Source organism: Thalassolituus hydrocarboniclasticus (genome assembly GCF_025345565.1).
Classification (GTDB): Bacteria; Pseudomonadota; Gammaproteobacteria; order Pseudomonadales; family Oceanobacteraceae; genus Venatoribacter; species Venatoribacter hydrocarboniclasticus.
The window spans coordinates 2,768,008-2,825,313 of the sequence record NZ_CP054475.1 but is presented as its reverse complement, the minus strand read 5'-3'; the positions used below and the strand labels follow the sequence as shown (position 1 = coordinate 2,825,313).

Annotated in this window: 55 protein-coding genes and 3 rRNA genes (2 of these 58 cut by a window edge); 37 read left to right on the top strand and 21 right to left on the bottom strand. The window is 53.0% G+C overall.

Features of this window, described 5'->3' with window-relative positions; translation table 11 throughout:
• The 8 genes from HUF19_RS12655 to HUF19_RS12620 form a co-directional block, all read left to right on the top strand.
• Positions 1-740 carry the 3' portion of a motility protein A gene (locus tag HUF19_RS12655; RefSeq protein ID WP_260996952.1) on the top strand. Its footprint begins 1 nt before the window's first position, so 740 of the gene's 741 nt are visible here — the last part of the coding sequence; its start codon straddles the left edge of the window (only 2 of its three bases are visible, at positions 1-2); it ends in the stop codon at positions 738-740.
• A 50-nt stretch (positions 741-790) separates the two neighbouring features.
• Positions 791-1,429, top strand: coding sequence for an OmpA family protein (locus HUF19_RS12650; RefSeq protein WP_260996951.1), 639 nt, complete (start codon positions 791-793; stop codon positions 1,427-1,429).
• A gap of 93 nt (positions 1,430-1,522) precedes the next feature.
• Positions 1,523-2,305 carry a ParA family protein gene (locus HUF19_RS12645; RefSeq protein WP_145466729.1) on the top strand — a complete coding sequence of 261 codons (783 nt, stop codon included), beginning with the start codon at positions 1,523-1,525 and terminating at the stop codon, positions 2,303-2,305.
• Positions 2,298-2,651, top strand: a complete 354-nt coding sequence (locus tag HUF19_RS12640) for a hypothetical protein (RefSeq protein WP_260996950.1) — start codon at positions 2,298-2,300, stop codon at positions 2,649-2,651. The genes HUF19_RS12645 and HUF19_RS12640 overlap by 8 nt, the downstream gene beginning before the upstream one ends.
• Entirely contained in the window at positions 2,644-3,519 is an 876-nt protein-coding gene (locus HUF19_RS12635) for a chemotaxis protein CheW (RefSeq protein WP_260996949.1), read from the top strand. Before HUF19_RS12640 ends, HUF19_RS12635 begins: the two co-directional genes overlap by 8 nt.
• Before the next feature lie 180 nt (positions 3,520-3,699).
• Positions 3,700-4,182, top strand: coding sequence for a chemotaxis protein CheW (locus tag HUF19_RS12630; protein WP_260996948.1), 483 nt, complete (start codon positions 3,700-3,702; stop codon positions 4,180-4,182).
• Positions 4,183-4,191: 9 nt separating this feature from the next.
• Positions 4,192-4,575, top strand: a complete 384-nt coding sequence (locus HUF19_RS12625; protein ID WP_145465768.1) for a DUF2802 domain-containing protein — start codon at positions 4,192-4,194, stop codon at positions 4,573-4,575.
• A 222-nt stretch (positions 4,576-4,797) separates the two neighbouring features.
• Positions 4,798-5,058, top strand: a complete 261-nt coding sequence (locus HUF19_RS12620; RefSeq protein WP_260996947.1) for a hypothetical protein — start codon at positions 4,798-4,800, stop codon at positions 5,056-5,058.
• On the opposite strand, the gene HUF19_RS12615 is transcribed toward HUF19_RS12620, so the two are convergent.
• Both HUF19_RS12615 and HUF19_RS12610 read right to left on the bottom strand, forming a co-directional pair.
• On the bottom strand, positions 5,055-5,429 hold the full coding sequence (locus tag HUF19_RS12615) for an MAPEG family protein (protein WP_260996946.1): 375 nt from the start codon (positions 5,427-5,429) through the stop codon (positions 5,055-5,057). The two genes, HUF19_RS12620 and HUF19_RS12615, sit on opposite strands and share 4 nt — an antisense overlap.
• 167 nt (positions 5,430-5,596) lie before the next feature.
• On the bottom strand, positions 5,597-6,073 hold the full coding sequence (locus tag HUF19_RS12610; protein ID WP_260996945.1) for an Mpo1 family 2-hydroxy fatty acid dioxygenase: 477 nt from the start codon (positions 6,071-6,073) through the stop codon (positions 5,597-5,599).
• A gap of 115 nt (positions 6,074-6,188) precedes the next feature.
• Between HUF19_RS12610 and HUF19_RS12605 the strand changes: the two genes are divergently transcribed.
• A complete protein-coding gene (locus tag HUF19_RS12605; protein ID WP_260996944.1) occupies positions 6,189-7,214 on the top strand; it encodes an AraC family transcriptional regulator in 1,026 nt (341 codons plus the stop codon).
• Here the strand turns inward: HUF19_RS12605 and HUF19_RS12600 are convergent.
• From HUF19_RS12600 to nrdA, 6 genes are all read right to left on the bottom strand, one after another.
• Positions 7,211-8,035 (bottom strand): hypothetical protein, encoded by an 825-nt coding sequence (locus HUF19_RS12600; RefSeq protein ID WP_260996943.1) that lies wholly within the window; start codon positions 8,033-8,035, stop codon positions 7,211-7,213. The genes HUF19_RS12605 and HUF19_RS12600 overlap by 4 nt on opposite strands.
• 208 nt (positions 8,036-8,243) lie before the next feature.
• Positions 8,244-8,717, bottom strand: coding sequence for a thioredoxin-dependent thiol peroxidase (gene bcp / locus HUF19_RS12595; protein ID WP_260996942.1), 474 nt, complete (start codon positions 8,715-8,717; stop codon positions 8,244-8,246).
• Between the two features lie 69 nt (positions 8,718-8,786).
• Positions 8,787-9,065 (bottom strand): hypothetical protein, encoded by a 279-nt coding sequence (locus tag HUF19_RS12590; protein ID WP_260996941.1) that lies wholly within the window; start codon positions 9,063-9,065, stop codon positions 8,787-8,789.
• Between the two features lie 97 nt (positions 9,066-9,162).
• The gene (yfaE, locus tag HUF19_RS18390; protein WP_301332379.1) at positions 9,163-9,612 is read right to left on the bottom strand and encodes a class I ribonucleotide reductase maintenance protein YfaE; all 450 of its coding nucleotides are present in this window, start codon (positions 9,610-9,612) and stop codon (positions 9,163-9,165) included.
• Between the two features lie 11 nt (positions 9,613-9,623).
• Complete coding sequence (nrdB, locus tag HUF19_RS12580; protein ID WP_230330562.1) at positions 9,624-10,754, bottom strand: class Ia ribonucleoside-diphosphate reductase subunit beta; 1,131 nt, start codon at positions 10,752-10,754, stop codon at positions 9,624-9,626.
• Between the two features lie 56 nt (positions 10,755-10,810).
• Positions 10,811-13,093 (bottom strand): class 1a ribonucleoside-diphosphate reductase subunit alpha, encoded by a 2,283-nt coding sequence (gene nrdA / locus HUF19_RS12575; protein WP_260996940.1) that lies wholly within the window; start codon positions 13,091-13,093, stop codon positions 10,811-10,813.
• A 396-nt stretch (positions 13,094-13,489) separates the two neighbouring features.
• Here nrdA and HUF19_RS12570 point away from each other — a divergent pair, with 396 nt between their 5' ends.
• Together HUF19_RS12570 and HUF19_RS12565 are read left to right on the top strand one after the other, a co-directional pair.
• Complete coding sequence (locus HUF19_RS12570) at positions 13,490-14,230, top strand: response regulator (RefSeq protein ID WP_145465758.1); 741 nt, start codon at positions 13,490-13,492, stop codon at positions 14,228-14,230.
• Positions 14,231-14,316: 86 nt separating this feature from the next.
• Positions 14,317-15,807 carry an ATP-binding protein gene (locus HUF19_RS12565; protein WP_260996939.1) on the top strand — a complete coding sequence of 497 codons (1,491 nt, stop codon included), beginning with the start codon at positions 14,317-14,319 and terminating at the stop codon, positions 15,805-15,807.
• Between the two features lie 205 nt (positions 15,808-16,012).
• Here the strand turns inward: HUF19_RS12565 and HUF19_RS12560 are convergent, their stop codons facing one another.
• Positions 16,013-16,930, bottom strand: coding sequence for a LysR family transcriptional regulator (locus HUF19_RS12560; protein WP_260996938.1), 918 nt, complete (start codon positions 16,928-16,930; stop codon positions 16,013-16,015).
• Between the two features lie 40 nt (positions 16,931-16,970).
• Positions 16,971-18,521 (bottom strand): methyl-accepting chemotaxis protein, encoded by a 1,551-nt coding sequence (locus HUF19_RS12555; protein ID WP_260996937.1) that lies wholly within the window; start codon positions 18,519-18,521, stop codon positions 16,971-16,973.
• A 143-nt stretch (positions 18,522-18,664) separates the two neighbouring features.
• On the opposite strand from HUF19_RS12555, the gene glpK reads away from it, so the two are divergent.
• Together glpK and HUF19_RS12545 are read left to right on the top strand one after the other, a co-directional pair.
• Positions 18,665-20,152 carry a glycerol kinase GlpK gene (glpK, locus tag HUF19_RS12550; RefSeq protein ID WP_260996936.1) on the top strand — a complete coding sequence of 496 codons (1,488 nt, stop codon included), beginning with the start codon at positions 18,665-18,667 and terminating at the stop codon, positions 20,150-20,152.
• 135 nt (positions 20,153-20,287) lie between these two features.
• Positions 20,288-21,382, top strand: coding sequence for a GGDEF domain-containing protein (locus HUF19_RS12545; protein WP_260996935.1), 1,095 nt, complete (start codon positions 20,288-20,290; stop codon positions 21,380-21,382).
• A 111-nt stretch (positions 21,383-21,493) separates the two neighbouring features.
• On the opposite strand, the gene argF is transcribed toward HUF19_RS12545, so the two are convergent.
• Together argF and HUF19_RS12535 are read right to left on the bottom strand one after the other, a co-directional pair.
• The gene (gene argF, locus HUF19_RS12540) at positions 21,494-22,399 is read right to left on the bottom strand and encodes an ornithine carbamoyltransferase (RefSeq protein WP_145465752.1); all 906 of its coding nucleotides are present in this window, start codon (positions 22,397-22,399) and stop codon (positions 21,494-21,496) included.
• Positions 22,400-22,418: 19 nt separating this feature from the next.
• A complete protein-coding gene (locus HUF19_RS12535; RefSeq protein ID WP_260996934.1) occupies positions 22,419-23,585 on the bottom strand; it encodes an aspartate aminotransferase family protein in 1,167 nt (388 codons plus the stop codon).
• Between the two features lie 203 nt (positions 23,586-23,788).
• Between HUF19_RS12535 and HUF19_RS12530 the strand changes: the two genes are divergently transcribed.
• The gene (locus HUF19_RS12530) at positions 23,789-24,466 is read left to right on the top strand and encodes a transglutaminase-like domain-containing protein (protein WP_260996933.1); all 678 of its coding nucleotides are present in this window, start codon (positions 23,789-23,791) and stop codon (positions 24,464-24,466) included.
• Positions 24,467-24,558: 92 nt separating this feature from the next.
• Positions 24,559-24,813 carry a hypothetical protein gene (locus HUF19_RS12525; protein ID WP_260996932.1) on the top strand — a complete coding sequence of 85 codons (255 nt, stop codon included), beginning with the start codon at positions 24,559-24,561 and terminating at the stop codon, positions 24,811-24,813.
• Positions 24,814-24,820: 7 nt separating this feature from the next.
• Here the strand turns inward: HUF19_RS12525 and rimK are convergent, their stop codons facing one another.
• The 3 genes from rimK to HUF19_RS12510 are packed head-to-tail and all read right to left on the bottom strand — an operon-like array spanning position 24,821 to position 26,491.
• Positions 24,821-25,726, bottom strand: a complete 906-nt coding sequence (gene rimK / locus HUF19_RS12520) for a 30S ribosomal protein S6--L-glutamate ligase (RefSeq protein WP_260996931.1) — start codon at positions 25,724-25,726, stop codon at positions 24,821-24,823.
• A complete protein-coding gene (locus HUF19_RS12515) occupies positions 25,723-26,151 on the bottom strand; it encodes an ATP-dependent zinc protease family protein (protein ID WP_145465748.1) in 429 nt (142 codons plus the stop codon). The genes rimK and HUF19_RS12515 overlap by 4 nt, the downstream gene beginning before the upstream one ends.
• Positions 26,144-26,491 carry a MaoP family protein gene (locus tag HUF19_RS12510; RefSeq protein WP_145465747.1) on the bottom strand — a complete coding sequence of 116 codons (348 nt, stop codon included), beginning with the start codon at positions 26,489-26,491 and terminating at the stop codon, positions 26,144-26,146. Before HUF19_RS12510 ends, HUF19_RS12515 begins: the two co-directional genes overlap by 8 nt.
• 134 nt (positions 26,492-26,625) lie before the next feature.
• Between HUF19_RS12510 and HUF19_RS12505 the strand changes: the two genes are divergently transcribed.
• Both HUF19_RS12505 and HUF19_RS12500 read left to right on the top strand, forming a co-directional pair.
• Positions 26,626-27,486 carry a LysR substrate-binding domain-containing protein gene (locus HUF19_RS12505; RefSeq protein WP_222428421.1) on the top strand — a complete coding sequence of 287 codons (861 nt, stop codon included), beginning with the start codon at positions 26,626-26,628 and terminating at the stop codon, positions 27,484-27,486.
• Positions 27,487-27,509: 23 nt separating this feature from the next.
• Positions 27,510-28,460, top strand: coding sequence for an alcohol dehydrogenase catalytic domain-containing protein (locus tag HUF19_RS12500; protein ID WP_260996930.1), 951 nt, complete (start codon positions 27,510-27,512; stop codon positions 28,458-28,460).
• Between the two features lie 38 nt (positions 28,461-28,498).
• On the opposite strand, the gene queE is transcribed toward HUF19_RS12500, so the two are convergent.
• A complete protein-coding gene (gene queE, locus HUF19_RS12495; protein WP_260996929.1) occupies positions 28,499-29,185 on the bottom strand; it encodes a 7-carboxy-7-deazaguanine synthase in 687 nt (228 codons plus the stop codon).
• Positions 29,185-29,847: a 7-cyano-7-deazaguanine synthase QueC gene (queC, locus tag HUF19_RS12490; protein ID WP_225693556.1), complete on the bottom strand. Its 663-nt coding sequence runs from the start codon at positions 29,845-29,847 to the stop codon at positions 29,185-29,187. Before queC ends, queE begins: the two co-directional genes overlap by 1 nt.
• Positions 29,848-30,586: 739 nt before the next feature.
• On the opposite strand from queC, the gene HUF19_RS12485 reads away from it, so the two are divergent.
• The 4 genes from HUF19_RS12485 (at position 30,587) to HUF19_RS12470 (ending at position 37,011) form a co-directional block, all read left to right on the top strand.
• A 16S ribosomal RNA gene (locus tag HUF19_RS12485) occupies positions 30,587-32,121 on the top strand.
• A gap of 217 nt (positions 32,122-32,338) precedes the next feature.
• A 23S ribosomal RNA gene (locus tag HUF19_RS12480) occupies positions 32,339-35,226 on the top strand.
• 150 nt (positions 35,227-35,376) lie between these two features.
• Positions 35,377-35,492 (top strand): 5S ribosomal RNA (gene rrf, locus HUF19_RS12475).
• The 16S, 23S and 5S rRNA genes sit together here, the layout of an rRNA operon.
• Before the next feature lie 133 nt (positions 35,493-35,625).
• Positions 35,626-37,011 carry a DEAD/DEAH box helicase gene (locus tag HUF19_RS12470; protein ID WP_260996928.1) on the top strand — a complete coding sequence of 462 codons (1,386 nt, stop codon included), beginning with the start codon at positions 35,626-35,628 and terminating at the stop codon, positions 37,009-37,011.
• An 83-nt stretch (positions 37,012-37,094) separates the two neighbouring features.
• Here the strand turns inward: HUF19_RS12470 and HUF19_RS12465 are convergent, their stop codons facing one another.
• From HUF19_RS12465 to map, 3 genes are all read right to left on the bottom strand, one after another.
• Positions 37,095-37,937, bottom strand: a complete 843-nt coding sequence (locus tag HUF19_RS12465; protein WP_260996927.1) for a pirin family protein — start codon at positions 37,935-37,937, stop codon at positions 37,095-37,097.
• 100 nt (positions 37,938-38,037) lie between these two features.
• Positions 38,038-40,731 (bottom strand): [protein-PII] uridylyltransferase, encoded by a 2,694-nt coding sequence (gene glnD, locus HUF19_RS12460; protein WP_260996926.1) that lies wholly within the window; start codon positions 40,729-40,731, stop codon positions 38,038-38,040.
• 3 nt (positions 40,732-40,734) lie between these two features.
• Positions 40,735-41,514: a type I methionyl aminopeptidase gene (map, locus tag HUF19_RS12455; protein WP_260996925.1), complete on the bottom strand. Its 780-nt coding sequence runs from the start codon at positions 41,512-41,514 to the stop codon at positions 40,735-40,737.
• Between the two features lie 348 nt (positions 41,515-41,862).
• Here map and rpsB point away from each other — a divergent pair, with 348 nt between their 5' ends.
• The 15 genes from rpsB (at position 41,863) to rnhB (ending at position 56,386) form a co-directional block, all read left to right on the top strand.
• Positions 41,863-42,612 carry a 30S ribosomal protein S2 gene (gene rpsB / locus HUF19_RS12450; RefSeq protein ID WP_260996924.1) on the top strand — a complete coding sequence of 250 codons (750 nt, stop codon included), beginning with the start codon at positions 41,863-41,865 and terminating at the stop codon, positions 42,610-42,612.
• Between the two features lie 84 nt (positions 42,613-42,696).
• Positions 42,697-43,551 carry a translation elongation factor Ts gene (gene tsf / locus HUF19_RS12445; protein ID WP_260996923.1) on the top strand — a complete coding sequence of 285 codons (855 nt, stop codon included), beginning with the start codon at positions 42,697-42,699 and terminating at the stop codon, positions 43,549-43,551.
• Between the two features lie 225 nt (positions 43,552-43,776).
• Positions 43,777-44,511, top strand: a complete 735-nt coding sequence (gene pyrH, locus HUF19_RS12440; protein WP_260996922.1) for a UMP kinase — start codon at positions 43,777-43,779, stop codon at positions 44,509-44,511.
• Between the two features lie 2 nt (positions 44,512-44,513).
• On the top strand, positions 44,514-45,071 hold the full coding sequence (frr, locus tag HUF19_RS12435) for a ribosome recycling factor (protein ID WP_260996921.1): 558 nt from the start codon (positions 44,514-44,516) through the stop codon (positions 45,069-45,071).
• Positions 45,072-45,084: 13 nt separating this feature from the next.
• On the top strand, positions 45,085-45,852 hold the full coding sequence (gene uppS, locus HUF19_RS12430; RefSeq protein WP_260996920.1) for an undecaprenyl pyrophosphate synthase: 768 nt from the start codon (positions 45,085-45,087) through the stop codon (positions 45,850-45,852).
• Positions 45,845-46,690: a phosphatidate cytidylyltransferase gene (locus tag HUF19_RS12425; RefSeq protein WP_260996919.1), complete on the top strand. Its 846-nt coding sequence runs from the start codon at positions 45,845-45,847 to the stop codon at positions 46,688-46,690. The genes uppS and HUF19_RS12425 overlap by 8 nt, the downstream gene beginning before the upstream one ends.
• Complete coding sequence (ispC, locus tag HUF19_RS12420) at positions 46,687-47,880, top strand: 1-deoxy-D-xylulose-5-phosphate reductoisomerase (RefSeq protein ID WP_260996918.1); 1,194 nt, start codon at positions 46,687-46,689, stop codon at positions 47,878-47,880. Before HUF19_RS12425 ends, ispC begins: the two co-directional genes overlap by 4 nt.
• Positions 47,877-49,217, top strand: a complete 1,341-nt coding sequence (gene rseP, locus HUF19_RS12415) for an RIP metalloprotease RseP (RefSeq protein WP_260996917.1) — start codon at positions 47,877-47,879, stop codon at positions 49,215-49,217. The genes ispC and rseP overlap by 4 nt, the downstream gene beginning before the upstream one ends.
• A gap of 32 nt (positions 49,218-49,249) precedes the next feature.
• A complete protein-coding gene (gene bamA, locus HUF19_RS12410) occupies positions 49,250-51,808 on the top strand; it encodes an outer membrane protein assembly factor BamA (RefSeq protein WP_260996916.1) in 2,559 nt (852 codons plus the stop codon).
• A gap of 34 nt (positions 51,809-51,842) precedes the next feature.
• A complete protein-coding gene (locus tag HUF19_RS12405) occupies positions 51,843-52,340 on the top strand; it encodes an OmpH/Skp family outer membrane protein (RefSeq protein ID WP_260996915.1) in 498 nt (165 codons plus the stop codon).
• A 12-nt stretch (positions 52,341-52,352) separates the two neighbouring features.
• Positions 52,353-53,381, top strand: a complete 1,029-nt coding sequence (lpxD, locus tag HUF19_RS12400; protein WP_366516510.1) for a UDP-3-O-(3-hydroxymyristoyl)glucosamine N-acyltransferase — start codon at positions 52,353-52,355, stop codon at positions 53,379-53,381.
• Positions 53,381-53,845, top strand: a complete 465-nt coding sequence (gene fabZ / locus HUF19_RS12395) for a 3-hydroxyacyl-ACP dehydratase FabZ (RefSeq protein WP_260996914.1) — start codon at positions 53,381-53,383, stop codon at positions 53,843-53,845. The genes lpxD and fabZ overlap by 1 nt, the downstream gene beginning before the upstream one ends.
• On the top strand, positions 53,842-54,612 hold the full coding sequence (gene lpxA / locus HUF19_RS12390) for an acyl-ACP--UDP-N-acetylglucosamine O-acyltransferase (protein WP_260996913.1): 771 nt from the start codon (positions 53,842-53,844) through the stop codon (positions 54,610-54,612). Before fabZ ends, lpxA begins: the two co-directional genes overlap by 4 nt.
• Positions 54,613-54,614: 2 nt before the next feature.
• Positions 54,615-55,748: a lipid-A-disaccharide synthase gene (gene lpxB, locus HUF19_RS12385; RefSeq protein WP_260996912.1), complete on the top strand. Its 1,134-nt coding sequence runs from the start codon at positions 54,615-54,617 to the stop codon at positions 55,746-55,748.
• Positions 55,748-56,386, top strand: coding sequence for a ribonuclease HII (gene rnhB / locus HUF19_RS12380; RefSeq protein WP_260996911.1), 639 nt, complete (start codon positions 55,748-55,750; stop codon positions 56,384-56,386). The genes lpxB and rnhB overlap by 1 nt, the downstream gene beginning before the upstream one ends.
• A gap of 32 nt (positions 56,387-56,418) precedes the next feature.
• Here the strand turns inward: rnhB and HUF19_RS12375 are convergent, their stop codons facing one another.
• Positions 56,419-57,225: a lysophospholipid acyltransferase family protein gene (locus tag HUF19_RS12375; RefSeq protein ID WP_260996910.1), complete on the bottom strand. Its 807-nt coding sequence runs from the start codon at positions 57,223-57,225 to the stop codon at positions 56,419-56,421.
• A 78-nt stretch (positions 57,226-57,303) separates the two neighbouring features.
• Here HUF19_RS12375 and HUF19_RS12370 point away from each other — a divergent pair, with 78 nt between their 5' ends.
• A protein-coding gene (locus HUF19_RS12370; RefSeq protein ID WP_366516509.1) for a BaiN/RdsA family NAD(P)/FAD-dependent oxidoreductase crosses the window boundary here: on the top strand, positions 57,304-57,306 show its 5' end (the start). The gene runs 1,200 nt beyond the window's last position; 3 of the gene's 1,203 nt are visible here — the first part of the coding sequence; the start codon lies at positions 57,304-57,306; its stop codon lies beyond the right edge, outside the window.

Genomic DNA, 57,306 nt, shown 5'->3' with positions numbered 1-57,306 from the left:
TGGATCGCTGGGCGCTGGTCACTGTTTTACTGGCAGTTACTGCCGTATTGACCGGCTTCTCTTTTGAAGGAGGAAATCTCGCGGCGTTATTAAATCCTCCTGCGGCTTTGATTGTGTTTGGTGGTGGTTTGTTGGCAACACTGGCGCAGCTCCCTGCCAGCCAGTACCGTCCTCTGGGAGCAATGTTGTTATGGCTTGTTGCTCCTCCTCAGTACTCTCTGGATATTCTTCTCAGTAAATTAACCACCAGTGGCAATGCCTTGCGCCGCGATGGTCCTTTGGCTCTGGAAAAAGTCGCGGCGTCTGAAAATGATCCTGTATTGCGTAAAGCTTTATTGCTGCTCGCCGATGGTAATGATGTTGAAGCGATGCAATCTGCACTTTATCTGGAGCTGAAAAGCCGGGAAGAGCGCGATCAGGACGTATTGGGAGTGCTGGATAATCTGGCTGGTTACTTACCAACTCTGGGTATTGTTGGTGCGGTACTTGGTTTGATGCAGGTTTTATCAAGTATTAAACAACCGGAGGCTCTTGCCGCAGGTATTGCGACCGCTTTTGTGGCAACGTTTTATGGTGTTGCCAGTGCCAATCTTATCGTAATCCCTCTGACCAGTACTTTACGTCAGCGTCTGGCAATCCGCAGCCGTTACTATGAAGCGCTGATGTTAGGTGTGGTCGCTCTGCGTAACGGAGTGAACCCTATGGCACTGCGTTATCGTATGCAGGGAATTGTGTTGTGAGGCGGCCTGGTCCGGATCCACATCGCTGGCTGGTTTCTTATGCTGATTATATGACGCTGTTGTGCGTCTTTTTTATCATGTTGTATGCCGTACAGCTGATTGATGATGAGCAGGGCTCGGCGATCCGCAGCGAGCTTGAAGGTGTGTTTTCTACCGTTCTTCCCCCCGAACCCATTACTCCGCCAACGTTGTCCACGCCTTTGGAAGATGGCAATGGATTGTTACCTTTATTGGCTGATATTCGCCAGGTTGCTCAATTTATTCCGGAGTCGGACGATATAAGAATAGAAGGGGATCAGGACTGGATTACCGTATCGCTGAATGCGGATCTGTTATTTGCCCGCGGTGAGACGCGGATTCGTGACGAAGCTTTGCCGCTGATGCAGGCTATTGCCGCTGAACTGAAAGATTTTCCGTTCCCGATTAATGTTCAGGGGCATTCGGACGATACACCAGCAAAAGGCATCACTAACTGGGAAATTTCAGCCCTGAGGGCTGCATCGGTGGTACAGAATCTGGTGCTGTATGGCGTTGCACCGCAGAGGATGGCGGCAGTCGGGCTTTCGTATTATCACCCGCTGAATACAGACGATACGGAAGATGCGCGGGCAAAAAACCGGCGAGTAGTCATTTTTATGACCCAGACGAGCGAAGCAGCGCCCTGGTCCCGGCCTTCTGAAAGAAATTGACATGCTTTTTGCTTAATCAGGTAATTAACAGCCAAAAGTACTTTTTGTGGTCGCTGTTCCGATCACATGCATACAGAGAACAGGGTGATACTCGTGCGGATTTGGTCGATAGCAAATCAAAAAGGCGGTGTTGGTAAAACGACCAGCGTGGTTGCTCTGGGAGGTCTGTTGGCCGAGCAGGGGAAGCGCGTATTGTTAGTGGACCTTGATCCTCATGGTTCCCTGACGAGTTATTTCCGGCAAAACCCCGATAATCTGGAGCGCAGTCTTTATCACCTGTTTTTTGAGCAACGTTATAAAGACAAAGCTTTCATTCAGACCGTTATCAAACCAACCAGCCTGCCGAATGTTTCTTTACTGCCGGCGACAACATCACTGGCCACTCTTGAGCGTCAGGTCAGTGGTCAGGACGGCATGGGGCTGGTGCTGGCGCGTTCGCTTGCCCAGCTGTGGGATGAATACGATTACGCGCTACTGGATACCCCGCCAATTCTTGGCGTGCTGTTAGTGAATGCTCTGGCGGCCTGTCAGCGTCTGGTGATTCCTACCCAAACTGAACATCTGGCGATGAAAGGTCTGGAGAGAATGATTCATACCCTGAAAATGGTGATGCGCTCACAGAACCGTAACCTGCCTTTTATGATTGTTCCGACGTTATTCGATCGCCGGACACTGGCCTCTGTAACCACGTTGAAAGAAATGCGTCGTTTGTATCAGGATTCTCTGTGGCAGGAGGCGATTCCGGTCGACACACGCTTACGTGATGCCAGCCATGAAGGTGTTTTTCCACACCAGATGGATGAGCAGGGAAGGGGGGTCCGGGCTTATCGTCATTTACTGAGCGAACTTGATGTGGCGGATCCGGGTCGTGGCTAATCATATGCCGTCGTTGCCGACTAATCTGAGTAACCCATTGGACGACTACTTTGATCATCTGTTAGCCGCCGATGGTGAAATCACAGATCAGGAAGTTAACTGGGATGACCTGCTGCGCTCCGCGGTCAGTCCCCATCATTTGCAGGAGGCGTTGGCAAGCAGCACCCTGAAGCAGGGCTATGCGCCGGTTCTTGTGCGGCCACTGGGTCAGGGAGGAAAAGCTGCTCAGAGAACTCAGCTATTGTTTGCCATTGGAATGATACGCCATCTGCCGGAATCCTCATTGCGTCGCTGTCTGCTGGCGGCCTGTCTGCCCCTCGCTGCGGAGACTGTACTGAATGGTTGATGTGAATCCTAAGACAGACCAGGCAAATCAGGTCGATTTTGTCTTACAGGACTATCTGGATCAGCTTCTGGTCAGTGCGACGGAAGTTGCCGCTGTTACTGATACGCCATCTCCGGCGGTCAGTGCTCAGGTTGCAGCCGCTGAGTCTGCAGCCGACACTGAAATAGCCAGCAGCGAAGCGTTGTTGAGCCGACGTGCTGAAGCACATGTGCCAACGTCTGTGCGTACGGCATTTGCCGAAGCCGTACCGCTCGCGCCTATAGCTGAAATATCGGTGCCTGAAATATCCGTCCCTGAGGTTGCTTTGCAGGATCGCGTCGAAAAGTCGACGGAAACAGTTGATGCGGTTGCTGAGGGAACTGATTCTGTCAATGAATTGACTGGCGTTCCCCAGCAGACGCTGTCGCTGAATTGGCAGTCCAGTCAGGGAATCGATTGCCTGATATTCAAAGTCGCCGGACTTAAGCTGGCCATCCCACTGCCCCTGTTGGGAGGCGTGCATAACGTCACCGATAAGGTAACCCCGTTGTTTGGCCAGGCGAGCTGGTCACTGGGCGTCTGGCTGGGAGATAAAGCCAAGCTCACTATTATCGACAGTGCCCAACTGATCATGCCGGAGCGTCGTATCAGCCTGAATGATGCCGGATACAGCTTCTTTATCCAGCTGGACCGCTCCCCATGGGCGCTGGCGTGTCAGGAAATCTGCGACACTGTCACTCTGGTACACGATTCGATCAAATGGCGGGGCGATGGCAGTAAGCGCCCGTGGCTGGCCGGCACGGTTATCTCCGAAATGTGTGCTTTACTGGATGTACCGGGGTTATTAAAACTGCTGGAAGAAAATCGCCGGGCGGCACGTCAGCCTTAAAGAAACGTCGATTCACCGTGGTTGTAAACTCCTTTTACTTCAATGTATTAGAGCCATAAGGCCGAGAAAAAAATCATCAGTTTTTAACTGGTACACTTTGTGCTCTGTTCTATAGTTAAGAAAGGTTCGTCATGTTTTTTGACACAGTCAGGCATCGGCCTTTCTTAGCGAGGATGTTTTATGTCAGCGATTGCCGGAAATAAAGGTGCGGAAGATCCTGTCCTTCAATGGGTAACCTTCCGTCTGGAGAATGAGTCGTACGGAATTAATGTGATGCAGGTGCAGGAAGTCTTGCGCTACAGCGAGATCGCCCCGGTTCCTGGTGCTCCCCCGTATGTACTTGGCATTATTAACCTGCGTGGCAACGTTGTAACGGTGATCGATACCCGACTCCGTTTCGGCCTGCCAACCGCTGACACCACAGATCAGACGCGTATCGTTATTATCGAAGCGGAAGGTCAGGTGGTTGGTATCCTCGTCGATGCGGTGGCTGAAGTGGTGTATCTGCGTCAGTCAGAAATTGAAACCACCCCGAACGTCGGCAACGAGGAAAGCGCCAAATTTATCCAGGGGGTTTGTCATAAAAATGATGAGCTGCTTATCCTGGTAGATCTGGAGAAACTGATGACCGACGAGGAGTGGACAGAAATCCAGGGTTTATAGGAGTCTGTCATGGCGTCTCTGTCACTGATGCACTGGTTATTGATAGGTAATATGGGTTTGCTGTTATTGGTCGGCGCTTTTATGTGGTCGCTTAAACGGCAGCAAAATCAGGATGCCAGCCGGCTGGATCAGGCGGTTGGCAGTTTACAGCAGGCGCATCAGGCGATGAGTAAAAGTACCATCGGTATGGGGCGAAAACTCAAACAGATGGACGGACGCCTGCAGCAGGCTGAACGCAAGGTTGTATTGCCAACAACAGACGAGGCTACTTTTTTACAGGCATCCCGCCTGGTAGGACTCGGGGCAACGGCCAGTGATCTGGTCGACAGCTGTGGTGTTGCGCGGGGAGAGGCGGAGCTGATTGTTTCACTGAAACGTCAGACGGCGCACTGACTTCTTCGCTTTGATCGCAGGAGTCGGATGATAAAAAAGCAGGCCTCAGGCCTGTTTTTTTATGCCTGTCGGCCAGGAGATTTTCCGTATTAATGGCTGAAAGCCGTTATGGTCTGTGAGATAAGCAATCCGTTGTGGCGTAACTCTTTATAACAAAACAATCCATGTCTGCCACTGGGGTACTCCTATACTTGTTTTAAGTATGTTGTCAGGAGTTGGGCTATGAAACCTTCACTGCACCTCATGATTATCGGATTATCTGCCTTGCTGGGATTGTATCTGCCTGTTGCAGAGCTGCCGGCACAGAACAATCATCTGCAGGATGCCCACGCCAGCCTGATCCGTAATGCTACTTTTATGGAGAAAACGCCAGAGTTTACCGACCTTTATATTATTCTGACGTCAGATAAAGGCCGGCAAATTGTTATCTACTGCAATTCGGCTTATTGCTACAAACGCAACGGCCACATGATGACGGTTTAAACACCGCTGACAAACAGGGCAACGGTGCAGCCAATGCCCGCCATCCAGACCAGAGAGCGCAGAGTGGCATGATTGCTGAGGTATAACACGCCATACAGCACACGGGCCGCAATAAAGGCCATAGCCAGCATATCGATCCGCTCCTGCGAACCACCGTTCAGATGAGCAATAATTACTGCTGCGGCAAAAGCCGGAAAGGCTTCAAAACTGTTGAGCTGAACCCAGTGAGCCCGCTTGCGATAACCTTCCTGTTTTTCCAGAAATTCACGCGGAGAATAATTGTTGTAACGGCGTCCGCCGGCTTTGGCAAGGCCGGTAAATACATAGGGTAATAAGGCCGCAACCAGAACGCACCAATATCCGATAGTCATAATTTTTCCTGTTTTCAGGTGAAAGATGACAGCTTCTGAAGCTGTGGCCTCATTTTTAGCCTGATGGTCGGAGTTACGCGAGGTTGGAGTGTGCCGAAATAGCGTCAGATGTCTCGCAGGGTGACATATTCAGAGGTGCTGGCGGCTCTGCGGCCGCCAGCTGCTGATCAGGAGTACGGAATGCCCAGCTTGCGGTAGATAAAGCCCATCAGCCATGCAGGCCCGATCAGCAGAAACTGTATGTCTTTAAAGAATGATGGTTTTTTACCTTCGACATAGTGACCAATAAACTGGAATACCCACAGCACCACGAAACTGATCGAGCAGACAGCCCACAGCGGTGCCAGATTCTGCTGTTCAAACCAGGCAAGCAGGGCGTAGGTGGCAATGGTAAATGCGGTCAGGCCGATCGACAGACTGAACGACATTCTGACATAAAACCCGACTACGACAATCGCTGACAGAGTGGCCCAGTTCAGGTAGGGTACCTGCGTAAATGCTGCTGGTACCGGTATCTCCCACAGCAGTCCCATAATGACAATAAAAATCAGTGGTACACAGATCCAGTGGATCAGTTTGTTCAGCGGGTTCTGGTGGCTGGCACCATATTCTTCAAACCATTGATCGGCTGTTTTTTTGCTCATGGCAGGGTCCTCATTGTTTTATTGTTATCGGGTAGCAGATATTCATAATGTAACGCAAATACCGCTTTGAAAATTGTCCCCGCGGGACACCGGGCTTAACCGCAGAAGTCAGTTGATGAACACACTACACCATAACGCGGACAAAACAGTATCCATCCTTTGGATAAAAGCACTCCTGCAGGGCGCTGAATTGCAGGGGATTGCGGCCGCTCCGTTGTTACAGGCGGCTGATATCAGTCATGAGCAGCTGAACACGTCTTATGCCAGGGTTTCTCTGCAACAAACATTGAAAATGTGGCGCGCCGCCGAAGCTTTGTGTCCCGTGAATGATTTTGGTTTGCTGCTGGGAGAGTTGGTGAAACCATCCCATTTTCAGCTGTTTGCCCTGACATTAATGCACAGTCCTGATCTTGGTGCGGCATTTGAAAAATCGATGCGCTACACCCGTCTTCTCAGCGATGGCGGACGCTATTTTCTGCAGCAGAACGAGCAGGAAGCGGCGGTTTGCTACGAACCTCAGGAGGATAATTTCAGCCGCCATCAGGTTGATGCAGTGTTGGTTTTATTGCGCAGCTTTGCCAGCTGGCTGGCGTGTAAACCGGTTGCTCTGTTGCGCGTGGAATTCCGTCATGAGCAGCCTGAGGACCTGAGTAATTACCAGCGAATTTTTGCAGCCCCCCTGCACTTCGGGGCACCGCGAAATGCGTTGGTATTTGCACCGGACATCATGGCTGAGCCGTTGGCTCTGGGAGATGAAAAACTGGCGCAGATGCATGAGCAGATGCTGGAAGAACAACTGTCATTACTGCAACAGCCCGATACCGCAGGGCTGGTGCAGTATTTTCTGCGTAACAGCCCCGATTTATCGGTCGACCGCGATTTGCTGGCGCAGCGGCTGCACATGAGCGGCAGAACCCTGCAGCGCAAACTGCAGGATAATCAGACAAGCTTTCAGCAGTTGCTGGACGAGGAACGCCAGCGGCGGGCATTGATTCTGCTGACAACGACCACCTGGCCTCTTACCCGCATCAGCGAGCAGCTGGGGTTTTCCGAAAGCAGCACTTTTACCCGTGCTTTTAAACGCTGGGAAGGGATGACCCCGCTGGAGTACCGCCAGCAGTTCAGATCCGCCGGCACTTAGAATCGCCACTCAATACCACTGAGCACGCGGTAACTGAGCAGACTCATGTCTTCAATACGCAGGCTGTCCTCTTTATTGCGGCTCAGAAACAGCAGGTTCTGACTCTCTGTTTGTACATGGTTATACCAGTGCAGATGCGGTGTGACACGCCAGCGCCAGGTAACCCCCAGCATCAGTCCCAGACTGATAAAGTCATTGGCTCTGGCTGAGTCATCCAGCAGCTTGGTGTTGCTGTCATCATACACCTGGCCGTGTCCGAGGCTGAATGCCCAGGAGGCCTGCCAGCCAGGCAGCAGCGGCTGGCGCTTAATGCTGAGTTGCCAGTAGTCGAAGCGTGCCGGCGTCAGGTTGGTCTGACTGGTGCTTCTTAAGCGGATACTCAGTGGCTGCCAGTGCTGTATATGCCCCAGCTCGACGGAGCTGAGCGGGCTGCCACTGCGACGGGTATCCAGCTCAATACCCTGCTGTTCACGGGTGCTGTTCAGCAGCAGATTCTGACCGCGCAGATAAGACTGACCGGCAATGGTCAGAGGATGCTGCAGCTGATGCAGTTGCTGCTGTTTTTGCTGCTCCATGGTTATGGCTAGCGTCATGGTATCGATACGGTAGAGCGGCAGGCTAAGGCGCCAGTCGCTGAATTCACCATAGCCTTTGCTGCGTGACATTTCTGTGCGCAGGCCCTGAGTCCATTCTAAAGCAGGCAGTGATGGTAACCAGTGCCGCCCGCCCTGCGCGGGTTGTGGCCGTAAATGGCATTCAGCTGCTGCATACTGGTCACCATCGTGCTTAAGAGCGTCAATTCCGGCAAGTGGGGAATGCAAGAAGGCCCCGGAACAGCCGGCGTAGTGGCCGCTGCCGGCGTTGAGTAGTGGGGCAGAAAAAAGGCTGCTGATCAGCAGAAAAGATTCACGGATTTTCATGCAGCCTGTATCGGCCGGTCGGCTGTGGAGTTGAGGCCTTGAGGGGGGGAATTGTGCGAGCCACAGGCAGATATCTGCCTGTGGCTGGTATGACGCATAAGATGAACGGTCAGAGCGTTTTCAGAATTTCCATCACATCATCGTGGTGGCTCTTGGTTTTGACCTTGGCCATAACATGACGAAGCTTTCCGGCGGCATCAATAATAAAAGTTACGCGGTGGATACCCATAAATTCTTTGCCCATAAATTTTTTCAGGCCCCAGACGCCATATTGTTCAGCAATGCTGTGGTCTTCGTCGGACAGCAGATCAAAATTCAGATCGTATTTTTCGATAAATTTTTGCAGGCGTGCAGGAGCATCCGGGCTGATGCCGAGAACCACAGTATTCAGTGCGTCGTATTCGCTGCGGGTATCACGGATACCACAGGCCTGAACTGTACAGCCGGGGGTCATGGCTTTCGGGTAAAAATACAGCACAACGTTTTTGCCTTTCAGCGCGCTCAGCGTAACGTTATTGCCGTTCTGATCCACAGTGGTGAAGTCCGGAGCAGGCTGCTCCAGTGGCGGGAAGTTCAGACTCATGTGTATGCCTCGGTGCAAAAGCACCAAGGCTACCGCAGCAGCCTGATAAATCAAGCTGCTGCTTTCATATCAACAATTAATACTGCGTTCGGCCAGATACTTTTCCAGAGTTTCGCGGGCTTTATTGCCGGCCGGGCTGTTACGGAAAATAAATTCATGGGTTTTATTTTGCAGTACCAGCAGAACGTCAGAGCAGAAATCCCCTTCATGTTCTTTGCGTACTTTGCGCATCCGGGCTTCAACCAGAGTGTCGAGGTTAATGTAAAAATCGCCGGGCATCTCTTCCAGATGATCGCCGGCGTTCATGCGCACCATTGCAACATTGGGGGTAATACAGATGTAAGCCATCGCTGAACTCCTTGACCTTGCGTATTGTTATGACTGCCACCTGATAGTAGGGGAGGCGTGCGGCAAAAATGTTGATTCAGCGCAGGGCAGGGAGGTTTTACAGCTTAATTTTGATATCGCTTTTGGGAATGCAGCAGCAGGGCAGAATATCGCCCTCGTTCAGCCAGGCCATCGGCTCTTCGGCGTAATGAACATCGCCCTCCAGCAGCTGTACCCGGCAGCTGCCACAGTAGCCTTCGCGGCACTGATAATGTACGGCAACGTCCTGGGCTTCGAGCGAGTCCAGCAGGGTTGTCGCGTGCTGAAAGTGAACTTCACGGCCATCGTCCAGCAATACACTGAACAGCGGCTTTTGCATGCCATCGAATTCGATCTGCGGACTGGCTTCCGGTTGCTCCGGATTGCTTTCCGGCAAAAACAGCTCAGCCTGAAGCGGAGCAGGTTGCTCAGCTTCAGGTTGCAGGGCTTCGAGTTCGAAATTGCTGTCGGGCCGATTGTCCCCGGTCAGTTCGAAATCGTTGTCCGGGGTTTCAGGCAGTTTTTTCAAAGCAGCGGACATCAGAGATCAAAATCACCCAGGTCAGCGGTATCCACTTCACTGTCGATAGCGCCTACCAGGTAGGAGCTGATTTCAGCTTCCTGTGGAGCGACCTGAACGTTATCGCTGTTCAGCCAGGCATTAATCCATGGCAGAGGGTTGTTGCGCGGCGGGAAGACAGGATCAAAACCCAGAGCTGCAATACGCTGGTTGGTAATGTACTCAACGTACTGACACAGAATGTCTTTGTTCAGACCGATCATGGAACCATCTTTGAACAGATATTCGGCCCACTCTTTTTCCTGCTGTGCGGCTTCGCTGAAAATGCGTACAACGTCATCGCGGCATTCTTCGGCGATGGTGGCAAACTCCGGATCGTCTTTGCCTTTGGCCATGATCTGCAGAATGTGCTGAGTGCCGGTCAGGTGCAGGGCTTCATCACGGGCAATCAGCTTGATGATCTTGGCGTTGCCTTCCATTTTGGCGCGTTCGGCGAAGGCAAAAGAGCAGGCAAAGCTGACGTAAAAACGGATGGCTTCAAGTACGTTTACTGACACCATCATCAGATACATGCGGCGCTTCAGCTCGTGCAGCGTAACTTCAATGGTTTCGCCATTTACCTGATGCGTACCCTCACCCAGCTGGATGTAGTAATTGCTCAGATTGATAAAGCTGTCGTAGTACTCGGTAACCGAGATAGCACGGCGGGTGATGTGCTCGTTACGGGTGATATCGTCAAAAATCTGCGCCGGGTTTGGCACGATGTTACGCACGATATGAGTGTACGAACGGCTGTGAATGGTCTCGCTGAATGACCAGGTTTCAATCCAGGTTTCCAGTTCCGGCAGGGATACCACCGGCAGCAGGGCGATGTTTGGTGAGCGGCCCTGAACGGAATCCAGCAGCGTCTGATACTTCAGGTTGCTGACGAAAATGTGCTTTTCGTGTTCCGGCAGATCAAGGAAATCCTTGCGGTCATTGGTCAGATCGACCTCTTCCGGACGCCAGAAGAAAGACAGTTGTTTTTCGATCAGATTTTCAAAAATCTTGTGTTTTTGCTGATCGTAGCGCGCCACGTTGACCTGTTCGCCAAAAAACATCGGCTGGGAAAAGGTATCAAATTCGTTGCGGTTAAATGTGGTATAGGCCATACGGGGTTCTTTCTCAAAGCAGCCACCGAAAGGTGGCTGCGACAGGTCTGAAATTATTAAATCTTACACGCGCCGCCTGCGCAGTCATCGTCTTCTTCGATCACAGCGTCTTTCTGCGGATCTTCCATACCATCGCGGGTGTTATGGTAATAGAGCGTCTTAAGGCCGTTTTTGTACGCGGTCAGCAGGTCTTTCAGCAGTTGTTGCATCGGAACCTTGCCACCTTCAAAACGTGACGGGTCGTAGTTTGTGTTCGCGGAGATCGCCTGATCGACGAATTTCTGCATGATACCGACCAGCTGCAGGTAGCCATTGTTGTTCGGAATCTGCCATAACAACTCGTAGTTTTTCTTCAGGCGCTCAAACTCAGGAACAACCTGCTTGAGGATACCATCTTTGCTCTGCTTCACGCTGATATATCCGCGCGGCGGTTCGATACCATTGGTCGCGTTACTGATCTGCGAGGAGGTTTCGGATGGCATCAGGGCAGACAGCGTTGAGTTACGCAGGCCGTGGGCCAGAATATCTTTGCGCAGACCTTCCCAGTCGTACTGCAGCGGTTCTTCACAGAACTTATCGACTTCTTTCTTGTAGCTGTCGATCGGCAGGATACCCTGGGCATAGGTGGTGTCGCTGAAGGCTTCGCAGGCACCCTGTTCTTTGGCCAGATTGTTGGATGCTTTCAGCAACCAGTACTGCATGGCTTCAAAAGCGCGGTGAGTCAGGCCGTTGGCACTGCCGTCGGAATATTTCACACCGTTTTTCGCCAGATAGTAGGCGTAGTTGATCACACCCACACCCAGGGTGCGGCGGCTCAGGCTGGCGCGTTTGGCGGCCGGAACCGGGTAATCCTGATAGCTCAGCAGGCTGTCGAGGGCACGCACGATCAGGTCAGCCAGTTCTTCCAGCTCATCCAGGTTGTTCAGTGTGCCGAGGTTAAATGCGGCCAGAGTACAGAGCGCGATTTCACCGGAATCATCGTTCACGTCTTTCAGCGGCTTGGTTGGCAGCGCAATTTCCAGACACAGGTTGGACTGACGCACCGGAGCCAGTTTCGGATTGAACGGGCTGTGGGTATTACAGTGGTCAACGTTCTGAATGTAGATACGGCCGGTGCTGGCGCGTTCCTGCATCATGCTGGAGAACAGATCGACCGCTTTCAGGGTTTTCTTACGGATACCGTCCTGCTGCTCGTATTTAACGTAGAGTTGCTCAAACAGTTCCTGATCTTCGAAGAAGGCGTCATACAGGCCCGGAACATCCGATGGTGAGAACAGCGTGATATTACCGTTCTTGATCAGACGCTCGTACATCAGCTTGTTGATCTGTACGCCGTAGTCGAGATGACGTACACGGTTTTCTTCAACACCGCGGTTGTTTTTCAGCACCAGCAGGTTTTCAACTTCGTAGTGCCACATCGGGTAGAACAGGGTAGCGGCACCACCGCGTACACCGCCCTGTGAGCAGGATTTAACGGCGGTCTGGAAGTGTTTGTAGAACGGGATACAACCGGTGTGGAAAGCTTCACCACCACGGATCGGGCTGCCAAGGGCACGGATGCGGCCGCCATTGATGCCAATACCGGCACGCTGGGATACATACTTAACAATGGCACTGGCGGTGGCGTTGATGGAATCCAGGCTGTCACCGGCTTCGATCAGTACACAGGAGCTGAACTGACGGGTCGGAGTACGGACACCGGCCATGATCGGCGTTGGCAGTGACAGTTTGAAGGTAGATACCGCATCGTAGAAACGACGAATGTATTCCAGACGACGCTCTTTGTCGTAGCCGGCAAACAGGCAGGCGGCGATCAGCACGTAGAGGAACTGAGCACTTTCATAGACTTCGCCTGTGACACGGTTCTGTACCAGGTATTTGCCTTCCAGCTGCTTAACCGCGGCATAGCTGAAGGTCAGGTCGCGACTGTGATCAATAAAGGCGTCCATCGCTGTGATTTCTTCAGCGGTGTAATCTTCGAGCAGATGACGGTCATAACGCTCGGACTCAACCATGCGCTTCACATGATCAAGCAGGGCCGGTGGCTCAAAACGGCCGTAGGCCTTTTTACGCAGATGGAAAATATTCAGGCGTGCGGCCAGGTACTGATAGTCAGGTGTTTCTTCAGAAATCAGATCGGCGGCGGCTTTGATCAGGGTTTCGTGAATTTCAGACGTCTGGATGCCGTCGAAAAACTGCAGGTGGGCTTTCAGCTCCACTTCAGACACCGATACGTTATCAAGACCTTCGGCAGCCCAGGTGACTACTTTGTGGATTTTATCCAGATTTAACGGTTCCTGGGTGCCGTCACGCTTGGTGACTTTTAGCTCGCTGTTCATCTCTTCTGTGCCTGTATCCAAGGGAAACTACTCCATCTGTCCTTGATTGGTATGGGTTCCGTAAAACGCTTGACGGCTGGCCTGATAGTCTGTAGGTGCCGGTGTAAGTAACTGAGTTACCGACATATTTTTAAGTCGATCCACAAGATAATGCGGTATACCTATGAATTCAACCCCAAGATATAGTGGGTTATCGGTTTGGTCGTGTGGATAACTTGTGTGTAGTTGGTGGACAGGATGTGGCTGTTTTTTCTAAGTCGTTATGCCTTCTGATTTTTACCAAATAATGAATAGATTGGTTACTATGCAACAAAGCGTAACTCGGTCTAGAGTTAATATCAGATGCCTGTGGCGATGTTCCGGGGTACGAACCTGTTTAAGGAATGGTAAGGAACCATGTTGAAGCAAGAAAATGGTCAAAGCCTTGAAGAAAACTGGCGCATTCTCATCGTTGAAGATGACGAACGCCTGGCGACTCTTACCAAGGATTATCTCGAAAGTAACGGTCTGAAAGTCGCGGTTGAAGGTGACGGCAGTCGTGCCATTGAACGTATTAAAACGGAGCAGCCTGACCTTGTTGTCCTGGATCTGATGTTGCCGGGTGAAGATGGCCTGGCGGTATGCCGTATTGTCCGTCCTTACTACAAAGGCCCGATTCTGATGCTGACCGCCCGTACCGAAGATCTCGATCAGGTACTGGGGCTGGAAATGGGGGCGGACGATTATGTTGCCAAACCGGTTCGCCCGCGTGTCTTGCTGGCCCGCATCCGCGCCTTATTGCGCCGGGTTAAGGAAGTACCGGAAGAACAGGTTGTTGAAGGCGGTTCTGATAACCGTCTGACCTTTGGCAATCTGGTTGTCGATAACGCCATGCGTGAAGCCTGGCTCGAAGGCAAGAGTATTGATCTGACCAGTGCCGAATTTGATCTGCTGTGGTTATTGAGCAGCAGTGCCGGACGTGTACTGACCCGGGAAGAAATCTTCCATCAGTTGCGGGGTATTGAATATGACGGCCAGGATCGTTCCATTGACGTAAGGGTGTCACGTATCCGTCCTAAGGTGGGCGATGATCCGATGAATCCCAAGCGTATCAAAACCGTACGCAGTAAAGGCTACCTGTTCGTTAAAGAAATCTGACGTCAGGAGACATCGCTATTTTTATCCGCGTTTACTCCGGGCTGCTCGGCGCCTTGCTGATGGTGGGAATCATCTGCACGGTCGCTTTGCAGCTCGTTAACTTTGTGCGCAGCGCGCAATTCAATGAAGACATGGTCGGCGGCAGTGTTGCGCTGCTTGCCCAGCGGCTGCGTCAGGACCCCGGGGCATTGGCTGAGCTGTCGGCACGTTTTGATGCTGATATCCGCATTCTGCCCTTGGCCGAAGGCCCGGTGGATGAATATCAGCAGAATCGTCTGGCCCGCGGGCAGTTGCTGGTCGATACCACCAATGAAGGCCGTACTGCGCGTCTGCTGTATCAGATGTCAGAGTCTGAATTACTCGATGTACAGCTCAGTACGGTGACTGAAGTTCAGGCACAGGCCTCGGCCTATCTGTTACTCGAAGACTGGCAACGCTCCGGAGAGAGCATCGAAGCCTTTATCAAACGTATGCAGCCGCGTTTTGGTTTTCCGTTGTCGGTGGTGGAGATCGACAAACTCTTCCTGTCAGATTCTGATTTTGCGCGGATGCAGTACGGTGATGTACTGGTGAGAATTTCCATTGAGGGTCAGCAGGCTGAAGCTCTGGCTAAGCTGCCAGGGCAGCCCCGGGCGTTGCGGCTCGGGCCTATTGATGCGTTTAACCCCTACTCCTGGCAGGCTATCTTCGTCATTACAGCCATTGGCATCATGTTGCTGGGTCTTGGTGTTTACTGGGTTGTGAACTCATTTGAGATCCGCTTGCGTAAACTGGAACAGGCCACCAGTCGTCTGGCGCAGGGGCATCTGAGTGCGCGGGTTGCGATTTCCGGTACCGATCCGGTCAGTCGTCTCGGTCAGGCGTTTAATAAAATGGCAGAGCACATTCAGCGTCTGATCTCTATTCAGCGTGAGATGGTGCGTGCGGTATCCCATGAATTACGTACCCCGGTGGCCCGTATCCGTTTTGGCTTACAGATCATCGAAGACAGTGTCGACGATGCCTACGTCAGCAAACAGCTGACGGGTATGGATTCGGATATTCAGGAACTGGATGAGTTGATTGATGAAATCCTGACGTACGCGCGTCTTGAGGAAGGCGGCCCATTACTGGATTTCCAGAAGGTTAATGTGGCTGACATTGCGGTTCAGGTCGTCGAAGAAGCCCGGCCGCCAGCTCATGTCAGTGTCAGCTATGCCGGTGCTTCCCCTGAGAATGCTCACTACGCCGAGGTGGAGCCGCGCTATATCCATCGTGCCATTCAAAATCTGGTGGGTAATGCCGGGCGCTATGCGAGCTCCCGTGTGCGGGTATGCTGCACCATTGGTACCGATACCTGTCGTGTCGATGTTGAGGATGATGGCCCCGGAATTCCGGAAGAAGACTGGGATCGCGTATTCACCGCTTTTGCCCGTCTGGATGACAGCCGTACGCGCAGTTCCGGTGGTTATGGCCTGGGGTTGTCGATTGTTCGCCGTATCGCATACTGGCATGGCGGGCGGGCGATGGTCAGCCGCAGTGAAACTCTGGGGGGGGCCAAGTTCAGTCTGATCTGGCCGCGCCGGCATCATGAATAAAGCTCTGATCTTATAACTTATTTGTATACAAAGAGTTACACAAAGACACTTTTACGCTACAGACTGACGGACCGGTCAGGATCATTATATGTCCCGCGTATCCCTAGGAGACGTGGTGAGAATGTAGCGAAATTATTCGCTTTTTTGGGCTCTTTCAGAGCCCTTTTTTTTGCCTGAAATTCGGCGAAATGGCAGCGGGAGGCCCTTAGCTTACCGGAAGAATTCCCGGTAAGTGGCGGAAGCAGGTCTCCAGCGCTTGCTGGAAAAAATCCTGAATGTAGGCGCTGTCCTGCTGATCTTTACGCACCGCCGCATACAGTGTTGGCCATACCCCTTCTTTGCCCAGTGGCCGGGCAGCAACCAGATTAGCATCGATATACGGCTGCAGTGCCCAGTTTGGCAGGCAGGCGACGCCCCGTCCGCTGGCAACCAGTTGCACCATCATCAGCGTTAACTCGGTTTGGCGGGTCGCCCGTGGCTCAATGCCGCTGGGGGAGAGAAAGTGTTCAAACACATCCAGCCGGTTGCGGTCGACCGGATAGTGAATCAGGGTTTCGGAACTCAGATCTGTGGGCTGGATGCAGTCCTGCTGGGCCAGTGGGTGCTGGTTGGCGACCGCCAGAACCGACTGGTAGCGGAACAAGGGCTGATAATAAATTTCGTTATGCGGTCCCGGATCGGACGTTACCACCAGATCGACGTCCCCGCGGATTAAGGCGGGGATGGGCTCGAAGTGAAAACTGGTGCTGAGGTCAATCTCAACCTCAGGCCAGTGATCACGGAAGCTGTTGATGGCTGGCATCAGCCAGTCAAAACAGCTGTGGCACTCGATCACCATATGCAGGCGGCCACTATGCCCGCCGGCCATTTTCTGCAGGTTACGCTCAGACTGGCGCAGCAGCGGCAGTACGTCGTCGGCCAGTTGCAACAGCTCCAGCCCGGCGCGGGTAAAACGTAAAGGTTTGGTTTTGCGCAGAAACAAGGAGACACCCAGGCGCTCTTCCAGATCTTTCAGCTGGTGGGAGAGCGCTGACTGGGTCAGGTGCATGCGTCTGGCTGCTTCTACCAGAGTGCCGCCATCACGCAGGGCTGCAAGAGTACGCAGGTGTTTGATATCGAGCATGAAGGAAATTCATTAATATTGAATTCTGAATGTTAGCTTTTCATAAGCTTTGTTGAAAGCGCTGAATGATACGATTCTGATCGTCCATTAATTGCGCTAATTGCTCACATTCATCATTCATGCTGTTCGCCAGTTGCTCGGCTTCCTGTGCCAGACTTTCCAGCTGCGTGAGATGATCACGGATCTGGTCGGCTGCCAGATTCTGCTCCGAGGCGGAACGCGAGTTGGCGCTGGTCATCGCCTGAATTTCACTGAGCTCATGACGGATGGTGGAGAACACGCCATTCACCTGACGGGCCCGCTCCAGAGTCTGCTCGGTCGAATTTTGCCCCTTATTCATTGCCTCCACAGCCTGACCGCTGTGCTCATTCAGGCCGGTTACGATCAGCTGAATTTCGGCAGCGGACTCCTGAGTGCGTTGTGCCAGGTTGCGGACTTCATCAGCAACTACCGCAAATCCGCGCCCTTGCTCCCCGGCACGGGCCGCTTCGATCGCGGCGTTCAGGGCGAGTAAATTGGTCTGCTCGGCAATATCGCTGATGGCTTGCAGAAAGCGGTCAACGCCCTGGGTTTCGCTTGCCAGCCGGCTGATGGCTTCGGCCGTGCCTTTCAGTTCTACCTGCAGAGCTTCGGTCTGGGTCATCATTACTTTGATGTCGTTCTCACCGGAAGTGGCATTACCTACAGCCTGCTGACTGGCCTGTTGCGATTGCTGGTTGTTTTCGTTGAGTTGTAAGGCGGTGTGCTGGATATCGGTACTGACCTTTTCCACCTGCTGCGTATAGCTGTGCTGACGGCGGACGCGCTCCAGCGTATTCTGCGACAGACTCAGGGTGTTGCTGGTGGCACTGACCAGTGAGCTGGTGTTGTCGGCTATTCGTACCAATACGGTTTGCAGGCGACGGCGCATAGCGTGCTGGGCAAACGCCAGCTGCCCATGGGCATCGTCACGCCCGGTGTAAATCCAGGCCATCAGGCGGTTGTTGATAACATCCTGTCCATAGCGGGTAAAGGCTTCCAGCTGCTGATACTGACGCAACAGGCTATAAACAGCACTCAGGCCTACAGCCCCCTGCAGCAGTAAACTGTCCGACCAATAGAGTGCCGAGCCTGCGGCAACCAGCCATGGGGCAAGATGGGGCAGCATGGTCCGCAATGCGCCCCAGCGTCGCAGTGGATTTTTACCGCTGTTCAGCAGTTTATAGGCTTTTTCGGCACGGCTGATCTGATCGCGGCTGGGGGCAATACGTACGGATTCATAGCCGACAATCTGGTCACCTTCGTACAGGGGGGTTACGTAGGCGTCGACCCAGTAATGATCACCATTTTTAGCACGGTTTTTAACGATCCCCATCCAGTGCTGGCCGGCTTTAACGGTATTCCACAAATCAGCAAATGCCGCTGTTGGCATATCCGGGTGGCGAACCAGATTGTGCGGACTGCCATGCAGCTCTTCCCGGGTGAAGCCACTGATGCGGATAAAGTGGTCGTTACAGTGGGTGATAATACCTTTCAGGTTTGTCGACGACACCAGATGGTTATCGGCAGGTAAAGATATTTCACGTTGGGTTACTGGCTGGTTATTACGCATGTTGTTATCAGATGATTGTGTTAATCAGATAACTATAGTTCAGCCGGCAGATTTTGCCGGATTTCTCCACATCTCTATCCGGGCCTTGGTCATCTTCGTTTCTGTCAGTAAACTGCCGCAAAAAATAATGAGGATAACATTCTATGCCACGCTGTCTGCTGAGCTTCGATCAGGGTACTACCAGTAGCCGCGCCATTCTGTTTTCAACCGAAGGTCAGATTCTGGCTACCGGCCAGCGCGAGTTCACCCAGCATTTTCCGCAACCGGGCTGGGTTGAACATGATCCGGAAGAAATCTGGGAAACTACACTCATCAGTACCCGGGAAGCACTGGCGGCTTCCGGCTGCGGGCTGAGTGATATTGTCGCCGCTGGCATTACCAATCAGCGCGAAACCACGATTGTCTGGGAGCGCGCCAGCGGTAAGCCGGTCTATAACGCCATTGTCTGGCAGGACCGCCGGACGTCGGCACTGTGTCAGCAGCTGAAAGAAGATGCGGCGCTCGAGCCGGGTATCGCCGAGAAAACCGGCCTGCTGCTGGACCCGTATTTTTCGGCCACCAAGCTGGCCTGGATTCTGGATAACGTCGATGGCGCGCGTGAGCGGGCAGAGCGCGGCGAGCTGGCGTTTGGCACGGTTGATACCTTTCTGCTCTGGCGTCTGACCGGCGGCAAAGTACACGCGACCGACGCCAGCAATGCCTCGCGCACCTTACTCTTTAATATTCATACCCAGCAATGGGACGACGAACTGTTACAGCTGTTCCGCATTCCGGCCGCACTGCTGCCGGAAGTTAAAGACAGCGCTGCCGATTATGGCCGTATTGATGCCAGTCTGTTTGGTACTGAGATTGCCATTGGTGGTGTCGCTGGTGATCAGCAGGCGGCGCTGGTGGGTCAGGCCTGCTTCCGTCCGGGAATGGCTAAGAGCACCTACGGCACCGGTTGTTTTATGGTGATGAACACCGGCCGCGAAGCGCTGAAGTCCACCCACCGTCTGCTGACCACCGTGGCCTACCGTATTAATGGCGAAACCACCTATGCACTGGAGGGTTCCATTTTTATGGCGGGTGCCACGATTCAGTGGATTCGTGACGGTCTGAACCTGATTTCCAGCGCCTGTGAGACGCAGTCACTGGCGGAAGCAACAGGTTACGAAAATCCGGTGTATATGGTGCCGGCCTTTACCGGTCTGGGCGCTCCCTATTGGGACCCGCAGGCGCGTGGTGCCATTATGGGCCTGACCCGCGACACCGGTATTAAAGAAATCGTAACGGCAGGCTTGCAGGCCGTGTGTTATCAGACCCGTGATCTGCTTGAAGCTATGGCGCTGGATGGCGTTGAGCCGGCGCAGCTGCGGGTTGATGGCGGCATGGTGGTGAATGGCTGGCTGGTGCAGTTTCTGGCTGATGTTCTGGGTATTCCTATCGCCTGCCCGAAAGTCACGGAAACCACAGCGTTGGGCGCTGCGTTTCTGGCGGGCTTGCAGGCCGGGGTTTATCAGAGCCTGGATGATGTGGAGGCGTTTTGGGTACACGATCGTGCTTATGAACCCAAGCTGGAAGAAAGTCAGCGTCAGCATTTATACGATGGCTGGCTGAATGCGGTTCAGCGGGTACGCTGCGGCGCCTGAGCTGTAGCCGGGTAACAGAACTGGCGGATGTCAGTTACGCCAGTTTCTGTTACGAAGATTACGCGAATTGACATAGCCGGCGAAAAAATAGTCTCTATAATCGTGCGCTTTGTTCTCAGTGCACGGGATGCCGCCATGAGACAGCAACAACGTGACATTCTTCGCCGTCATGGGCTGGCCAGCAGTGGAGCGCTGCTGTTTACGCTGCTTTTTATGGCAGGCTTTCAGTTGCAGGGTGACCCTGCGGATGCGGCTGTTTTGTATTCTGCCATTGCGGTTTACTGGGTTGGGCAGGCATTGCTGTTGTATTGGGTCGGTTCCGGCCGCAGCCTGAATTATCAGGACCCCGGCCTGACTGCTTTCTTTATGGTCTGGGCCATTTCCTTTGTTTCCATCATTCTTTATCTGTGCAGCGAACACCGCAATGTGGTGATGCTGGGCTATCTGGCGGTGATGCCGTATGGGGTGTTCCGCCTTACCTGGCGCGGTTTTCTCGGTGTTGCGCTGTTTACCATGGCGTCTTACACCCTGGTGATGCTGGTGCTGCATCACCAGAATGCCGGCCAGTGGCAAGCCAGCCAGGAGGCTTTGTTGGGGGCTGCGTTCTTTATCAGCCTGCTGGCATACAGTTTTCTTGGGCGTGAAGTGGCTTTGCTGCGTGAAGCCTACCGCCAGAAGAACCGCGAGTTGCGCCGCGCGATGGTGCGCATTGAAGAGCTGGCGATTACCGATGAACTGACCGGCTTATACAACCGCCGTTATCTGTTGCGTACGCTGGAAAAACAACGGGCTCTGGCAAATCGTGAAGGGCTGCCCTTTGTGCTCGCCTTTGTCGATATTGATCACTTTAAACAGATTAACGATCAGCATGGCCACCGTATCGGTGATCAGGTGCTGGTGGAGCTGGCGCAACTGCTGCGGCTGTCGGTGCGGGAAGTCGATCTTGCTGCACGTTATGGCGGTGAAGAGTTTGTGCTGCTGCTCAGTGGCCTGACGCTGGCTACGGCCGAAAACGCGCTGAACCGTATCCGTATTGCCGTGATGGAAGAGAATTTCTCGGAGTCTTCTCTGCCGCTGACGGTATCCATCGGTGTGACGCAATATCATGCCGGTGAGGAGGGCGATGAGCTGCTCAACCGTGCTGACCGTTTGCTGTATGAAGCGAAGCGCGCCGGACGTAACCGCGTACGCACCGAAACGCTGGAGCAAACCTCAGCTCAGTCTTCCTGAGCAAAAAAAAAGCCCCGTGGAACCTGAAGGTCACGGGGCTTTTGAGGCATTGTTTTTGAGGCGCTGTTCAGGCCTGCAAGTCCAGGCTTACAAGAGTGAGCCTGTTATCTTTCAGTCTTCCTGACAGAGCAGGAATTCGAGCAGGGCCTTCTGTGCATGCAGACGGTTTTCTGCTTCATCCCATACCACCGAGCGCGGATCATCCAGTAAGTCTTCACTTACCTCTTCACCGCGATGCGCCGGCAGGCAGTGCATAAAGAGCACGTCTTTATTGGCCAGATCGAGCAGCTCGCGTGAGACCTGATAATCACGGAATTTACGCAGGCGCTGTTCCTGTTCATCTTCCTGACCCATAGACGCCCAGACGTCCGTGGCGACCAGATCGGCACCGCGTACCGCTTCTTTCGGATCACGCATCAGCGTGACACGGTCTGCGGCTTCATCAACCAGAAACTGTGACGGTTCGAAACCTTCCGGTGTGGCAATGTTCAGTTTGAAATCAAACTGTTGCGCCGCGTTGATGTACGACTGGCACATATTGTTGCCATCGCCGATCCAGGCCACGGTTTTGCCCTGAATAGAGCCACGGTGCTCGACGTAGGTCTGGATATCGGCCAGCAGCTGACAGGGATGAAAGTCATCGGTCAGGGCATTGATTACCGGTACCTCGGAGAACGCCGCAAAGCGTTCTACGGTTTCGTGTTCGAAGGTACGGATCATGACGACATCGACCATGCGTGACAGCACACGGGCGCTGTCTTCTACCGGCTCACCACGCCCCAGCTGGGTATCGCGCGGCGACAGGAAGATGGCATGGCCACCCAGTTGTGCCATACCGGCCTCAAAGGAAACACGGGTGCGGGTGGACGATTTTTCAAAAATCATCCCCAGCACACGGTTACGCAAAGGCTCGTAGATCTCTCCACGCTTGTGCATCTGCTTCAGCTCGATGGCGCGCTGGATAAGCCAGTTCAGCTCTTCCGGAGAATGGTCTAACAGGGTTAAAAAATGTCTCACGTTAGTTCCTTATTCAAACTCAACCGAGCGCCTCAATCAGGGCGGACACGGTTTCGATGATCTGGTCAGCTTCGCTCTGTGACAGATTCAGCGGTGGCAGCAGACGCACCACATTGCCGGAGGTCACATTCAGCAGCAGACCCTGTTCCAGAGCGGTGGCCATCAGTGACGGGCAGTCCTGGTTCAGCACCAGACCAATCATCAGGCCGTGGCCACGGATTTCGAGCAGACGCTCGCTGTTGTTCAGGCGTGCACGGAAACCGTCACGCAGGTAATCGCCCATGGTGCGGGCGTGATCACACAGATTCTCTTGTTCAATGGTCTCAACTACCGCCAGTGCTGCCGCACAGGCCAGCGGGTTACCGCCATAGGTTGAGCCATGGTTGCCAGGCTGCAGTACCTGGGCCGCTTTACCCTGAGCAAGACAAGCACCAATAGGTACGCCGTTACCCAGACCTTTGGCGGTGGTTACGACATCCGGGCGGAAACCAAAGTGCTGGTAGCAGAAATAGGTGCCGGTCCGGCCGTTACCGGTTTGTACTTCGTCGAGCATCATCAGCAGCTGGTGTTCATCACACAGTGTGCGAACGCCATTCAGATAGTCTGCGCTGGCGGTGGCCAGACCGCCTTCGCCCTGTACCGGCTCCAGCATCACCGCAACCACATTCGGGTTGGCTTTGACGACGGCTTTAATGGCATCCAGATCCTGATAAGGCACACGGATAAAACCATTGAGCAGCGGGCCAAAACCTTCCTGTACCTTGGTGTTACCGGTAGCGGTCAGGGTGGCCATGGTACGGCCGTGGAAGGCCTTGGTCATAACGATGATGACGGGCTCATGGATACCGCGGTCGTGACCGTATTTACGCGCAATTTTAATCGCCGCTTCGTTGGCTTCGGCACCGGAGTTAGAGAAAAACACGTTTTCCATGCCGGAGACACGCACCAGTGCTTCAGCCAGTGCCTGCTGCTTGCTGATGCCATACAGGTTTGAGGTGTGAATCAGCTTGTCAGCCTGCTCACGGATAGCCGCCGTGACCGCCGGGTGGGCATGGCCCAGACCGCATACGGCAATACCACTGAGCGCATCCAGATAGCGTCGGCCCTGAGTATCAATAACCCAGCTGCCTTGTCCACTTTCAAACGTCACGGGTAACCGCCCGTAGGTATTCATGATGGCTTGCATATCACTCAAATCCTCTGAAACGCAAAAAGGCAGCCTTGGCTGCCCCGGAAGGGTCAGCATCATACGAAAGGGCCGTAACTTTGTAAATGTTGCCTGATTGACAGGCGAATCCCCGCTCGGGCTGAGCATTTCGGTTAATACCGGGCGGCGTTGCGATCATTGTCAGTGCCCGGGGAGCTGGGTAGTGTGAAGACATCTCTTTAATGAAAGGTCGCCGTATGGAGCAGTATCTGCAAAGCACCCGCTATTTTGATGCCGCCAATCCGCAGGTTGTGGCGCAGGCGCGTGCGCTGGCTGGTGATGCCGCCGATCCGCTGGAAATTGCCCGCCGCCTATATCTCGGTGTGCGCGATGGTGTGCGCTACAACCCTTATACCTTCAGTGAGGATCCGCAGAGTTTCAGTGGCAGTCATTGTCTGGCTGCGGGCCAGTCATACTGTATTCCCAAGGCGGTATTGCTTGGCTCCATGGCGCGGGCGCTGGGAATTCCTTCCCGGCTGGGATTAGCGGATGTACGCAATCACCTGTCATCGCCACAGTTGCTGGCGTTTCTGCGCTCGGATGTATTCGTTATGCATGGCTATATCGAGCTGTGGCTGAATGAGCGCTGGGTAAAAGCGACACCGGCCTTCAATAAAGCATTATGTGAGCGTATGGGCGTGGGCGTGCTGGAGTTTGATGGCGAGCAGGATTCGGTGTTTCAGCCGTTTGATGAGCAGGGCCGGGCGCATATGGAATATCTGAACGATCATGGCACCTTTGCTGATGTACCGGTTGATTTTATTGTCGCTCAGGTTGCAGCGGCTTATCCGCATCTGGTGAAAACCGCCGATTTTGCCGAGCGTTCACTGGAAGGAGATATTGCAGCCCCAATGAGCTGAACCGGTCAGAAACTCTGATCGTCGCCACAAAAATTCTTTGCTGGCTGCCTGTTATCCCAGTTCGCAGAATGCAGCTATTTGCGGAGAATACTATGCAGAAGCGGAATACTGGTTGGTCGTGGCTGTATATTACAGCCGCGCTCTGGGGACTGAGTGGCACTCTATGTGTGGCTGAAGAGCCAGCAGCGGATGCTGAAGAAATGATATCCGCGCCAGCGGATGACGGCGATCAATCATACCGCCGTGAGATTCAGCAGGAATGTGAATCCCAGGCGACGTCGATGGAGCTGGAAGGGTCCGACCGGGCCGATTACGTGCGTTTATGTCTGCAGCAATACGGCCTGTAAACCTTGGTCAGCCGCGTCCGCGGGTGCGGGTGCGGTTAGCGCGGGCATTTTTCTCGATAAAGATCATGATCTTGGCGGCCACGTCGATACCGGTCGCTTCTTCAATGCCCTGAATGCCGGGAGATGAGTTTACTTCCATCACCACCGGGCCATGGTTGGAGCGCAGAATATCCACACCGGCAACATTCAGACCCATAGTGCGGGCGGCGCGTACCGCAGTGGCACGTTCTTCCGGCGTAATACGGATTAACGAGGCGCTGCCGCCACGATGCAGGTTAGAGCGGAATTCGCCTTCCTGTGCCTGACGTTTCATGGCGGCCACGACTTTATCGCCCACCACAAAGCAGCGGATATCGGCACCGCCGGCTTCTTTAATGTATTCCTGCACCATGATGTTGGCTTTTAAACCCATAAAAGCCTCAATCACGCTTTCGGCGGCCTTGCGTGTTTCCGCCAGCACCACGCCGATGCCCTGAGTGCCTTCCAACAGTTTGATGACCAGTGGGGCGCCACCGACCATACGGATCAGGTCGGGAATATCGTCCGGGCTGTGGGCAAAACCGGTAACCGGCAGACCAATGCCTTTGCGCGCCATTAACTGCATAGAGCGCAGCTTGTCGCGTGAGCGGCTGATGGCGACGGATTCGTTCAGCGGGTACACACCCATCATTTCAAACTGGCGCAGTACTGCGGTGCCGTAAAAGGTGATGGAAGCACCGATACGCGGGATAACAGCATCAAAATCATCCAGCTCGTAGCCCTGATAATGGATGCTGGAATCCAGGCTGTTGATATTCATATAGCAGTGCAGGGTATCCAGAACACTGACTTCATGTCCGCGCGCTTCGCCGGCTTCCACCAGACGACGGGTGGAGTAGAGGTTGGCGTCACGCGACAGAATAGCAATCTTCATAGGGAATCTGTTCCTGGATACTGGCGTTCGACATCGACCAGAAAACGCCCGCTGATGGCCCGGCGGCCAATCAGCATGGGGTATTTCATGCTGCCGCGGTGGCTGAGGCTGAGTTCGATGGTCCAGGTTTTCCCGGCAGCAAAAAGCTGAGTTTTAATAATGTAGCGATGGCTGCGCTGGCCATTGGAGCTGGCGATCACACGACGGTCGACCACCTCGGCTTCACAGATCTGATCCAAGGTTGCGGTGTCGTTATCAAACAACACATGGAAGCGAACCCAGGATTTTCCGTCCCGTTTAAAGGGCTCAATGCGTTCAGCATGCAGGCTGCTGGTGCAGGCCCCGGTATCGACTTTGGCCAGACACTGGATGCCAAAGTCGGGGAGAGAGACTTGTTCTATGTAGCCGAGTACAGGCTTAATCATCGCTGTCTATGCTGTCCGAGCCGGTTTCAGCCACAGCAGCGGAAGAAGCCGTGAAGTAGATCTGCTTACGGCGTAATGCATTGAGGTAAATGGCCCAGGTTTTCTCGACATCAGAGGCTGGCTTCTCGTTACCGTGACAGGTGGCAACAAAGCGCTCTTCTTCGTCATTCTGTGGCGCGCGGCTGCCTTCGTGCAGCGCTTTCATGGCCACACCTTTTGTTTCCAGAATTTGCGCCTGAATACGGGTGAAATCCCCTGAACGCTGGAAACCACGTGGAAAATTGCGGTCGTCAAAGAACTTTTTATCGCAGTCAAAACTCTTCACTTGGCTATTGTCCATTCTGCACCTACTATCCCGATGAGGTAATTTTGGGCGGAGTATGGTCAGCCATGATTCGTCGGTAAAACAAAAAAAACTTATCGTAACGAAAATTTTCTTTGGTCGATATGGACACAGAACTGCTTAAAACTTTTATGGAAGTCTCACGTACCCGGCACTTCGGACGGGCGGCAGAAAACCTGTATCTGACGCAGTCTGCCGTCAGCTTCCGGGTGCGCCAGCTGGAAGGACTTCTGGGGGTGGAACTGTTCTCCCGCCAGCGCAATAACATTCAGCTGACCCCGGCAGGTGAAAAACTCATGCCATTGGCTGAAAGCAGCGTTCTGCTGGAGCAGCGTATCCGCCAGGAAGTGGCGATGGCGGATGGCAAAAGCCAGCAGATGTCACTGGGGGCGACCCCGAATCTTTGGGATGCCTTTCTGCAGGAGCAACTGCGCCTGTTTATGAGTAGCTCTCCGGGTATTGCCCTGAATGCCATGGCGCACAGCAGTGGCAATCTGGTGCGGCAGATTATTGAACGCACCCTGGATCTGGCCTTTGTCTTCGATGCTCCCAAAGTGGACGAACTGACCACCATTGAAGTGATGAACATCCCTCTGTATCTGGTTTCCGCTGAACCTTGTGACAGCTGGCAGGATGCATTGGCGCAGGATTATGTGCTGGTGGACTGGGGAACGTCGTTTCAGATTCAGCATGCGCAGGAATTTAAAGGGGCAAAACCACCGGTATTACAAACCAACACCGGACGGATTGCGCTGGATTGTATTCTCAGTAATGGCGGTTCAGCGTATTTGCCGTCCAGCCTGATTCAGCCGTACCTCGACAGCGGGCAAATGCATGTTGTGCCCGATGCGCCGGTCATCAACCGTACGGTTTATGCCAGCTTTCATGCCAGCAGTGGCCGTGAAGAGCTGATTAATAAAGTGATCGAACAGATTGCAACCAATGTCACTGCCGCGGCTGCACTGGCATCGCCACAGGGGGAATCCCGATGAGTATCCGTTGCCAGGCATGGGTTATGACACAGACCGGTGGGCCTGAGGTTATACAGAAAGCTGAGATTGAATTACCTGAACCGGGCATCGGCCAGGTACTGATTCGTGTGGTGGCTGCCGGTTTCAATCCGGTGGATACCAAAATCCGTGCCGGGCTTGCGGCCATTGCGCCACAGTCTGGTGTGCTGGGCTGTGATGTCAGCGGTTATATAGAAGCAACAGGCGAAGGGGTCAGTGCATTGTCTCCGGGCGATGCTGTTTACGGCTGCGCCGGCGGGGTTAAAGGACATCATGGTGCGCTGGCGGAATATATGGTCGCCGACGCTGATTTACTGGCCCCGGCTCCTCATAATCTGCCGCTGGAAGACTGCGCTGGTCTGCCCATTGCTGCTATTACGGCTTACAACGCAGTACAGCGCCTGCAGCTTCAGGCAGGAGAACGGCTGTTTGTGGTGGGAGCATCCGGTGCGGTTGGTCTGATGATGACGCAGATTGCACATCAGTTGGGTGCTCTGGTTGAAGGCTCGGCCGGCAGTCGCGAACGTATTGCTCAGGTTGAAGCTTTCGGTGGCCGTGGCTGGTTGCATGCGCAGTGCAGTGAGCTAGTGGCGCAGGGAGAGAGTTTCGCCAGAGTACTGGACACCTTTGGTGGTGCGGGACTGCAAACCGCGCTTGAACTGGCCGCACCCTATGCGCAGGTGGCGACGATCAACGCCCGTAATCAGTACGATTTATCCCAGGCACATGCCAAAGCGCTGACCCTGCATGCTGTTTTTATGCTATTGCCACTGTTGCGGCAGGAACATATGGCGGCCCATGGGGAGTGCCTGAGAACTCTGACAGCCGGCATTGAAGCCGGTGAGCTTAAAGGCCTGCCTGTGCAGCGTTTTGCTATGTCTGAAGTGGCACAGATTCATGCCCGTTATGAAGCCGGAGAATTACCGTTTAAGGCGGTGATGCTGCCCGACTTCTGAGTCATCAGGAGTCAGGCATAAGGAAGATCCGCCGGGGGTCAGTCGATCCCCAGCCATTTGTGCGTCTGCAGGCTCAGCTTCCATTGCGGGTGGGCAAGACAATATTCGACGGTCTTGCGCATATTGCTGGTTGATAAGCCTTCTTTCGCCCCTTCATTCTTATCCGTGGCCAGAATCATGGCCTGATAATCGGCCATCGGCTGCAGATAAAAATGCCGTGCATTAAAAGAAGCAAAGCGTTCCGGCATGGCTTTGCTCTGCGGATAGACCAGCTTCAGCTCATCACACTCGGTAAGCACAACCTCTGCATCCGCTTTCGGACTCAGGCAAAGCCAGTCGATGCCGGCAGGTGCAGGCAGGGTGCCGTTGGTTTCAACGCCGATTTCAAAACCTGCTTCGTGCAGTGCTTCTATTAAAGGTACGTCGAGTTGCAGCAAAGGCTCACCGCCGGTGCAGACCACATAGGGAACTCCCTGAGTTGGGTCTGGCCACAGACTGCTGATCAGGCTGACCAGCTCCGCTGCACTGTAGATTCCGCCATTTTCGCCATCGGTACCGATAAAATCGGTGTCGCAGAAATCGCACACGGCGTCAGCACGGGAATCTTCGCGCCCGTTCCACAGATTGCATTTACTGAAGCGACAAAACACAGAAGGGCGTCCGGCCTGTGCGCCTTCGCCCTGCAGTGTGTAAAAAACTTCCTTAACGCGGTAGCGGTCGGCCATCAGCTGTTCTCGTAAGCCAGTGGGTCGGTGGCATGGTTATGGGCAAAGGCCTCCAGGCGTTCAACGCAGGAGCCGCACTTGCCGCAGGCTTTCTCGCGACCGTTGTAGCAGGTCCAGGACTTACCATAATCCAGCCCCATCTTCAGACCGTCGGCAAGGATCTCTGTTTTGTCGCTGTTCAGGTAAGGCGTAACAATATCAACCGGCTCGTAGTTGGCCAGCTTGGCGACTTTATTCATAGCGTGAACAAAGTCCGGACGGCAATCCGGGTAAATTGCGTGGTCACCGGAATGCGCGCCGTAAAATACTTTGCTGGCACCAATATCCACGGCATAGCCAATGGCCAGCGACAGCAGAATCATATTGCGGTTCGGCACCACGGTGGATTTCATATTGGCCGCTTCATAGTGGCCTTCCGGGATTTCGATATCAGACGTCAGAGAGGAACTCTGCAGTAGCTGATTAATAGCGGTGATATCAATGATACGGTGATTGATTCCCAGCTCTTCACACACGCGGGTGGCAAAGGCGATTTCCTTGCGGTGCTTCTGGCCATAATCAAAGGTCAGAGCATAGAGCTCGTAACCTTCTGCTTTGGCTTTATTAAGAATGGTAAAGGAATCCATACCACCGGAATAAATAACAACGGCTTTCTCGGCCATGACTAACCTCTTTCTTAAAAAGATACTGGAACAGATAAACAGTCCGAACCAGGGAGCCGGGTGGCTCCGGGAATTAAGGCGGCAAGTATACGTGCTTTATATAGAAGGGGGAAAAGGGAGGCCGAAATGCTCCTGTAAATTTTTTTCAGAAACCTGTTGACCGCTGGCAGGATCTCTCTATAATGCGCCCCTCTCGACCGCTACGGCGTGTTGAGAGGATTTAAAAAGCTTTATTTTTCAATGGCTTACAAGATTCTAACGAATCGTAAGTTGCTGAAAAATTCTCGAAAAAGGTGTTGATTTCGGTCAGTAAGAGCGTAGAATGCGCCACCTGCTTTGAGAGTGATCCGGAAGGGTTGTTTGAAGCTGAGTTAAGTGTTTGATTTTAAAAGAAATTTTGAAAATTAACACTTGACACGATCTGGAGGTGTTGTAAAATGCGCCGCCTGAGTTGAGAAGCGAAAGCAGAAAGATTCAGGAAGTTAAGCGGTTGAAAAGATTCAAAAAAATCGCTTGACACCAAGAGCTGCTTCTATAGAATACGCAGCCCGCTTTGAGAGAAACGAAGCGATGTTCTTTAAAAATTCAAGCATTAAGTAATTCGTGTGGGTGCTTACTGAGACGCTCTGGAGACAAAGCATTATCAAGTAAGAACTCGTCGATAATTCATTTATGAAGCAAAGACAGTTTTATTCTTGAGCAAGATTTAGATTGGATATTCCTCCAGTCGAAACTTTTTAAACTGAAGAGTTTGATCATGGCTCAGATTGAACGCTGGCGGCAGGCTTAACACATGCAAGTCGAGCGGTAGAAAGTAGCTTGCTACTTTTGAGAGCGGCGGACGGGTGAGTAATGCGTGGGAATCTACCTGGTAGTGGGGGACAACAGTTGGAAACGACTGCTAATACCGCATACGCCCTACGGGGGAAAGCGGGGGATCTTCGGACCTCGTGCTATCAGATGAGCCCGCGTGAGATTAGCTAGTTGGTGGGGTAAAGGCCTACCAAGGCGACGATCTCTAGCTGGTCTGAGAGGATGATCAGCCACACTGGGACTGAGACACGGCCCAGACTCCTACGGGAGGCAGCAGTGGGGAATATTGGACAATGGGCGCAAGCCTGATCCAGCCATGCCGCGTGTGTGAAGAAGGCCTTCGGGTTGTAAAGCACTTTCAGCGAGGAGGAAAGGTTGTAGCTTAATACGCTGCAGCTGTGACGTTACTCGCAGAAGAAGCACCGGCTAACTCCGTGCCAGCAGCCGCGGTAATACGGAGGGTGCAAGCGTTAATCGGAATTACTGGGCGTAAAGCGCGCGTAGGTTGTTTGTTAAGCGAGATGTGAAAGCCCCGGGCTCAACCTGGGAACTGCATTTCGAACTGGCAAGCTAGAGTACAGTAGAGGGTGGCGGAATTTCCTGTGTAGCGGTGAAATGCGTAGAGATGGGAAGGAACATCAGTGGCGAAGGCGGCCACCTGGACTGATACTGACACTGAGGTGCGAAAGCGTGGGGAGCAAACAGGATTAGATACCCTGGTAGTCCACGCCGTAAACGATGTCTACTAGTTGTCGGGAGACTTGATCTCTTGGTAACGAAGCTAACGCGATAAGTAGACCGCCTGGGGAGTACGGCCGCAAGGTTAAAACTCAAATGAATTGACGGGGGCCCGCACAAGCGGTGGAGCATGTGGTTTAATTCGAAGCAACGCGAAGAACCTTACCTACTCTTGACATCCTGCGAACTTTCGAGAGATCGATTGGTGCCTTCGGGAACGCAGAGACAGGTGCTGCATGGCTGTCGTCAGCTCGTGTTGTGAAATGTTGGGTTAAGTCCCGTAACGAGCGCAACCCTTGTCCTTAGTTGCCATCATTTAGTTGGGGACTCTAAGGAGACTGCCGGTGACAAACCGGAGGAAGGCGGGGACGACGTCAAGTCATCATGGCCCTTACGAGTAGGGCTACACACGTGCTACAATGGCCGGTACAGAGGGTCGCGAAGCCGCGAGGTGGAGCTAATCTCACAAAGCCGGTCGTAGTCCGGATTGGAGTCTGCAACTCGACTCCATGAAGTCGGAATCGCTAGTAATCGTGAATCAGAATGTCACGGTGAATACGTTCCCGGGCCTTGTACACACCGCCCGTCACACCATGGGAGTGGGTTGCTCCAGAAGTAGATAGCCTAACCTTCGGGAGGGCGTTTACCACGGAGTGATTCATGACTGGGGTGAAGTCGTAACAAGGTAGCCCTAGGGGAACCTGGGGCTGGATCACCTCCTTAAACGATACTTCAGTCGTCTCAGTTAAGTGCTCACACGAATTGCTTAAATGCTTTTACACGGACCCTCTGTGGTTTTGTGTTGTTCTTTAAAAATTAGGATACATGAGAATTGAGATTCTCAAGCGAACTTGCAGTTGCTTGGCGATAGCAATTAACTCCATGCCATAAAGTTTTGTTCTTCATAGCTTGTAAGAACTGAAACGGTTTGGGGTTATATGGTCAAGTGACTAAGCGTGCACGGTGGATGCCTTGGCATCTGGAGGCGATGAAAGACGTAGTAGCCTGCGATAAGCTTCGGGGAGGTGGCAAACAACCTTTGATCCGGAGATCTCTGAATGGGGAAACCCACCCGTCATAAGGCGGGTATCATACACTGAATACATAGGTGTATGAGGCGAACGCGGAGAACTGAAACATCTAAGTACCCGCAGGAAAAGAAATCAACCGAGATTCCCTAAGTAGTGGCGAGCGAACGGGGACCAGCCCTTAAGCTGTTTTGTGGTTAGTAGAACGCTCTGGAAAGTGCGGCCGTAGTGGGTGATAGCCCCGTATACGAAAACCTATAAGCAGTGAAAACGAGTAGGACGGGACACGTGATATCCTGTCTGAATATGGGGGGACCATCCTCCAAGGCTAAATACTCCCAGATGACCGATAGTGAACCAGTACCGTGAGGGAAAGGCGAAAAGAACCCCTGTGAGGGGAGTGAAATAGATCCTGAAACCGTGTACGTACAAGCAGTGGGAGCCGACTTAGTTCGGTGACTGCGTACCTTTTGTATAATGGGTCAGCGACTTAATGTTAGTGGCAAGGTTAAGCGAATAGCGGAGCCGTAGGGAAACCGAGTGTTAACTGCGCGTATAGTCGCTAGCATTAGACCCGAAACCGGGCGATCTATCCATGAGCAGGTTGAAGGTTGAGTAACATCAACTGGAGGACCGAACCCACTACCGTTGAAAAGTTAGGGGATGACTTGTGGATAGGAGTGAAAGGCTAATCAAGCCCGGAGATAGCTGGTTCTCCTCGAAAGCTATTTAGGTAGCGCCTCGTGTCTAACCATGGGGGTAGAGCACTGTTAAGGCTAGGGGGTCATCTCGACTTACCAACCCTTTGCAAACTCCGAATACCCATGAGTTCAATCACGGGAGACACACGGCGGGTGCTAACGTCCGTCGTGAAAAGGGAAACAACCCAGACCGTCAGCTAAGGTCCCAAAGTTACAGTTAAGTGGGAAACGATGTGGGAAGGCTAAAACAGCTAGGAGGTTGGCTTAGAAGCAGCCACCCTTTAAAGAAAGCGTAATAGCTCACTAGTCGAGTCGGCCTGCGCGGAAGATATAACGGGGCTCAAACTGTACACCGAAGCTACGGATGCAATTTATTGCATGGTAGAGGAGCGTTCTGTAAGCCGTTGAAGGTCAAGGTGTGAACCAGGCTGGAGGTATCAGAAGTGCGAATGCTGACATAAGTAACGACAAGGGGAGTGAAAAACTCCCCCGCCGGAAACCCAAGGGTTCCTGTCCAACGTTAATCGGGGCAGGGTTAGTCGGCCCCTAAGGCGAGGCTGAGAAGCGTAGTCGATGGGAAGCGGTTTAATATTACCGCACCTCTTTATAGTGCGATGGGGGGACGGAGAAGGCTAGGCCAGCACGGCGTTGGTTGTCCGTGTTTAAGGTGGTAGGCAGAGGACTTAGGCAAATCCGGGTCCTTAATGCCGAGAACTGATGACGGTGACTCTACGGAGTCCGAAGTGGTCGATGCCATGCTTCCAGGAAAAGCCTCTAAGCTTCAGCTATAAAGAGACCGTACCCCAAACCGACACAGGTGGGTAGGTAGAGAATACCAAGGCGCTTGAGAGAACTCGGGTGAAGGAACTAGGCAAAATGGCACCGTAACTTCGGGAGAAGGTGCGCCGGTTTTGGTGAAGGACTTGCTCCGTAAGCTGAGACCGGTCGAAGATACCAGGTCGCTGCAACTGTTTATTAAAAACACAGCACTCTGCAAACACGAAAGTGGACGTATAGGGTGTGACGCCTGCCCGGTGCCGGAAGGTTAATTGATGGGGTTATCTTCGGAGAAGCTCTTGATCGAAGCCCCGGTAAACGGCGGCCGTAACTATAACGGTCCTAAGGTAGCGAAATTCCTTGTCGGGTAAGTTCCGACCTGCACGAATGGCGTAATGATGGCGACACTGTCTCCACCCGAGACTCAGTGAAATTGAATTCGCAGTTAAGATGCTGCGTTCCCGCGGCTAGACGGAAAGACCCCGTGAACCTTTACTATAGCTTCACAGTGAACTTTGAATTGGCTTGTGTAGGATAGCTGGGAGGCTTTGAAGCAGAGACGCCAGTCTTTGTGGAGCCAATCTTGAAATACCAGCCTGGTCAATTTGGGGTTCTAACTCTGGTCCGTTATCCGGATCGAGGACACTGTGTGGTGGGTAGTTTGACTGGGGCGGTCTCCTCCCAAAGAGTAACGGAGGAGCACGAAGGTCGGCTAATCCTGGTCGGACATCAGGAGGTTAGTGTAATGGCACAAGCCGGCTTAACTGCGAGACAGACACGTCGAGCAGGTACGAAAGTAGGTCATAGTGATCCGGTGGTTCTGTATGGAAGGGCCATCGCTCAACGGATAAAAGGTACTCCGGGGATAACAGGCTGATACCGCCCAAGAGTTCACATCGACGGCGGTGTTTGGCACCTCGATGTCGGCTCATCACATCCTGGGGCTGAAGCCGGTCCCAAGGGTATGGCTGTTCGCCATTTAAAGTGGTACGCGAGCTGGGTTTAGAACGTCGTGAGACAGTTCGGTCCCTATCTGCCGTGGGCGTTTGAGATTTGAGAAGAGCTGCTCCTAGTACGAGAGGACCGGAGTGGACGAACCTCTGGTGTTCCGGTTGTCACGCCCGTGGCATTGCCGGGTAGCTACGTTCGGACAGGATAACCGCTGAAAGCATCTAAGCGGGAAACCTCCTTCAAGATGAGATCTCACTGGAACTTCGAGTTCCCTGTAGGGCCCTGGAAGACTACCAGGTTGATAGGTCAGGTGTGTAAGTGCTGTGAGGCATTGAGCTAACTGATACTAATTGCCCGTGAGGCTTGACCATATAACACCCAAACCCGGAAGGGTTGATTGAATACGACAAGCAACTGCTTGTTCGCTTGAGAATCTCTTCACTTAACAGTGACTCATGTATCCGCCCTAATTTGAAGTCATGTCGCAGAACGCGTAAGACGACCAGCTTCATAAAGGTTTGCTTGACGACAATAGAGCTGTGGAACCACCTGAATCCATTCCGAACTCAGAAGTGAAACGCAGCATCGCCGATGGTAGTGTGGGGCTTCCCCATGTGAGAGTAGGTCATCGTCAAGCTCTTATTCTAAACCCCCGTCAGCTGAGCTGGCGGGGGTTTTTCTTTGTCTGAAAAATACCTGCGATAACTTAAACGGTGGTGATGCCTGGCTTTTGTTATACTGCAGCTTCGTTTACACGTGAGAGTAATCCCTTGTTTGCCAATATCGAATTTAATGCCCGTCTGCTGACCGGCCTGGAACAACTTAATATTTCTACCCCGACTGAAGTTCAGGAGCTGATGCTTCCTTTGGCACTGGCTGGAAAGGATGTTCAGGTCTGTGCGGAAACCGGTAGTGGTAAAACACTGGCTTATCTGTTGCCGATCATGGAGCTTTTGCTGAATAAAGCAGCGGCGCCGAATGCCGCGACCCGTGCACTGGTCATGGTGCCGACACGGGAACTGGCCCGTCAGGTCTTTAAAACGGCTCAGCAATTCGCTGATCTGACTCATCTGAATGTCGGTTTACTGACTGGCGGTGACGAATTCAAATATCAGGCTGCGGTGTTGCGTAAAAACCCGGAAATTATTATTTCTACACCGGGTCGTCTGGTTGACCATATCAAGCGTGGTACAGCGGAACTTAAGGACCTGGAGTTTCTGGTTCTGGATGAAGCAGACCGCATGCTGGATATGGGCTTTGCTGAAGACATGAATCTGGTGGTTTCACATGCAAATAAAGACCGGCAGACCTTTATGCTGTCTGCGACGCTGCGTCATGAAGGTATTGGCCGTATTGCCCGTGCCATGCTGCGAGAGCCGGAAGTAATCACCACTCATACTGTGCAGGATCAGCATGAGTATATTCGCCAGCAACGCATTCTGGCGGACGATAATGCTCACAAAGACCGCTTGCTGGTCTGGTTGCTGGCCAATGAAACTTACGACAAAGCCATTATCTTTGTGAACAAACGCATTGAAGTACAGCGTCTGAATGAGTTCCTGCGTCGTCACCGTAACGGTATTGCTATGTTGCATGGCGATATGACCCAGGACGAGCGTAACTATGTGATGCAGTCTCTGCGTGAAGGTAAGCGCAACATCCTGATCGCCACTGATGTTGCAGCACGTGGTCTGGATGTTGAAGGGATGGATCTGGTGATTAACTACGATCTGGCGCGCAAAGGTGATGAATATGTTCATCGTATCGGCCGTACAGGTCGTGCCGGAAAAACCGGTTTAGCCATCAGTCTGATTGCTGCCCATGAGTGGAATCTGAAGGCCTCTATTGAGCGTTATTTGCAGCAGTTGATGGAGTCCCGCGAAATTCCGGAATTAAAAGGCAGCTATCGCGGTCCGAAAAAACTGAAGTCGTCCGGCAAGGCGGCCGGAGCCAAGAAAAAGCCAAAGGCTGGTAAAAAAACAGTGGCAGCTAAAGGTTCCGGGGCTAAAGGTGCCGGAGCTAAAGGCAGTAAGAAAAATGTGTCGGAGAAAAAGAAACTGGGTCCGCGTCCGAGTCGTCCTAAAGCAACAGGTACACTGATGGATTCTGAAGGTTTTGCTCCTATTAAGCGTAAAAAGCCATCCCCGGATGCGTAAGGTTTAGCACTCAGCATAACGCTGTATAAATAAAAAAGGGCCTCATGGCCCTTTTTTATTGTCCGCTCTCTGCGAGACAGCGTTCAGTCGCGGCCAAAGCGTCCGGCATTGTAGTCCTGAATAGCCTGTTCAATTTCTTCGATGCTGTTCATCACGAAAGGTCCGTAATGGACGATTTTTTCTCCAATCGTGTTGCCACTCAACAGCAGAAGTTTTGTGTCACTCTGTGCATTCAGGCTGAGCTGCTCACCCTGGCCAAATACCAGCAGTGACTTTTCTGGTGCCAACGGCTGTGTCTGTAATTGCCCCTGATAAACAAAAGCGACGACATTCTGCTCTGCCGGTGTCGGCAGGCTGAGTGAGCTGCCGGCGGGTAATTCAATATCCAGATAACCGGTATGAGCAGCAAGGTCCGTCAGCGGTCCCTGAATGTCGTTGCCTTCAATCTGCCACCGACCGGCAATTATCCGAACCTGCATACCATTGCCGTGAGTGATCAGCGGAATCTCTGCAGCGCTGACATCGCGGTATTTAGGTGCCTGCATTTTGTCTTTGGCGGGAATGTTGATCCACAGCTGGAAACCGTGCAGCTGTTGCATTTCACGGGCAGGCATTTCGCTGTGAATCACTCCGCGACCGGCGGACATCCATTGTGCGCCGCCACTATTAATCATGCCGCGGTTGCCCATATGGTCGCGATGCTCCAGGCTGCCATGACGCAGATAAGTCAAGGTTTCCATGCCACGGTGCGGGTGTGGCGGAAAGCCGCCGATAAAATCATCCGGGTTATCGGAAGAGAGTTCGTCGAGCATCAGAAAAGGGTCGGCTACCGGCTGATCGAACAAGGCGACGCGGCGGATTTTTACACCATCGCCATCGGAGGTTGGGTGACTGGGAATAATGTGTTGCAGTTGGCGTTCGTTCATCGGATATCTCCTTGCACCTTTTTCAGATGTATTTAGCAGAGATACTCTAGCCTGAGTTCAGTCGAAAAATGAGCGCTATTTTTCGACTGAACCTTTCGAGTTATACGGCAGATTGTGCTTCTACCTGCTCTTCCAGGCCGTGGATGATGGCATCCTGAAGTTTGTGGCATTGCTCAGCATCAGAGAATGGCTGGCCATCAGCGTTGAGGATAAAGAAAATATCCGACACACGCTCACCTTCCGTCAGAATTTTCGCGCCCTGCATCTGGGCGCCGAATTCGGCAAAAATAGCGCCCATGCGGGCCAGTAAGCCCGGGCGGTCGGCGGCAATCACCTCCAGTACCGTACGCTGCATTACCGGGTCATTACTCATGGAAACCTGGGTTTCCACCTGAAACTGTTTCAGGGCTCGCGGTGTACGGCGCTGAATAATGGTGGAGTAGTCTTCCGGGTGTGACAGGGCTTCGATCAGGGTGGCGCGGATTTTTTCTATGCGCTGCGGATCTTCAATCGGTTCGTTGTTTTCATCCAGTACGATGTAGGTATCGACGGCATTATGTTCCTGCTCAGAGGTCATAATGCGGGCATCCTGAATATTCAGATTCAGCTGATCCAGTGTCGCGGTTGTGGCGGCAAATAAATTCAGCTGATCTTTCATGAAAATAAAGATCTGCGTTGCACCTTCAAACTGACGGTCTGATGTCGGACGAATGGAAACCAGTGGTTTATTACTGCTGCCGTGGGCGTGAATTTCCAGTGTCTGCCAGACAATATTATCGATTCCTTCGCGCAGGAAATAATCATCACCGGGTTCGCCCCAGATCTGCAGAATACGTTCTTCGCTGAGACCTTTGGCGGTGAGCTTGCTGATGGCTTCCTGCTGAATTTCTTCGATCCAGTCTTCTTTATTAATTGGATTGCCAAGACCGCGGCGCAGCGCAGCCTGAGTATTGCGGTACAGGTCACGCATCTGCTCTGCGCGCCAGCTGGTCCATAATTTCGGATTGGTGCTGACAATATCGGCAACGGAAATCAGATAAAGCAGATCAAGGTGGTTCTGGTCACCCATTTCCAGCGCGAACTGGTGAATGTCATCCGGATTATTCAGATCCAGGCGTTGTGAGGCCTGCGACATTACCAGATGGGAGGCGCACAGCCAGGCCACCATATGGCTGTCGGTCGGGCGTAAATTATGTTGGCGGCAGAAGGCGGCTGCGATGTCACCGCCGTTGGCAGTGTGATCGCCTTCAATACTTTTACCGGTATCGTGCAGCAGGGCGGCCAGATAGAGAATTTCTTTTTTCTGCACTTTATGAATCAGGCGTGAGGCAATAGGGAAGCGCTCGCGCACATCGCCAAAGCGCAGATGACGCAGAAAACGCATCATGCGGAAGCTGTGTTCATCGACGGTATAAATATGAAACAGGTCGTGTTCCATCATGCCGATAATATGGCCGAATTCCGGAATATAGCGGCCAAGAATGCCGTAGCGCATCATGCGTGACAGCTCACGGACTACGCGCGAACGGTTGCGCATCAGCTGCATAAATATCTGATTGTGTCCGGCGTTGGCGCGGTATTCATCATCGATCAGATTGCGGTGATCACGCAGGGCACGGATGGTATCGGAGTGAATGCCTTTGGCCTGTGGTGTTTTGGCCATCAGCAGGAATACCTGCAGCAGCCAACCCGGCTCGCGTTTAAACAGATCTTTGTCGATTAACTGCAGATAGCCATTACAGAGAACGAAATATTCATTCAGGGTTTCTATCTCATTGACCTTGTCGCATTTCATAAAGTCTTCGTTGAAATGCAGCAGCAACAGGTCAGACAGTTCGGTCGTTGCCAGCTGGTTGCGGTAGAAGCGCGACATAAAGCGCTCTACGCCCAGTAACTTTTTATCATCAGCAAAACCGAGTAACTCGGCGATTTCGCGCTGCAGGTCAAACAGCAGACGGTCTTCTTCACGCCCGGCGAGCATATGCAGGGCGTAGCGTACCTGCCATAAAAAATGGCGGCTGCGCTCCAGACGCTCAAACTCAAACGGTGTCAGAAACCCTTTATCCTGCAGGGCGAGCAGACTGCCCTGGCCAAAGTGGCGCATGGTCACCCAGGTAATGGTCTGGATATCGCGCAATGCACCGGGAGAGTTTTTAACATTGGGTTCGAGGTTGTATTCCGAATCGTTGTGCTTGCGGTGACGGGCCTGCACTTCCTGCCACTTGGCATTAAAGAATGCCTGAGCGGGCCAGATTTTATCGGCAGCGGTCGCCTGTTTCAGCAGCTGGTGCAGCTCTGTGTCGCCAGCCAGTGAGCGGCTTTCCATCATATTGGTGATGATGGTGAGATCTTTCTCGGCTTCGCTGACGCATTCATCCAGTGTGCGCACGCTGTGGCCAACATCCAGCTTCAGATCCCACAGCAGGGTGATAAAGCCCTGCAGGGCCTCGCTGTTGGCATTGATGGCTTCTTCATCGCGGGCGAGGAGCAGCACATCAATATCGGAATGAGGATGAAGTTCGCCACGGCCGTAACCACCGACAGCGACGAGAGCGAGGTCGGTGGCGGGTAAGCGGCTGTTCTGCCACAGACACTGCAGTATCTGATCAATCAGCCGGGCCCGCAGCGGTACCAGTGTGCTGGCATCCAGCGTGGCGCGGAAATAAGCGTGGGCTTCTTCCTGAATACGCTTCAGGACTGGCTTGACCACCGGCAGCGGAGAAACCGCAGCCTGCAGGTCAGCCAGTAACTGCTGCGAGTCGATCGACGGTAACGCAGGCGCCACAGCATCCATGGATTATTGTCCGAACCGGGTTTCTTCCTGACGACGGGTCAGCACTTCTGCGCCGGTTTCCGTTACCAGAATGGTGTGCTCCCACTGAGCAGACGGCTTGCGGTCTTTGGTGACCACGGTCCAGCCATCTTTCATCAGCTTATTAAAACGGGTGCCCTGATTGATCATTGGCTCAATGGTGAAAATCATACCGGCTTTCAGCTCCAGGCCCGTGCCCGGACGGCCGTAATGCAGCACCTGTGGCTCTTCGTGGAAGACGGTACCAATGCCGTGTCCGCAGTACTCGCGTACGACGGAATAGTGGTTGCTTTCGGCGTGCTGCTGAATCACATGGCCAATATCCCCCAGGCGGGCACCGGGTTTGACCAGATCGATACCCAGGTACAGACACTCCTGAGTAATTTCCACCAGACGCTGGTTGGCCGGGCTTGCTTCGCCAACAAAGAACATCTTGCTGGTATCGCCGTGGTAACCATCTTTGATCACGGTGATATCGATATTGATGATGTCGCCTTTCTTCAGGATCTTGTCATCGCTGGGAATGCCGTGGCAGATCACCTGATTGATTGAGGTGCAGATCGACTTGGGAAAACCGCGATAGTTAAGCGGAGCCGGGATTGCCTGCTGAACATTCACAATATAGTCATGGCAGATGCGGTCCAGTTCGCCGGTAGAAATGCCGGGCTTTACATAAGGACCGATCATTTCCAGTACTTCGGCAGCCAGACGGCCGGCAACGCGCATTTTCTCGATGTCCTCGGCGGACTTGATGATGACACTCATGGGGAGTCGTTTACCTGTTCATCAGACTTGTTTAGGCCGTTATTGTACTGGTTGTGGCCGCGGTATTGAACCAATGGTCTTCATAGTTAACCTCAATCGGAAGTTGTACCTGTGACTGGGGCTGTTCAGCGGCTGCCGTGGGGCGCTTAAGGGCTGTTTAATGCTGGCGTCCGGCGGGTAAAAGTGGTATAAAGCGCCCGCGAAAAAATCGCCGTGAAACGGACTGATCCGTTCCATGTAAATGACACACACGTATCGCAACGTTGATCCGGGGTGCCCGGCCAGAGATGGCAAGGGTCGGAGAGATGGGTACGTGGAGGCCTAACCCAACTTATTAAGGTAGTTATCATGGCACAAGTAAGCATGCGTGACCTGCTGAAAGCAGGCGTACACTTCGGTCACCAGACCCGTTACTGGAACCCGAAAATGGGCAAGTACATTTTCGGCGCCCGCAACAAAATTCATATCATCAACCTGGAGCACACCGTTCCTGCGCTGAACGACGCGCTGAAACTGGTTGAGTCTATGGCTGCCCGTAACAACAAAGTTCTGTTTGTTGGTACCAAGCGCGCTGCAGGTAAGATCATGAAAGAGCAGGCTGAGCGTTCCGGCATGCCTTTCGTCGCACACCGCTGGTTAGGCGGTATGCTGACCAACTACAAAACCATCCGTCAGTCTATCAAGCGTCTGCGTGACCTCGAAGCGCAACAAAACGATGGTACTTTCGAACAGCTGACCAAGAAAGAAGCTCTGATGCGTACCCGTGAAATGGAGAAGCTGGAGCGTTCTATCGGTGGTATCAAGGAAATGGGCGGTCTGCCGGACGTACTGTTCGTGATCGACGTTGACCATGAGCGTATCGCTGTTCAGGAAGCCAACAAGCTGGGTATCCCGGTTATTGGTGTGGTTGATACCAACTCTAACCCAGACGGTATCGATTACGTTATCCCAGGTAACGACGATGCTATCCGTGCTATCCAGATCTACGCTTCTGCAATCGCAGACGCCGTACTGGAAGGCAAGCAGCAAAATGGTGTGGCTGCAGACGAATTCGTCGAAGTAGCAGAAGAAGCGCCGGCACAGGAAGCAGCTGAGTAATCTCAGACGCTCGGAAAAAGGGGGCTTGCCCCCTTTTTTTTAGGTGCAATTTACTGACAAGTTAACTGATAGAGGATTACACACATGGCAAATATTTCTGCTGCTCAGGTTAAAGAACTGCGCGAACGTACCGGTCTGGGCATGATGGAGTGCAAAAAAGCACTGGCTGAAACCGACGGTGATATCGATCTGGCGATTGAAAACCTGCGTAAAAACTCTGGTCTGAAAGCAGCTAAAAAAGCAGACCGTGCTGCTGCTGAAGGTAAACTGCGTATCGAAGTTAAAGATGGCGTTGCTTTCGTTGTTGAAGTTAACTCTGAAACTGACTTCGCTGCCGGCGATGCAAACTTCTCTGCTTTTGCTGACACTGTTCTGGCCAAACTGGTTGCTACCAAAGAAACTGACGTTGCCAAACTGATGGAAGGTGAGCTGGAAGAAGCCCGTATGGCTCTGGTTCAGAAAATCGGTGAAAACATCACTGTACGTCGTCCGTCTGTTCTGGAAGCTCCGGTTCTGGGTGCTTACCTGCACTCTAACGGTAAAGTGGGCTGTATCGTTGCCCTGACCGCTGGTAATGAAGAACTGGCTAAAGACATCGCAATGCATGTAACTGCTGCTAACCCACGTGTTGTGCGCGCAGAAGATATGCCAGCTGAAGTTGTTGAGAAAGAAAAAGAAATCATCAAGGCGCAGCCAGATATGGCTGGCAAGCCAGACGAAATCGTCGAAAAAATGATGGTTGGCCGTATCAACAAGTTCCTGAAAGAAAACAGCCTGCTGGATCAGCCGTTCGTTAAGAACCCAGAGCAGACCATCGCTCAGCTGGCTAAAGCAGCCGGTGCTGAAGTGGTTTCCTTCCTGCGTCTGGAAGTAGGTGAAGGTATCGAAGTTGAGAAAGTAGACTTCGCTGCTGAAGTTGCTGCACAGCTGAAAGGCTGATTGTAAGCACAGGGTAGGATAACCAGCGGTTGAATACCCTATGATATGCCGGGCTCGCCCGGCATATTTGTATTTGACGTCAGGCAACTAACGCGGTTGTCTGGTGTCTGTTGATACGCCAAGTATTAGCGGCGGTTTGTGCCGCAGGGCGGGGTGCCCATCCCGTAACGCAACAGTCAGGCGGGTCTGCCTGTTGCCGAGTTTATTATCTATCTGGAGATCTCCATGGCCGAGCAAAAAAGTCCCAAGTACAAACGCATTCTGCTGAAACTCAGTGGTGAGGCCCTGATGGGCGAGCTGGATTTTGGTATCGATCCCAAAGTACTCGACCGCATGGCGCTTGAGATCGGCCAGCTGCGTGGTATTGGTGTACAGATCGGTCTGGTGATTGGCGGCGGTAACCTGTTCCGCGGCAAAGCGCTGAGCGAAGCGGGTCTGGATCGCGTTGCCGGAGATCATATGGGCATGCTGGCAACGGTAATGAACGCGCTGGCCATGCGCGATGCTCTGGAGCGTGCCAATATGCCGACCCGCGTTATGTCGGCCATTCCGATGAGTGGCGTGGTTGACCACTACGATCGCCGCAGTGCCATCCGTGCGCTGGAAGGTGGTGATGTGGTGATTTTCTCGGCCGGTACCGGTAACCCGTTCTTCACCACCGACTCCGCAGCCTGTCTGCGTGGTATCGAAATTAATGCCGATGTTGTTCTGAAGGCAACCAACGTCGATGGTGTGTATACTGCCGACCCGAAGAAAGACCCGAATGCTGAAAAATACGACTGCCTGACCTATCAGGAAGTGCTGGAAAAGCAGCTGGGTGTTATGGATTTAACCGCGATCTGTCTGGCCCGTGACCATAACATGCCACTGCGTGTTTATGATATGAATGAGTCCGGAGTGCTGGCCCGCCTGATGACAGGTGGCGATGACGGCACCCTGATCGTGAGTGAGGAAAAATAACGATGGTTAACGATATTAAAAAAGACGCCGAAGAGCGCATGGATAAAAGTCTGCAGGCGATGCTGGAGTCTTTTAAGAAAATCCGTACCGGCCGTGCTAACCCGTCCATTCTGGATGGTGTCATGGTCGACTACTACGGTACGCCGACTGCGATTTCTCAGGTTGCTAACATCATTGTTGAAGATGGCCGCAGCCTGGCGATCAACCCGTGGGAAAAGAATCTGGTGCCACAGATTGAACGCGCCATTCTGAAATCCGACCTGGGCCTGAACCCGGCAACCAACGGCGATACTATTCGTCTGCCAATGCCAGCCCTGACTGAAGAAACCCGTAAAACCTATATTAAGCAGGCCCGTGCTGAAGCAGAAAAAGGCCGTGTTGCGATCCGTAATATCCGTCGTGATGCTAACGGCAAAGCAAAAGACCTGCTGAAAGAAAAACTGATCTCTGAAGACGAGCTGCGTGGCAGCGACGATCAGATTCAGAAGCTGACCGATAAATTTATTGCCGACGTGGATGCCGCACTGGCAACCAAAGAAAAAGACCTGATGCAGGTATAAACCGGCAAATTTTATGTCAACCAGTATTGATGATACGCAGGCCGTTCAGGGCCAGGTGCCGCGCCATGTTGCCATTATTATGGATGGCAATAACCGCTGGGCTAAGCGCCGTTTTATGCCCGGAGTGGCTGGCCATAAAGCTGGTGTCGATGCCGTACGTGCCGTGGTGGAAACCTCGGCACGTGCCGGTGTTGAAGTGCTGACGCTGTTTGCCTTCAGCAGTGAAAACTGGCGGCGACCGGCGAATGAAGTCAGCGCGCTGATGCAGCTGTTTGTGGTGGCGCTGGAGCGGGAAGTCAGAAAACTGCATCGTCACAATGTGCGTTTGCGGGTAATGGGCGATCTGCAGGGATTTTCCGGCAAAATCCAGCAGCTGATTGCCGATGCGGAAAAGCTGACCGCCAATAACGACGCAATGACACTGGTCATCGCGGCCAATTACGGCGGGCAGTGGGATATTGCTCAGGCTGCGCAACGTATTGCGCAGGATGTGCAGGATGGAAAATTACAGCCACAGGATATCGATGAGCAGCTCTTTCATCGTTATACCTGGCTGAGTGACTTACCGGCACCGGATTTGTTGATCCGTACCGGAGGCGAGCAGCGCATCAGTAATTTTATGCTGTGGCAGACAGCGTATTCGGAGTACTACTTTTCCGATGCATTCTGGCCGGACTTCAAAGAAGAAGAATATCAAAAAGCGTTGGCTGCGTTTGCAGACCGGACAAGACGGTTTGGCCGCACGGACGACCAGTTAGAGGAAGTGAAACAAGGTGTTTAAGGAACGCGTACTGACAGCACTGGTGCTGGCTCCCCTGATGATCATCGGCATTTTTTTTCTGCCGCTGAAAGAATTCGCAATTTTTATTGCTGCCATCGCCACCATTGGTGCCTGGGAATGGGCAAATATTGCCGGTTACCAGAAAAACTGGAGCCGTATTCTGTACGCCTTTGTGGTGTTTGCCTGTCTCTATGTCAGCGCGCGCTTTCTGCGCGAATATGAAGAGTATCTGATTTATTACCTTGCTGCCGGTACGCTCTGGTGGGTGGTTGCTTTTGCACTGGTTAAACAATATCCGGGCGGTACTGATGTCTGGGCGGCGCGTCCTGTCCGTGCGCTGCTGGGTCTGTGTGTACTGGTGCCGATGTGGGTTGGCTTTATGCACCTCAAACAGCAACCACACAGTTCGCTGCTGATTGTGTATGTCATGCTGATCGTCTGGGGCGCCGATACCGGTGCTTACTTTGCCGGTAAAAAGTGGGGCAATACCAAGCTGGCGCCGCATGTCAGTCCGGGTAAATCCTGGGCCGGTTTCTGGGGTGGTCTGGTAACCACGCTGCTGGTTGCGCTGGTATTCGGTGCCTGTATCCATACCTGGGTGCAGCCGATGGATCTGCACGATGCCTGGCGCCTGCTGGCTATCACCGTGATCACCATGGTGATTTCTGTGCTGGGTGACCTGGTGGAAAGCATGATGAAACGCCACCGTGGTATCAAAGACAGCTCCTCCCTGTTGCCGGGCCATGGCGGTGTTCTGGACCGCATTGACAGCATGGCGGCGGCCGTTCCTGTATTTGCCTTCTTTATGCTGATTCTCGACTGGGGTCTGGCTGGATGACAAGCCAGATTACCGTGCTGGGTGCTACTGGCTCGATTGGTCAGAGCACCCTGGACGTCGTTCGGCGCCACCCTGAGCGCTATCAGGTTTTTGCGCTGACCGCCGCTACCCGTGCCGATGAAATGGCGGCACTGGTACGCGAATTCTCTCCCCGCTATGCCGTGATGGCAGACAGCGAAGCTGCTCGGCGTCTTCAGGCGCAGCTGAACTGTGGCTGCGAGACCACGGTTCTGAGCGGAACCCGCGCGCTGGTGGAGGTTGCTGAAGCCGAGGAGGTTGATCAGGTCATGGCCGCCATCGTTGGTGCGGCCGGGTTGCTGCCAACACTGGCCGCGGCGGAAGCCGGTAAGCGGGTGCTGCTGGCCAACAAAGAAAGTCTGGTCATGGCTGGTCCGCTGTTTATGCAGGCGGTACGTGCCGGCGGTGCCACGTTGTTGCCGATTGACAGCGAACACAACGCGATCTTTCAGGCGCTGCCGCACAACTATGGCGGTGACTTCAGCGCTCACGGCATTCGTAAAATCCTGCTGACGGCCTCCGGCGGACCTTTCCGCGGCTGCACGGCCGCAGAATTAGAAAACGTTACACCAGCACAGGCGGTGGCTCATCCTAACTGGTCGATGGGACAGAAAATCTCCGTCGATTCCGCCACCCTGATGAATAAGGGGCTGGAGTTGATCGAAGCCTGTTTCTTATTTAACTGTGTGCCCGATGATGTGCAGGTCGTGGTGCATCCGCAGAGTGTTATCCACTCTATGGTGCAGTACTGTGACGGTTCGGTCATTGCCCAGCTGGGGCAGCCGGATATGCGTACGCCGATCGCTTATGGCCTGGCCTGGCCTGAGCGTATTGATGCGGGTGTGCAGTCGCTGGATCTGTTTAATATTGCTCGTCTTGATTTTACCCCGCCGGACGAAGATACCTTTCCCTGCCTGCGACTGGCAAAAGAAGCGTTCAGCGCTGGTGGCACTATGCCGGCGGTACTGAATGCCGCCAACGAGATTGCGGTAGAGGCTTTCCTGCGGGAACAAATAGCGTTCAGTTTTATTCCAACCCTGATTGCCCGGGTTATGGCCCGGCATGATGTGCAGCCAATTCAGCATCTGGCAGATGTGATGGCGGCAGATCAGTGGGCGCGTGACTGTGCAGTCGCACAGCTGGATGTCGCTAACGGGAGAGTGAACGCGTGACGTTACTGTATTTTATTATTGCCATCAGCCTGCTGGTGGTGATCCATGAGTTTGGTCATTTTTGGGTAGCACGCCGTTGTGGTGTGCAGGTGCTGCGTTTTTCTGTTGGTTTCGGTAAGCCTTTCTGGTCGTTTACCGATAAGCACGGCACTGAGTTTGCGGTTGCCCCGATTCCACTGGGCGGCTACGTAAAAATGCTGGATGAGCGCGAGGCGCCGGTACCGGAGCATCTGCTTGATCAGGCTTTTAACCGCAAGTCGCCCTGGGCACGGATTGCCATTGCTTCGGCAGGTCCGATTGCCAACTTTATTTTTGCCTTGCTGGCTTACTGGTTGCTGTTTGTGTCCGGCACCAGCGGCTTTGTACCTGTGGTCGGTACTGTTGCTGATGACTCGGTTGCGGCGGTTGCCGGTGTGCGCAGTGGTGATGAGATTGTTGCTGTTAATGATCACGAAACCACGACCTGGCAGGAAGTCAGCTGGCAGCTGGTCGGTTTTCTTGGGGAAGATGCCGATATCCGCATGACGCTGAAAAGCGCCGATGGCACTCAGCGTTCAACCCGGTTACAGCTGAATAACTGGCTGACCGATCAGGAAGTTCCGGACCCGCTGGCCGGACTGGGCATTGAACCTCGGCGGCTGGATATTCCGGCCGTGGTCGGTGAAGTTCAGCCGGGTGGTGCGGCAGCGGCGGCGGGTATTCAGCCCGGTGACCACGTCGTGGCAATCAATGGCAGCGCTGTTGCCGACTGGTACGACTGGGTTGAACATGTCCGTGCCGCGCCGGGTAAGGCTTTGCAGCTGACACTGAAGCGAAATGACGCTCTGCTTGATATGACTCTGACGCCCGGCAGTAAAACACTGGATGATGGCTCGGTTATCGGTTTTGTCGGCGCCGGAGTGGTGGCACCGGAAATTCCGTCAGACTGGGTACGTACCAGCCATGCGGGTGTTGTGCAGGGTTTGTTGCTGAGCGTGAACAAAACCATAGACCTGGTTGTCTTTACCCTTGATTCGCTGTGGAAAATGCTGCTGGGTGATGTGTCGGTAAAGAACTTGAGTGGGCCTATCACCATTGCTAAAGTAGCCGGCGATTCGGCTTCCGGGGGGCTGGAAGCCTTTATCGGATTTCTGGCGCTGTTAAGCATTTCCCTTGGGGTGCTGAATCTGTTGCCGGTGCCCATGCTGGACGGCGGGCATATCCTGTTTTACCTCGTAGAGGTAATACGCGGCAGACCTCTGCCAGAACGTGTTCAGATCATTGCCGTGCAGTTCGGTTTATTCCTGCTGTTAAGCCTGATGCTGGTTGCTTTTTACAACGATATAAGTCGGCTGTAGTTGATTGCCGAGTTGCTTGGATAACTATTTACATGCGTTCTTTGCTGTTTACGCTTTTTCTGGGGTTTCTGTCGTCCATCGTCCGTGCCGAATCCTTTGTCGTTGAAGATATCCGCCTTGAAGGTCTGCAGCGGGTGTCTGCCGGTACGGTATTCGAAGCCTTTCCGGTGAATGTCGGCGATCGGGTGGATTCTGCCCGTCTGGTCACGGCTTCCAAACGTTTATTCAAATCCGCTCTGTTCAATGATGTGCAGCTGCTGCGTGATGGCAATGTGCTTATTGTGCAGGTGGTCGAATTGCCGACCATTACCGGTATTGAAATTGACGGTAACAAGGCGATTCAGACAGAAATGCTGCTGGATGGTCTGAAGCAATCGGGTCTGGCGGAAGGTCTGGTATTCAAGCGTTCTACTCTGGAGCGCATCTCGCTGGAACTGGAACGTCAGTATGTGGCGCAGGGCCGTTATGATGCCGGTATTGAAACCGAAGTGGTGCGTCTGCCGCGTAACCGCGTATCGCTTAAGATTCATGTCGAAGAAGGCAGCGTCGCCACCATCGAGCATATCAATATCGTCGGTAACGAAGCGTTCTCCGATGACGAACTGCTGAAGCAGTTCCAGCTGCAGACCAGTAATTTCTGGTCCTGGTATTCCAGCGACAACAAATACAGCCGTGAAAAATTATCCGGCGATCTGGAAAAGCTGCGCTCCTTCTATCTGGACCGTGGTTATATCCGCTTTAACATCGAATCTACCCAGGTATCCGTATCGCCGGATAAAGAAGGGGTATATATCACCGTTAACGTCACCGAAGGCGATGTATATTCGGTGAAAGACATCAGAATGGCCGGTAACCTGGTACTGGATGAAGCCGAGTTTACCCGCCTGCAACTGATTAAAACGGGCGATACCTTCTCCCGTCAGCTGGTCACTTATTCCAGCGATCTGATGTCCAAGCGTCTGGGCAACGATGGTTACACCTTTGCCAAGGTTGATGGCATTCCGAAAATTCACGATGACGAGAAAACCGTCGATCTGACCTTCTTTGTTGAGCCGGGCAAGCGTACTTACGTGCGTCGTATTAACTTTACCGGTAACGAAGGCACCAAAGACGAAGTACTGCGTCGCGAAATGCTGCAGATGGAAGGTGGCTGGGCCTCGACCGATAAAATTGATGCCGGTAAAAACCGTCTGAACCAGCTGGGTTTCTTCAAAACCGTCAACGTCGAGACACCTGCAGTTCCGGGCTCCGACGATCTGATTGACGTGAATTACAACGTTGAAGAACAACTCAGCGGCAGTCTGAACTTCAATATCGGTTACGCCGGCGGCAGCGGTATGATTATCGGCGCCAGCGTCAGTCAGAATAACTTCTTCGGTACCGGTAACCGTATGTCGCTTGGTGTGCAGAAAAACAACACCGTACAGTCATACAACTTCTCTTACCTGAATCCGTATTACACCATTGATGGTGTGAGCCGTGGTTTTAACCTGTTCTACCGTAAAACCGATTACGCCAGCCTGAATACGGTCAGTGATTACCAGACCAACACCAAAGGCGGTAACGTAACCTTCGGCTACCCGATCTCCAGTCGTCAGCGTTTGTCCTTCTCCGTGGGTTTTGCCAATACCGAAATGTTTGAAGGCACCACGGTACCCGCGGAGATCGTCGACTTCCTGGAGACAGAAGGTGATAACTTTGATGAATACACCCTGGGTCTGAACTGGCGTTATAACAACCTTAACCGTGGTCTGTTCCCGACCGCCGGTACCGAGCATAAATTGTCTGCGGACGTTTCTGTGCCGGGCAGCGATCTGACGTACTTTAAACTGGGTTACACCGCTAACTATTACTTCCCGATTGCTGAAGAATGGGCGCTGCGTCTGCGTACCGATCTGGGTTATGGCGATGGTTTTGGTGATCTGGAGCGCCTGCCGTTCTTCAAAAACTTCCGCTCCGGTGGCATTGGCTCGGTGCGTGGTTTCCGCTCCAACAGTCTCGGCCCCAAAGGTTTGCCTGAATATGCGCCGGTCAGTGTGGTACAGACCGATGCTGATGGTAATGTTGTGTATGAAACCGATGAGCTGGGTCGTCCGGTGGTGGATACCTCCGCGCCAACCGTGGTGTATAAAACCGATGAAGACGGTGCGGCGGTTCTGGTCAGCAACAGCAACCAGTACAAACCAAAATATGAAACCAACAGTGATGGTTCGGTGGTTACCGCACCTTACTACCTTGAGAGTGAGCGGGCGCTGGGCGGTAACGTTCTGGCCGAAGCCAGTCTTGAGCTGATTTTCCCGCTGCCTTTTATTGAAGATCGCCGCTCACTGCGCAGTGTTCTGTTCTTTGATGCGGGAAATGCATTCACCAGTGAATGCTATGTGCCTTACGATGCTGATGTGCCGACGCTCACCAAGCACCCTTATTGTAATGAGGGAATTGATCTGGCTGAGTTGCGTTTAAGCACCGGGGTAGGGCTGACCTGGATTACGGCGATCGGGCCTCTGACCTTCACCTATTCGGTACCGCTGAATGAAAAACGCGGCGACCGTACAGAAGGGTTCGAGTTCTCGCTGGGACAGGTTTTCTGATTGTACAAACAACAAAATAAATAAGGAGTCTGGGATGCGTTGGTTTATTGCAGTAGTAGCGGCACTGTGTGTGCAGGTTGCAGCAGCAGAAGGTGTGGCAAAGGTCGCGGTAGTCGATATGGAGCGCGCCCTGTTCCTGTCTGATGCAGCCAAGGTGTCGGTTGCGCAGTTTGAAGCAGACAACAAAACTGACATTGAAAAGCTGAGAGGTCTGGAAAAAGACCTGCTGGCGCTGAAAGAAAAGACCGAGAAAGACGGCGACGTGATGAGCGATGATGAACGTCGTAAGCTGGCCAATGATTACGAACAGAAATCCACAGAATACAAATTCTATGGGCGCAAGCTGCAACAGCTGGAGCAGAAATGGAAGCGCGAATTTTTCCAAACACAGTTGCCTCAACTTGAAAAGTTGCTTAAAGCAATCATTGATGAGGGCGGTTATGATGTGGTGCTTCAGTCCGGTGCGGTGATTTATTCATCACCAAAAACGGATCTGACCAAGTTGTTGTTGGAACGCTTGAACGCCAAGTAAGCGATTTGGGACATGACGATGCAATTAAGCTTAGGTGAACTGGCTCAGCGACTGGGAGCCGAACTGATTGGTGATGCCGATACCGTGATCCGTGGGGTGAATACCCTGAAAGATGCAACGGCGACCGATGTCAGCTTCCTGGCCAATCCCAGCTACCGCAGTCAGCTGTCAGACAGCAATGCGGGGGCGGTGATTGTCGGTGCCAAAGACGCTGAGAGTGTTAAAGGTGCCGCTCTGGTGGTGGCCAATCCTTACCTAAGTTTTGCCCGCGTGACCCAGATGTTTGATAACCGTCCGCAGCCTGTGCGTGGCGTACACCCCTCTGCGGTGGTGGCTGCCAGTGCAACTCTGGGGGCGGATGTCAGCATCGCTGCTAATGTGGTGATCGGTGAGCATTGTGTGATTGGCGACGGTTGTGAAATCGGCGCTAATACCGTGATCGGTGATCATTGTGTGCTGGGCCGTGATTGCCTGCTGCGCGCCAATGTTACCCTGTACCACGATGTGGTGCTGGGGGAGCGGGTGCAGGTACATTCCGGTGCCGTAATTGGTGCTGACGGTTTCGGCTTTGCGCCGGACAAAGGCCGCTGGCATAAAATTGCGCAGCTCGGTGGGGTACGCATTGGTAACGACGCCGATATCGGCGCCAATACCTGTGTTGACCGTGGAGCACTGGGTGATACGGTTATCGGAAATCACGTGATTCTCGATAACCTGATCCAGGTCGCACACAATGTGCAGATCGGTGATGGAACGGCGATAGCCGCCTGCACCGCCATTGCTGGCAGTGCTTCGATTGGCGCCCGCTGTACTATTGCTGGTGGTGCCGGCATTGCCGGGCATCTGGAAATTTGTGATGGTGTGCATATCGCTGGGATGGCACTGATCAGTAAGTCAATTACTGAACCGGGCGCCTGGGCATCGGGTACCGCACAGATGCCACTGCAGGACTGGCGCCGTAGCGCGACGCGTTTCCGACAACTGGATTCTATGGCCAAAAGGCTGCAACAGTTAGAAAAACGCCACGAAGGTAAAGCTTGATGTCAGCGCATACCATTCAGGAGATCCAGAGTCTTCTGCCGCATCGTTATCCATTTTTACTGGTTGACCGGATTCAGTCGGTTGACCTCGACGCCGAGGATGGCGCCGTAATCCGTGTTCTGAAAAATGTCACCATTAATGAAGAATTCTTCAACGGACATTTTCCGGCACAGCCAATTATGCCCGGCGTACTCACGCTGGAAGCTATGGCTCAGGCAGCTGGTCTGCTGGGCCTCACCATGCTGGGCGATAAGAAAACCCCTTCAACCCTGTATTTATTTGCCGGTGCAGACAATGTCCGCTTTAAGCGTCCGATTGTTCCTGGTGATCAGATTATTCTGGAAGCGCGTTTCATGAGCGGACGCCGAGGTATCTGGAAGTTTGATTGTCGTGCTCTGGTGGATGATAAAGTAGCCTGTGCAGCGGTAATTACCTGCGCAGAGCAAGAGCTGGAGCAAGCATGATTCACCCAACTGCCATCGTTGATTCGTCCGCCGTTATCGGTGAGGGCGTTGAAATAGGCCCATATTCCATCGTTGAGGCAAACGTCGAAATTGGTGATGGCACCATTATCGGACCACACGTTGTGGTCCGTGGCCCGACAACCATTGGCAAAAATAACCGGATTTTCCAGTTCGCCAGTATTGGTGAAGAGTGTCAGGACAAGAAGTACGCAGGTGAGCCGACGACTCTGGTGATCGGTGACAACAACGTCATTCGTGAAGCCTGTACTCTGCACCGCGGGACCGTTCAGGATAACGGTACCACCATCATCGGCAGTAATAACCTGTTTATGGTGAACGTACACGTCGCCCATGATGCGATTATTGGTGATAACTGTATTCTCGCCAACGACACCAATATTGCCGGACACGTGAAAATCGGCGACTGGGCAATTCTGGGGGGAGCAACCCAGGTTCACCAGTTCTGTCTGATTGGTGCGCACTCAATGTGTGGCACGGGGACTATCGTTCTGAAGGACATTCCTGCCTATGTTATGGCGCAGGGAAATCCAGCCAAACCCCATGGTATTAACAGTGAAGGCCTGCGTCGTCGCGGGTTTACCAAAGAAAGCATCATGGCTATTCGCAATGCCTACAAAACTCTGTATCGCAGCAGCCTGACAACTGCGGAAGCCATTGCAGAGTTGCAGCCTCTGGCTGCACAGGATGAAGGTGTACGTCTGCTGGTGAACAGCGTTGAAGCAGCAACACGAGGCATTATCCGATAATCATGCGTATTGCGATTGTTGCCGGTGAGACGTCGGGCGATATGCTCGGCGCAGGCCTGATTAAATCTCTCAAAGACCGTTACCCCGATGCCCGGTTTGAAGGTATTGGTGGTCCTTTAATGCAGGCGCATGGTTTCCACAGTTTTGTGCCGATGGAACGCCTGTCGGTGATGGGATTGGTGGAAGTGCTGGGGCGCCTGTTCGAGTTGCTGAAAGTCCGCCGTGACCTGATTAAACACTGGAAGAAAAATCCACCGGATGTCTTTATTGGCATCGACGCGCCGGATTTTAACCTGACTCTGGAACAGAAGCTGCGTGAAGCCGGGATTAAAACCGCGCATTACGTCAGTCCTTCGGTCTGGGCCTGGCGGGAAAAACGCGTCTTTAAAATCGCCAAAGCGGTTGACCTGATGCTGACGCTGTTTCCGTTTGAAGCCAAATTTTACGAACAGCATCAGGTGCCGGTTAAATTTGTCGGACATCATCTGGCCGATAAAATCCCGTTCGAAACACCGGTTGCTCCGGCACGTGAAAGTCTCGGTCTGGATAATAAACACCCGGTAGTGTGTCTGATGCCAGGCAGCCGTAGCGGTGAAGTTGAGCGTCTGGGGACTTTGTTTCTGCAAACGGCCGAGCGCATGTTACTGAAGCGCAACGATCTGCAGTTCATTATTCCGGCCGCTTCGGTTGAGCGCCGCAACCAGATCGAAGCCATGCTCGCTGCTTATCCGGCCAGTCTGCCGGTAAAAGTCGTGCTGGGACAATCTCATACCTGTATGACCGCTGCTGATACCATTCTGCTGGCTTCAGGTACCGCAACGCTTGAAGCCATGTTGCTGAAAAAACCGATGGTGGTGAGTTATATCGTAGCGCCCCTGACGTATAAAATTCTGAAAAAACTGGTGACCCAGCCTTATCTTTCGCTGCCTAACTTACTGGCCGGACGCGAACTGGTGCCGGAATTTATTCAGCACGAGGCAACGCCTGAAAATCTGTCTGAAGCTATGCTGGTGCGTCTGGAAGATACCGACGCCATGAGTCAGCTGCATGAAACCTTCCTGTTTATCCACCGCCAGCTGAAGCGTAATGCTGATGAAGAAGCGGCGGATGCCATCAGCGCTTTGCTGCAGCGATAATGACTGACGCTTTCACGGCGGAAACGACCGCCGTTTTTCAGACCGAAATCGAAGCATCCCTGTCAGAGCAGGGCATTCCTTATTGTGGCGTCGACGAAGCCGGCGCAGGCCCGCTGTGCGGTGACGTGGTTGCCGCAGCGGTGATTCTCGATCCGGCCAATCCGGTTGAAGGGCTGAATGACTCGAAAAAGCTCACGGAAAAAAAGCGTGAAAAATTATTCGATGAAATTCGCGAAAAGGCGCTGGATTACTGTATTGCCCGTGCCACGGTTGAAGAAATCGACCGGCTGAATATTCTCAACGCCCGTATGCTGGCGATGAGCCGTGCCATCGATGGTCTTAAACTGCCTTGTCAGCATGCGCTGGTGGATGGCAATAAAGCACCGCAAACACCACTCGAAGTCACCACCATTATTAAAGGTGACAGCCTGGTCGCTGCGATCTCTGCAGCTTCTGTGCTGGCTAAGGTTCAGCGTGACCGGGAAATGCTGGAACTGGATAAACAGTATCCGGGTTATGGTTTTGCCAAACATAAAGGCTATGGCACCGCCGCACATATGGAAGCATTGCAGGCGCTTGGCCCCTGTGAAATTCACCGGCGCAGCTACGCGCCGGTAAAAGCCCTGCTGCAGGACTGAGCAGCGGCTTTTAAAATCCCTGTTAACAGGGCTTAACGGCGGAATTTAATCGCCTGTTCGTAGGTACGGCGGCGCAGCAGATCACGCATTGCCTCGTCGTTTTCCAGCTGCGCTAATTCCTGCCATTCAAGCCGTTCACCAATGCCCATCTGAATTGTTGAGTTCTGTTTTTTCAGAAATTCGGCCGGAATCCGCAGTGTCCGCAGGGCAGGGTGTACTTTGCCGAGCATATGAAAGCTGCGGCTGTTGTGGCCATGAAAGTAAATCGGGATGACCGGTACCTGAGCTTTGCGGATCATGCGCATACTGGATATCGACCAGGGACGGTCATAAATACCCGATTGTCCTTTATACCAGGTGGATACTTCGCCGGCCGGAAATAAGGCCAGCCCTTCACCACGTTCCAGCTGCGCCAGTGATTTGCGCATACCGCCCATACCTTTCGGGCCGGACTTCTCAAACGGATTGACGGTAATAAACAGATCGGAAATGGGTGCAAAATAGCTCAGCAAAAAATTAGCAACCGCGCGGAATTCCGGGCGCTTACGGCCAACCACCAACAGCAGGATCACGCCGTCGAGAAAGCCAAAGGGGTGGTTCGAGACGGTAACGAAAGGCCCTTCCGCAGGAATGGCAGCATCCAGAGCTTCTGGGTCGTAATCCAGATGGATTTTCAGGTGGTGCAGGGCTTCATCAATCATATCGATGCCCTGTTTCTGTTCCAGCTGATGGTAGATACGATTCAGTGTCGGGCCTTTCAGCAGGCGCAGCAGAAATTCCAGTTTACGCGGCGTCAGGCCGGTAGCCTGCACTAAACCCTGACGATCAAACAACTCCATAACGCGACTACCCTTTCTTATTGGATTCGGTGGCATAATGGCGCCCCGTTCACAGACCGCGGCACGTTGAATAATCATATG

Bases quoted from the DNA above. Each gene is read 5' to 3' on its own strand.
- HUF19_RS12650 (WP_260996951.1), top strand. From the start codon at position 791: ATGACGCTGTTGTGCGTCTTTTTTATCATGTTGTATGCCGTACAGCTG.
- HUF19_RS12635 (WP_260996949.1), top strand. From the start codon at position 2,644: ATGGTTGATGTGAATCCTAAGACAGACCAGGCAAATCAGGTCGATTTT.
- HUF19_RS12630 (WP_260996948.1), top strand. From the start codon at position 3,700: ATGTCAGCGATTGCCGGAAATAAAGGTGCGGAAGATCCTGTCCTTCAA.
- HUF19_RS12625 (WP_145465768.1), top strand. From the start codon at position 4,192: ATGGCGTCTCTGTCACTGATGCACTGGTTATTGATAGGTAATATGGGT.
- HUF19_RS12620 (WP_260996947.1), top strand. From the start codon at position 4,798: ATGAAACCTTCACTGCACCTCATGATTATCGGATTATCTGCCTTGCTG.
- HUF19_RS12615 (WP_260996946.1), bottom strand. From the start codon at position 5,429: ATGACTATCGGATATTGGTGCGTTCTGGTTGCGGCCTTATTACCCTAT.
- HUF19_RS12610 (WP_260996945.1), bottom strand. From the start codon at position 6,073: ATGAGCAAAAAAACAGCCGATCAATGGTTTGAAGAATATGGTGCCAGC.
- HUF19_RS12605 (WP_260996944.1), top strand. From the start codon at position 6,189: ATGAACACACTACACCATAACGCGGACAAAACAGTATCCATCCTTTGG.
- bcp (WP_260996942.1), bottom strand. From the start codon at position 8,717: ATGAGTCTGAACTTCCCGCCACTGGAGCAGCCTGCTCCGGACTTCACC.
- HUF19_RS12590 (WP_260996941.1), bottom strand. From the start codon at position 9,065: ATGGCTTACATCTGTATTACCCCCAATGTTGCAATGGTGCGCATGAAC.
- nrdB (WP_230330562.1), bottom strand. From the start codon at position 10,754: ATGGCCTATACCACATTTAACCGCAACGAATTTGATACCTTTTCCCAG.
- nrdA (WP_260996940.1), bottom strand. From the start codon at position 13,093: ATGAACAGCGAGCTAAAAGTCACCAAGCGTGACGGCACCCAGGAACCG.
- HUF19_RS12570 (WP_145465758.1), top strand. From the start codon at position 13,490: ATGTTGAAGCAAGAAAATGGTCAAAGCCTTGAAGAAAACTGGCGCATT.
- HUF19_RS12560 (WP_260996938.1), bottom strand. From the start codon at position 16,930: ATGCTCGATATCAAACACCTGCGTACTCTTGCAGCCCTGCGTGATGGC.
- HUF19_RS12555 (WP_260996937.1), bottom strand. From the start codon at position 18,521: ATGCGTAATAACCAGCCAGTAACCCAACGTGAAATATCTTTACCTGCC.
- glpK (WP_260996936.1), top strand. From the start codon at position 18,665: ATGCCACGCTGTCTGCTGAGCTTCGATCAGGGTACTACCAGTAGCCGC.
- HUF19_RS12545 (WP_260996935.1), top strand. From the start codon at position 20,288: ATGAGACAGCAACAACGTGACATTCTTCGCCGTCATGGGCTGGCCAGC.
- HUF19_RS12535 (WP_260996934.1), bottom strand. From the start codon at position 23,585: ATGCAAGCCATCATGAATACCTACGGGCGGTTACCCGTGACGTTTGAA.
- HUF19_RS12530 (WP_260996933.1), top strand. From the start codon at position 23,789: ATGAAAGGTCGCCGTATGGAGCAGTATCTGCAAAGCACCCGCTATTTT.
- HUF19_RS12525 (WP_260996932.1), top strand. From the start codon at position 24,559: ATGCAGAAGCGGAATACTGGTTGGTCGTGGCTGTATATTACAGCCGCG.
- rimK (WP_260996931.1), bottom strand. From the start codon at position 25,726: ATGAAGATTGCTATTCTGTCGCGTGACGCCAACCTCTACTCCACCCGT.
- HUF19_RS12515 (WP_145465748.1), bottom strand. From the start codon at position 26,151: ATGATTAAGCCTGTACTCGGCTACATAGAACAAGTCTCTCTCCCCGAC.
- HUF19_RS12510 (WP_145465747.1), bottom strand. From the start codon at position 26,491: ATGGACAATAGCCAAGTGAAGAGTTTTGACTGCGATAAAAAGTTCTTT.
- HUF19_RS12505 (WP_222428421.1), top strand. From the start codon at position 26,626: ATGGAAGTCTCACGTACCCGGCACTTCGGACGGGCGGCAGAAAACCTG.
- HUF19_RS12500 (WP_260996930.1), top strand. From the start codon at position 27,510: ATGACACAGACCGGTGGGCCTGAGGTTATACAGAAAGCTGAGATTGAA.
- queE (WP_260996929.1), bottom strand. From the start codon at position 29,185: ATGGCCGACCGCTACCGCGTTAAGGAAGTTTTTTACACACTGCAGGGC.
- queC (WP_225693556.1), bottom strand. From the start codon at position 29,847: ATGGCCGAGAAAGCCGTTGTTATTTATTCCGGTGGTATGGATTCCTTT.
- HUF19_RS12465 (WP_260996927.1), bottom strand. From the start codon at position 37,937: ATGAACGAACGCCAACTGCAACACATTATTCCCAGTCACCCAACCTCC.
- glnD (WP_260996926.1), bottom strand. From the start codon at position 40,731: ATGGATGCTGTGGCGCCTGCGTTACCGTCGATCGACTCGCAGCAGTTA.
- map (WP_260996925.1), bottom strand. From the start codon at position 41,514: ATGAGTGTCATCATCAAGTCCGCCGAGGACATCGAGAAAATGCGCGTT.
- rpsB (WP_260996924.1), top strand. From the start codon at position 41,863: ATGGCACAAGTAAGCATGCGTGACCTGCTGAAAGCAGGCGTACACTTC.
- tsf (WP_260996923.1), top strand. From the start codon at position 42,697: ATGGCAAATATTTCTGCTGCTCAGGTTAAAGAACTGCGCGAACGTACC.
- pyrH (WP_260996922.1), top strand. From the start codon at position 43,777: ATGGCCGAGCAAAAAAGTCCCAAGTACAAACGCATTCTGCTGAAACTC.
- frr (WP_260996921.1), top strand. From the start codon at position 44,514: ATGGTTAACGATATTAAAAAAGACGCCGAAGAGCGCATGGATAAAAGT.
- uppS (WP_260996920.1), top strand. From the start codon at position 45,085: ATGTCAACCAGTATTGATGATACGCAGGCCGTTCAGGGCCAGGTGCCG.
- ispC (WP_260996918.1), top strand. From the start codon at position 46,687: ATGACAAGCCAGATTACCGTGCTGGGTGCTACTGGCTCGATTGGTCAG.
- bamA (WP_260996916.1), top strand. From the start codon at position 49,250: ATGCGTTCTTTGCTGTTTACGCTTTTTCTGGGGTTTCTGTCGTCCATC.
- HUF19_RS12405 (WP_260996915.1), top strand. From the start codon at position 51,843: ATGCGTTGGTTTATTGCAGTAGTAGCGGCACTGTGTGTGCAGGTTGCA.
- lpxD (WP_366516510.1), top strand. From the start codon at position 52,353: ATGACGATGCAATTAAGCTTAGGTGAACTGGCTCAGCGACTGGGAGCC.
- fabZ (WP_260996914.1), top strand. From the start codon at position 53,381: ATGTCAGCGCATACCATTCAGGAGATCCAGAGTCTTCTGCCGCATCGT.
- lpxA (WP_260996913.1), top strand. From the start codon at position 53,842: ATGATTCACCCAACTGCCATCGTTGATTCGTCCGCCGTTATCGGTGAG.
- lpxB (WP_260996912.1), top strand. From the start codon at position 54,615: ATGCGTATTGCGATTGTTGCCGGTGAGACGTCGGGCGATATGCTCGGC.
- rnhB (WP_260996911.1), top strand. From the start codon at position 55,748: ATGACTGACGCTTTCACGGCGGAAACGACCGCCGTTTTTCAGACCGAA.
- HUF19_RS12375 (WP_260996910.1), bottom strand. From the start codon at position 57,225: ATGGAGTTGTTTGATCGTCAGGGTTTAGTGCAGGCTACCGGCCTGACG.